The sequence below is a fragment of the Halanaerobium sp. genome, assembly GCF_003070835.1.
Map to the genome: position 1 here is coordinate 1 of NZ_QBLR01000002.1, position 57,671 is coordinate 57,671.

The following is a 57,671-nucleotide window of genomic DNA, read 5'->3' on the forward strand; positions in this document are numbered from 1 at the left end:
AGATGATATGCCTGATCTGGTATTTACCAATAAAGAGGCTAAATACAAGAATGTAATCGCAGAAATAAAAAGTTTATATCAAAAAGGTCAGCCGGTACTGGTTGGTACAGCTGATATAGAAAATTCGGAAATGCTAAGTCGAGAATTGAAGCGCGAAAAGGTACCGCACGAGGTTTTAAATGCTAAAAATCATGAGCGTGAAGCTGATATAATCAAAGATGCAGGCCAGAAAAACAGTGTGACCATTGCAACCAACATGGCCGGTCGTGGTACAGATATTGTTTTAGGTGAGGGAGTTGTAGAACTCGGTGGTCTCCATGTTTTAGGTACCGAGCGTCACGAAAGTCGTCGGATTGATAATCAGCTCCGAGGTCGTGCCGGTCGTCAGGGAGATCCGGGATCTTCTCAGTTTTATGTATCTTTAGAAGATGACCTCTTAAGACTCTTTGGTTCTGATAAGATTAACGGTATTTTAGATAAGCTCGGAGTGGATGAAGATCAGCCGGTAGAACATAAGATGATTTCCAGTTCTATTGAGCGGGCCCAGCAGAAGGTTGAAAGCCGCAACTTTGATATCCGAAAAGCAATTCTGCAGTATGATGATATCTTAAATAAGCAGCGTGAGGTTATTTATGAACAGCGCAAAACTCTTTTAACTACAGATCAGCTGGAAGAAAAGATCGCCGGAATGCTGGAACAACTCTTAGAAGATGTAATGGAGATGTTTATTTCCGAAGATTTACATCCTGATGAATGGGATCTAGCAGGAATGCTCGAATACCTGCACGGTATCGGACTGGCTAAAGATATTGAGGCTTCTGATTTAGAAAATAAAGAGCGGACTGAAATTAAAGAGAAAATCACTTTAAGTTCTCTGGGATCCTATCAGAGCAAGCGCGAAAAAATTGATTCTGAGCGCTTTAATAAAATAGTTAAATTCCTGGCTTTAAGAGTAATAGACCGTAAATGGATGACTCATCTGGATAATATGGATGAGCTGCGGCAGGGAATTGGACTGCGAGCTGTTGGCCAAAAAGATCCACTGACAGAATATAAATTCGAATCATTTGATATGTTTAATGAGCTGACCTCTTCCATTAGAGAAGATATTGTAGAAACAGCCTTTAAAGTTGAGGTTGAAGAAAGAGAAAGTGTACCAAAACAGGAAATTAATCAGCGTCAGCTGAATTATTCCTCACCTCAGGCTGCTTTAGAAGGTCAGTCAAAGGGTAGTGATAAATCAAATGCAGGTGACGGCAGTGTGGGTCAGGCTACAGTGGTTAAGGAAGAAGAACCGGGACGTAATGATCCCTGTCCCTGTGGCAGTGGCAAAAAATATAAAAAATGTTGTGGGAGATGATTTAAGTGAATAATAATTTTAAGGATAAATATACGGAATTAAAACAGCGATTTCAGGAACTGAGTGATTTACTTTGACCGGGAAAAACTGCTTCAGAATAAAAAAGAGATAGAAGCTGAGATGGGAGCCGGCGGTTTCTGGGATGATAAGGAAAATGCGCGCAAAAAATCCCAGCAGCTGGACCGGATCAAAAAGCGATTAAAGGTAATCAGCAGTCTGGAAGAAAAATTCGAAGAAGCTGAAGTCTATCTGGAACTGGCTGCCGAAGAGGACCAGAGTCTGGAGTCCGAGCTTAAAGTGACTCTGACTGAACTGGAAAAAGAACTGGAAAAACTTGAGCTAAAACTGCGTCTAAATGAACCCTATGATGGCAATAATGCAATTTTATCTATTCATCCAGGAGCAGGAGGAACCGAATCTCAGGACTGGGCTCAGATGCTGCTTAGAATGTACAGCCGCTGGGCGGAAGCAAATGGCTATCAGCTTGAAACTCTGGACTTCAATCCCGGAGATGAGGCAGGAATTAAGAGTGTAACCTTAATGATTGAGGGAGATTATGCCTTTGGCTATTTAAAAGGTGAGCGGGGAGTTCACCGTCTGGTCAGGATTTCTCCTTTTGATTCTTCCGGCCGCCGTCATACTTCGTTTGCTTCGGTTGATGTAATGCCTGAGCTTGATGATGACATCGAAGTTGATATTGACGAAAATGATCTAAAAATAGATACCTATCGGGCCAGTGGTGCCGGAGGACAGCATGTTAATAAGACTGATTCTGCTGTCCGAATTACCCACCAGCCGACCGGAGTGGTTGTCCAGTGTCAGAATGAGAGATCACAGCACAAAAATAAGGAAACTGCAATGAAGATTTTAACCGCCAAGTTACTAGAGCTGAAAGAAGAGGCTCAGGCAGAAAAAATTGATGAGCTGAGTGGAGAACATAAGGAAATTGCCTGGGGCAGCCAGATCAGATCTTATGTTTTTCATCCCTATAATATGATCAAGGATCACCGGACTGATTTTGAGGAAGGTAATGTCGATAAAGTAATGGACGGCTATCTTGACGAATTTATAGAAGCTTATTTAAAATATCAGAGTGCCAGGTAGTTTTCGCTCTGCCATGATTTTTAAGAATATTTCTGGCAGCAGACTGCTGGCAGCCCACTGGAAGCAGTAAAAAATGATTGGCTAATTATATAGAGGAAAAGGTGAATTTTGTTGAAGAAAATACTGATTGGACTTATTTTAATAACTTTTATTGTAGCTGCCTGGTCCCTGACTGCAAGGATTGAAAAGGTGGATCAAAATCGAGGCGTGGAAGTTATCATGGATGGGGAAGCTTATAAAGAATTAAAATCTCTGGAACCCGAAATAAATCTGCAGCAGTTAAAGGAAAGTGGAATTACCGGGCTTGCTGTTTATCAGCAGACCCTGGGGGACTTTCTGGAAAAGGGGGCTATAAAGCGAATTGAGTCTCTGGATATTATTCTCGGAGAAGCAGAGTTAATAACAGACCTTGAATCTAACCAAATTCAGATTTCAGAGCTAGAAAATTCAGCCCTTTTTGCTGTTGTCAGTACTTCTTTGCGTGAGCAGATCAATAATCTGGAGCCAAAATTAGAGGAAAACTATTCGGCCAGTATTATTAAGAGAGATGCTTATGATCTTCTCTATTTTCCTAACTGGCACGAAAAGCTTGAAGATGTTAGTCTGGGCTATAATGCCAGCCAAATCGAAGAAGCTAAAGAAAATGATCTGAAGATCGCCTTCAGAAGCAATAATAAATTAAATGCTCTTTCCGCTTTAGAACAAAATCTTGAAATTTTAAACCCTGATTTTTTGATTTTTGATGGAGAAGAAGTTACAGGTTATCCGGATAAGATTGAAGAAACTGCTCAATTAATGCAGGATCAGAATTTGATTTTCGGTAATATTGAAGCATTTATTGCTGCTCAGGATGGGGCAGACAAACTGGCCAAATTAAATGACTATCAGCTGCTGCGGACTCACAGCATGCTGCAGGATGAAGTTGAGCAGGCAGACGATCAAAAGATTATCAGCCGCTATCTGCTTTCAGTTAGAGAGAGAAATGTAAAGATTATTTATCATAAACCCTATCTTAAAGGAAGCCAGCTTAAAGAAAGAAACCTGGGGCTGCTTGCATCCTTAACAACCAGTCTGGAAGCAGAAGGCTACCTCCCGGGCCGGGCAGAAACAGTTCCTTATTTTAGCAACTCAGGCTGGCATGTGCTGCTTATTTTACTCGGAGTGACAGCAGCCGGGATCTTGCTTTTGAATTATTTTACAGCTTTTAAATACGAAAAACCGATGAATCTTTTTCTGCTGGCTGCAGCAGCGGCTGGTTTTCTATTCCTGTATTCAGGCAGGGAAATTTTATTGAGGCAGATAACAGCCCTCGGTTCAGCAGTTATTTTTCCTTCGCTGGCAGTGATCGCTTTTCTGCTCGATAAAGACAGGGGAGGAGAAAAGCTGGAGGGTGGTTTGAGTCTGGCATTTGTCTTCTTTAATTTTACTGCCGCTGTTCTGACAGCGCTGGTTGGTGGAATATTTGTGAGCTCGGTTTTAAACAGCAGTGAATTTATATTTAAAATCAATGATTTTAGAGGGGTCAAAGTTGCCTTCTTAATGCCGCTGATTATAATTTCACTCTATTATCTTTTCCAGCCCGGTTCAAAGGATCTGCGCCAGAAGATACCGGAGCTGCTGGAAAAAGTAATTAAGGTTAAACATATTATTCTGGCTGGAGGACTGGCCTTAATTGCAGTTATTTATATCGGGAGAACCGGGAACTTCCCGCTGCTGCCGGTGCCGGCCTGGGAACTGACAGTCCGCAGTCTGCTGGAAAAGATTCTTTATGTGCGGCCGCGTTTTAAAGAGTTTTTAATCGGACACCCTTTATTTATATTTTCACTCTATCTGGGTGTCCGCAAGCGGAAAGAACTATATTTTTATCCACTGCTGATGCTGGCTTCAGTGGGGGTAATAACTACAGTTAACACCTTTTCCCATCTGCATACACCAGTCCAGATTTCTCTGCTCAGGACTTTTCACGCTTACTGGTTGAGTTTTGCAGTTGCTGCAGTTATTATTTTCGCTTATCGACTGCTTAATCGGCTTTATCAAAAATATTATCTGACTGAGGTAAAATAATGAAAAATATTGTAATTTCGGGTTATTACGGTTTCAACAACCTCGGGGATGAGGCGGTGCTGGCCGGGATAAGCTCACTTTTAAAGAGGAAAAGAGAAGATCTAAAAATAACTGTCCTTTCGGCTGAGCCTGAGCAGACAGCCGACCGCTATGGTCTGAATGCAGTCAGCAGAACATCCGTGGTTCAGATTCTTGCCGCTCTAGCAGAGGCCGACCTCTTTATCAGTGGAGGTGGCAGCCTGCTGCAGGATGTGACGGGGAGCTTTTCGGTTCCCTATTATCTGGGGCTGGCCTGGCTGGCCAGGCTGCAGGGAACAAAAACCGTTTATTATGCTCAGGGAGCCGGCCCACTTAATAAAAAATGGAGCCAGCTTTTAACAGCTTTCAGTCTTAATAGATTTGAGCTGCTGGGAGTTAGAGATCAGGGATCGCAAAATCTGCTGCAGGAGATTGGAGTCAAAAAGGAGATCGAGCTGACTGTTGACCCTGTATTTGCTCTTTATGATCCGCTGAATAATTTGAAACAGCAGATTAAAGGGAAAATAGAAGTCGGGATTTCAGTTCGCCCCTGGTCAGTTGATTATATTTCGGAGCTGGCTGCAGCCTTAAATCAATTTGCTGAGGGAAAGAAGGTTAAGTTTATTATTTTTCCGATGCACCAGGGTTCAGATGAGGAGAGCTCACTACAGCTGCAGAAAAAGTTAAAGGCTGAGGCGGAAATCTGCGCTCTGCCGCCGGTACCTGGAGAAGCCCTTAAAGTTTTTTCGCAGCTGGACTTATTTGTTGGAGTCCGACTCCACAGTTTAATTTTTGCCCTGTTAAATCAAATTCCGCTGCTGGCTTTAAGTTATGATCCAAAAATTGAAGGGCTGCTCTCAGAACTTGACTATCTACCTCTAATTAAGCTTGAAGATCTAAAGGCAGATCAGGCTGCAGCAGAGCTGGAAAATATTTTTGCAGCAAGGTACAGCCTGCGCAAAAAGATTAAGGGTTTTATAAAGCTCAAAAAAGCTGGAGCGGAAGATTTTGCAGAGCTGGTGCTGGAGGAGGTTGACACTTGCGAAAGCTGATAAAAATACTTGAAGTTAATATTGATCGGCTCAACATGAAGCAGGCAGTAGAGCGAGTAAGAGAGCTGAGCGCTGATCACAGTCGGTCTTCTTTGGTGGTGACCCCCAATTCGGAGATGCTGGCCCTGGCGGCTGAAGATCGGGAGCTGGCCAGGATTTTAAATTCAGCTGATCTAGCAACCGCTGATGGAATCGGAGTTGTAATCGCTTCAAAAATAATGGGAGAGCCGCTGGAAGAGCGGGTAGCCGGCTTTGATCTGGTAAGTTTATTATTTAAAGAACTGGCTGCAGAGGATATAAATTTTTATTTCCTGGGCGGGAAACCGGGAGTTGTCGACATGGCGGTGGCAAATTTAAAAAGTGATTATCCTGAACTAACAATTTCTGGTTATCACCATGGCTATTTAGACCGCAAAAATCAGCAGCAGGTGATTGCAGAAATTAATCAAAAAAATATTGATCTGCTCCTGGTGGGAATGGGAGTTCCCCTGCAGGAAAAATTTTTGGATAATAATTTAAAGAAATTAAATGTAGGAGCTGCCATTACAGTTGGCGGCAGTTTTGATGTGCTGGCAGGTGAGGTCGAGCGGGCTCCGCTCTGGATGCAGAAGGCTGCTTTAGAGTGGTTTTACAGGCTGCTGCAGGAGCCATCTCGTTTTGGTAGAATGCTGGCGCTGCCGAAGTTTATTTATCTGGTTATCAAAGCCAAATTTTTTGGTGGCAAATAAATATTTGAGTAAATACAGCCAGGATGCTGTTCTAAGGCTGGATATTTAAGTCCAATTATAAAGAAAACTAAATTTTTACAAGGAGATAAGTTTATAAGGGGGAGATAGTTTGAAAAAAAGAATTTTTATCGATTATCTTGGAATTACAGTCGGATCTTTTTTAATTGCACTTGCTTTAACGGTCTTTCTGGTACCAAATAGAATTGCAGCAGGTGGTGTCAGCGGTCTGGCGACAGTTATTTACTACATAACATCTTTTCCAATTGGTATTACTATGCTGGTGATCAATATTCCACTTTTTCTAGCAGGAGTTAAGATCATGGGAATGACTTTTGGGATTAGAACCATTTATGGTATAGTTTCACTTTCAGTTTTTACTGATCTACTGCAGCCCCATATGACTGCCCTAACAGATGATCTGCTGCTCGCCTCAATTTACGGGGGAGTAATTGGTGGTATCGGACTGGGAATAGTTTTTAGATCTCGGGGTACTACCGGAGGGACTGATTTGATTGCTTCCCTGATCAACTATTTTACTGGAATTACAGTTGGAGAAGGTCTTTTATTAGCTGATGGAGTTGTAGTAGCTCTGGCAGGAATTTTTTTCAATCTGGAAGTTGCGCTCTATGCTGCAGTTACTATTTTTATTACCTCTCAGACAATTGATGTTGTTCAGGAAGGTTTGAATTTCAAAAAAGGGGTGCTGATTATCTCTGATAAAGCTGAAGAGATCAATCAGATGGTGGTAAATGACCTCAACCGCGGCATAACAGAATTTGATGCCAGAGGTGGCTATACCGGGGACCCCAAACAGGTGCTGCTCTGTATAATTTCTCGGTCTGAAGTTTCCGAATTAAAAAAAGAAGTAGCAGCTATAGATAAAGAAGCATTTGTAATTATCAGTAATGTTCATGAAGTGTTGGGCGAAGGGTTTACAGAAATAGCCAATTAACAATTTTATTAGGTTTTGATGGTTTGAGTTTATTAATTTAAGAAAGCAGGTGGCTAATTTAATGCAGAGAATTAGAGAGAAATTTAAGAATAAAGTTTGGTTATTTACACTGGCATTTTTACTATTATTTACTTTTGCAGTTTCGGCTCAGGATGGCACCGTAGAAGAACAGCTTCCCCAGGAGCCACAGCAGCAGGAAGAAAATTACACCAAGGCTGACGCCTTTCAGGATGTAATGTTTCTACTGCAGAATTATTATGTTGAGGATGTAGAATTTGAAACTCTGATCGAAGGTGCCATTGATGGAATGTTAAATAAAGTGGACCGCTATTCCTATTTTATGTCTCCTTCAGAATACGAAGAGATGCAGCAGGAATATGAGGGCCATTATGGCGGTATTGGAATTGTAATTACAATGAGAGATAATAAGCTAACAATTGTTTCACCAATCAAAAATACTCCCGGAGAAAGAGCCGGCCTGAGAGCTGGTGATGTTATTACAGCAATTAATGGTCAGGAAACTGCTGAGATGTCACAGATGAAGGCAGTGGATTTAATGCGCGGGGAAGAGGGGACAGATGTTACTCTAACCATTGACCGGGGAGATGAAGAACCATTTGAAGTAGAAATCACCCGCGAAGATATAGAAGTACCCTATGTTGAAAAGGAAATGAAAACTGAAAAAATTGGCTATATAAGTCTGGCGCAGTTTATTGAAGATGTTGGGACAAAAGTGGAAACTGCAGTTGCTGATCTAAAAGCAGAGGGAGCTCAGGGGATTATTCTTGATTTGAGAAACAACCCGGGCGGTCTGCTGGATGAGGCTGTTAATGTTGCTTCAGTATTTTTAGATGAAGGTGTTGTTGTTTCTGTCAGACAGAAGGATGAAACCGAAAGAGTTCTGAAAGTTAATCAGGAGATTGAGTCTGATACTGAGATTCCTTTAATAATTCTAATTAATAAAGGATCTGCCAGCGGCTCGGAAATTGTTGCTGGAGCTGTAAAAGACTATGACCGCGGTAAGCTGATCGGATCTACCACCTTTGGTAAGGGAGTTGTGCAGTCAGTAGTACCACTTAAAGATGGCTCAGCAGTTAGTTTGACAACTGCTCGTTATTATACTCCTGACGGAAATTATATTCACGAAAAGGGAATTGAACCTGAGATCAAAGTAGAGCTTGATGTTGAAGCTATTAAGGCTGCTGCGGAAGACGAGGAAACTGAGGAAGATGAGGCTGACAATCAGCTGCAGCGGGCAATAGAAGAAATGGAAAATATGATTTTTGTTCGCAATTTTCAGGATCAGCAAGCTGCCGGAGAGTAAAGGTAGAGCGACTATTTAATTGATAAAAACATATAAACTAGTTTGATCAGAAAAAGCCAGCATTTAATTTGCTGGCTTTTTTCTGTAGTTAGCTTTAATTTTCATCAGAGCTATAATTTATTTTTCAACTCTGCTACATCTTCAAATACATAATCGAAATACTTCTGCTTACTGCTGAGCTCTTTTAGATCTGCTGCTTTTGTTTCTCCGCTCAAAACAAGAATGCCGGTAATTCCCGCATCATGAGCCATCCGCATATCTGTATATAAGCGGTCACCGACCATAGCCAGCTCGGATTTTTTCAGTTTAAATCTATTCAAAATATAATCAACAGTTAGTTTGGAAGGTTTCCCCACAATTAAGGGCCTTTTGCCGGTTGAAGCTGCCAGCAGCTCGATCATTGCCCCGGTATCCGGCTGGGTTTTGCCTCCACTTAAAGGGCAGACCAGGTCAGGATGGGTGGCCACATAATCAACTCCGGAGAGTATTAACTCGTGGGCATCCCAGAGCTTTTTGTAGTTCAGAGTCTTATCAAAACCCAAAACTACATAATCAACATTTTCCGGCTTTTCTCTGATATTTTCTATGTTATTGACAACCTGATGTCCAAAGCGCTCCATCTCTTCTTTGAGAGAATCAGTTCCTAAAAGATAAATTCGCTTCCCTTTTTTTTCGCCTGCTTCAGCCAGGTAGAAAGCTGTAATTTCACCGGAATTAATTATTTTTTCAGCTGCAGCTTCAATCCCCATCCGCTGTAGTTTCTGCTGATAATCGGCCCGATTTTTAGAAGAATTATTGGTTAAGAATATGTAATCCTTATCTGCTGCCTTAAGTTTTGTCAGAAAGTCGAGACTTCCCGCCAGTAGATCGTTTTCCAGATAAATTGTTCCATCCATGTCCAGTATAAAAAATTTAAGCTGACTTAAATCACTCATCTGCTGCCCCTTTCAAAATCTAAATTTTAGTTACTTTAGTTAATAAGATAGGTATCTTCAATTTGCTGGAAGATAATATATAAACTCTATTTATTAATTTATCAGTACTTTCAACTAAATTCAAGTCTTAAATTAAAACCCGACTGCAGAGACTGCAGCCGGGCATTAAAATCAGACTATATTTTAGCCAGTTTAGTCATTAAAGAGCTCTGTATAATCCTGAAGTACATTATCAGCCTGCTCGTCAGCTTTGTTAAGCGCCTCTTCTGCTGTAGCTTCACTGGTAAAGGCTTCTTCTACAGCTGTATCAACGATATCTCTGATTTCAACAAAGTTACCTAAAAGCACACCATTGGCTGCAGGTGACTGAACTCCACTTAATACCTGGAGGAAGGCAGTTAGGTAATTAGGATTGTCGCTGAACCAGCGGTTATCCATCAGAGTTTTAACTGCTGCATTTGTAGATGGGAAATAACCTGTATCTTTGTGCCACTGAATTGTAACATCAGTTTTACTTAGATACTTAAAGAATTCTACAACTGCTTCATATTCTTCGTCGCTGTGACCCTGCATAACCCAGAGGGAAGCTCCACCAATAACTGAGTTACCAATACCCTGGCCTTCAAAACGAGGCAGGAAGGTAGTACCAACTTCAAAATCAGCTGATTCCATAATGGAACTTAGAGAAGATGTGGACTGGATTAACATTGCAACTTCACCAGCTAAGAAGTCCTGGTTGGCAGAATATTCACGGCCACCATAAGCTACAACATCTTTTTCTACTAAATCTGTCCAGGTTCCAAGTACCATTTTAGCGAAGTCACGGTCAAGATAAACTTCACTTGCTCTGCCGCTGCGACCATTTTCATTATTTGCATAAGGTTTGTTGTGGTAAGCATGCATCTGCTCTAAGATCCAGGCTGGCCAACCAAAGGAAAGACCGTGGTTGGCTGCTCCACTATCGATGATCTGCAGACCCATTTCTTCGATATCAGCCCAGGTTTCGGGAATTGTTTCAATCCCTGCTGCTGCAAAAGCATCTTTATTATAATAAAGCATCGCAGTTGAAGAGTTAAAAGGCATTGAATATAGTTTGCCGTCAACACTATAGTAATTTAAGATTGGTTGAATAACACTGCCGAAGTCGATTTTGCCTTCTGCAATTTCATAAACAGGGACAATGGCTTCACTGTCCAGCATGGTCTGAGTTCCTACTTCATAAACCTGAATAATGTGGGGTGGATTGCCAGAGCGAACTGCAGAAATACCCTGAGTTAGAGTTTCCGCATAACTTCCGGTAAACTGTGCTGTTACATTAATATCATCATGTTCTGCGTTAAAACCATCAACAATTTTTTCTACTGCGGCAGTACGACCGCCACTCATGGCATGCCAGAACTCGAGTTCAATTGTCTGAGCGGAAACCATTGCTGCACTAAAAGCAAAGAGTGTAACTAAGGTTAAAATAATAATAGATTTTTTTAACATAAATTCTCTTCATTTAATTTAATAAATGAAGATTACACCTCCTTTTTTTGATGAAACATGAATCAATAGCTTACTTATTTGAGATCACAATTCAACTTCCCCAAATTGAATACTTAAAATCTCACCCCCAATTTATCTTAATTTTTAAAAGTATTTCAGTCTATCCCCTTCGATAAATTTCTTTCGCTTTGCTTATATTATTTATCCTGCTGCATAGCAAAACCTTCAACCAGGCTTTTCTGCAGAGTCAAATAAATCAGTAGTGGTGGAATAACACCGATAATTAGAGCTGCCATAATCACATTCCATTCCGGCTGAGCGTCAGATGGAATCAGCATCTTTAGCCCAATTTGAACCACCCGCACCCGGGCACTGTTGGTTGTAACTAAAGGCCAGAGGTACTGGTTCCAGACCCAGATAAATTCTATGGTAAAAAGGGCAACAATATTACTTTTAGAAAGTGGAATCAAAATTGACCAGAGAAATCTGAGCGGAGTAATGCCATCGATTAAGCTTGCCTCCAGCAGTGACTCCGGGACTGTCATGTAGAACTGCTTAAACAGAAGAACTCCGGTAGCACTGGCGAAAAAAGGAATAGTCAGGGCATAATAAGTATCAAGCCAGCCTAAATTATCCATTAACTGATAGGTCGGCACAATTCTAATCGGCAGGGGCAGCATGTGGGTAATTAAAATCAAAATAAAAAGTATATTTTTGCCGGGGAATTCCCCAAAATAGACAAAGGCAAAGGCTGCAGAAACAGAAAGAACAATTTTTCCGACCGCGGTAACGATTGAAATAAAGGAACTGTTAAAAAGAAGTTTTCCCATATTGGAGCGCTGCCAGGCTTCGCGGTAGTTATTGATCATATTATCTCCCAGCTGTAATTTTGGAGGAGAAGAATATACCTCATTGATATTTAAAGTACTGACCATAAAGGCATAAATTATTGGAAATGAAACTAAAAAAACTGAAATTATTAAAAACAGGTGAATAAATATTGTAGTTGATTTCTTGCGCTTCATTTTGAACTGCCCCCTCTACTGATAGAATACTTTTTCGCCTGCATATTTGAACTGAATAATAGTAATCACTGCAACAAAAACAAAGAGAATAATTGATTGAGCAGATGCATAACCGGTTCTCATACTTAAGAAAGCATCTCTAAATAATTTATAGGTAACTATATCTGTGGCTCGAGCCGGTCCTCCCTGGGTTAAAACATCTACTACGCCAAAAGTTAAAAAGAAAACCTGCAGGGTATTCATAATCAGCAGAAAAAAAGTTATTGGTGAAATTAAAGGAAAGGTAATCCGCCAGAATTTTGTAAAGGGGCTGGCCCCGTCAATATCAGCTGCTTCTAAAAGTTCAGGTGAGACATTCTGGAGGGCGGCAATAAAAAAGATAAAATTATAGCCGAGCATTCTCCAGCTGGAAGCAATAATAATTAAGATAAAAGCTGCTGTTCCACTATTAATCCAGTTAAATTCAAATCTGGTTATTAGGTAAATATAATGAGACATAATCCCTACATTGGGGTGCATTAAAACTCCCCAGATAATACCGGCAAAGGCAAAAGAAAAAGCAAAAGGCCAGATTAGTAAACTTTTATAAATTTTAGCACCTCTAATTTTTTTGTTGGTAACAACAGCCAGAATTAAGGCAGATGAAATCGAAATAAAAACTGTAATCGCTGTAAAAGCCAGAGAGCGGGTTAAACTATTCCAGTAAGCAGGAGAAGTTAAGAGCCGCTGAAAATTTTCTATCCCCACATAGATCTGCCTGTTGCCAAAGGGGGTAGAGCGGAAAAAGCTTAAGTAAAGTGATTGGATTGAAGGGTAAATCAAAAAGGTAGTAACAATAATAATTGATGGGGCAATTAAAAGATAAGCTAAATAACGATATTTTTTAGCAAACTTGCTGTTCAATCTGATTACCTCCCGAATTAATAATATTATGAATTTTTTAAATATAAGCAAAATAAAAGTCGCTAATTTTATATTTCGCTGTTAGTTAAAAAAACCCTGCTTAATTTTTAGAAAACAGGGCTTAAAATCTAATTTTTTTGACCGTATTCGATTTTGTGCAGCAGATAAAAGTAGCTGAAGCCTGCAATTAAGGAGATCGCACTGCCCAGAGCATACATTGCTGCCCCGCCAGCTCCATCATAAATCATACCTCCCAGCAGACTACTGGCAACTGTGCTGATACTGATTATTGAGGCATAGAGATTCTGACCGGTAGAGCGAAATTTTTCTCCCACCAGTTTCGAAATATAACTGACTGCAGTCACATGAAAGAGAGCATAGGTTAAGCCGTGAAAGAGCTGAGTTAATAAGAGCAGCAATGGTGATGTCCAGATAGAGATTAAAAACCAGCGGATTCCAAAAGCTACAGCAGATAGCAGCAAAACTTTTTTCAATTTGAATTTTTTTAGGAAAATATCAGCCTTCTGAAAGATAATCAGTTCACTACCGGCAGCAATAAACATGCCAATGCCAAGTAAACTTTCTCCTCCCCCAATTGATTTAAAATAAATTGGAAAATAAACAAAATTGGCAGTTAGAGGAGCCTGAATTAAAAAGGTAAAAACTAAAAAGTAGAGCAGATCTTTATTTTTAAAGAGCAGCTTAAAACTGCCCAGACTGGCAACCTTAATTGTTCGTTTGCTTTTAGGTAATTTGTAGGCAAAAAATAGCGACAAAAAGAGCCCGCTGGCGGCAAGGATAAAAGTTGCTTCCGACTGAGTCTGTTCAATGATCCAGCCAAAAGGAATAATTCCTGCCATATAGCCAATCGAACCCCAGACTCTAAATTGACCGTACTGTTCCGCTTTTTCATCCAGATGATTAAGCAGCAGTGAATCGGAAAGAGGAACCACTGAACTGCTGAAAATCATAAAAAAGCTGTAGAGAATAAAGATTATAAAAAAACTTTTGGTTAATAAAAAACTGAGTGAAAAGGTCAGTGTGCCCAGAATAGTAAAGATAAGAATTTTTTTATTGGCTTCAAAATAATCCGACATCATGCCCCAGACAGGTAGAGCGGTAATCGCCAGTGTTTTAGCCACAGCTGTCATTAAACCAATCTGAGAGGCACTGATTCCGATTGATTCAAAATGAATATTAATATAGGTTGTTGCAGCAACATAAATAAAATAAATAAAGTAGTATGATTTAAATAAAATTTTAATCCCCTCGTTTTCATTTTCTCTTTTTATTTGAAGTTGGTCAGTTTAATTCAATTTTGCATCTATATTAGTATAAGCATTTTAAGATATTAATGCAAGACTTTTATCGAATTAATTTAAGAGTTAAATTAACAAAGCTTAATTTTATCAGCGGATCTTTAAATCAAAAATTTGCAGCTCCTTCCAAAAAATTATATTATAGTAATAGAATTTACTAAGCTAGATAGGGGGAGTGATAGTGATGAAGACAAAAATTATTGGTCACCGGGGAGGAGCAGCCGGATATCCAGAAAATACTCTGTCCTCTTTTAAGAAGGCTGTTGAACTTGGTGCTGACGGAGTGGAATTTGATGTGCAGCTGACAGCAGATGGAGAAGTTGTAGTTATTCACGATGAACTGATCGATAGAACAATGAACGGCAGCGGCCTGGTCAAAGATCACAAACTTTCGGAGCTGAGGCAGCTGAATGCGGGTGAATATTTAAGTTCAGAATTTAAAGAAGAGAAAATTCCAACTCTGGCTGAGGTGCTGGAAGTTGTTAAGGATTTAGAGGTAATTAATATCGAGCTGAAAAATTATCTGCCCTATCCTGAGCTGGAAGAGAAAGTTTTAAAGCTGGTTGATCAGTTTGAGCTGAGAGAAAAAGTAATAATTTCTTCTTTTAATCACTACAGCCTGCAGAAAATAAAAAAGCTGCAGCCGGAAATTAAAACTGGCTGTCTTTTAATGTCCAAAATGATCAATGCTGCTGACTATGCTTTCAAAAGAGGCTTTGATGCCTTACACATTCATTTTTTAACTGCTGACCCGGAGGTAGTAGATAAAGCGCATTTTATGGGGATGCAGCTAAATGTTTATACTGTCAACTTTCCGGATGCAGTCAGCGAGCTGCTGGCAAAAGAAGTTGATATGATTATGACAGATGAGCTTGAGATGGCTCTTGAAATTAGAGATAAATTTTCCAAAGATCAAATATAATTCAAATTAAGAGTCGATTTTTATAAATTCCAGTTATTAATGTTTTAAAGTATTTCAGTCTAATTATTCTAATCTAAACTTAATTTCTATAGTTTGAATCAACCGCAGTTTTTTATTATAATTAAAGCAGAAGAAGATAAGCTTTAATAGATTAATGTTCTGTTTAGAGGCGAAAATCTAAGAGAGGTGAGCAAGTTATGTTAAGAAAGCTCAAAAATCTCAAGGGATTTACAGTTCACGGACGCAGTGAAGATCTGGGAAAGGCTAAAGACTTTTACTTTGATCAGCATTATTTTGTAATGAGATATCTTGTTATTGAAACAGGCAGCTGGCTTCAGCACGAGAAAACTTTAATTTCTACTGAGTCATTTGAGGAAATCAATTATCAAAATCAGGAAATCATAGTTGACCTGACAGCTGAAGATTTAGAGGCGGGTCCAAGCATCGAAAAGAATAAGCCTGTTTCTAAAGTGATGGAAGAAAAAGTTGTTAAACACTATGACTGGCCAATTTACTGGGCGAGTCCTCATCCTGCTGATGGCCCTGCAATTCAGGCTGGGAGTATAATCAGAGAGAAGTTGTTCAATTTTGAGAAACTAACTGATGAGGAGAAACAGGCGGAAGAAGATGAAGTAGAATCCAATCTGCGGAGCTTTAATGAGATTCGCGGTTATCACATTCAGGCTGAAGATAAAGAATTTGGCCACTTAGAAGACCTCTTTGTTGATGAAGAAAACTGGGCAATTCGTTATCTGCTGATTGATACCAGAAATATTCTGCCGGGTAAAGATGTGCTGATAGCTCCGGAGTGGCTGCAGAATATCAGTTGGAATAAAGAAAGATTATATGTCAGCAAAACTAAAGAAGAAATCAAAAATGCCCCGGAATATAAGGAAGAAAAATCAGACCGGCTTGTCCATCGGGACTACGAAGAAAAACTTTATGATCACTATAATGAAATTAAATACTGGCAGCGGTAAAAAAAGCCCTTAAATGGGCTTTTTTTTATTGTAATCTTTTTGGACCTGGTTAAAAATATTTAATTCACAAAGTTTCCGAAAATAAGACTTTAAATCAGTAATGATTATTGCTATAATAGAAGAACAGGACTAAACATACATTCACTTATTTTAATTTTTGTCATTAATTTTACTGAAAATTTAAATTTAAAGGTGTATAATAATAAATTGAAGCAATTGATTGAAAGAGATTTTTTCACTGATAAAGTAGATAGTTCTGCAGGATGTCGATTATAATATTGGGGGGATTTTTGTGAAAGAAGGACAATTTAAATTAAAGGCCCCTTTTGAGCCCAAAGGTGATCAGCCTGAGGCAATAGAAAAACTGGCTGAAGGAATAAAAAAGGGCTACCGCCACCAGACTCTGCTTGGTGCTACCGGTACCGGGAAAACTTTTACCATGGCTAAACTGGTGGAAGAGGTAAATAAACCAACTCTGGTTATTGCCCATAATAAGACCCTGGCAGCTCAGCTGACCAGCGAGTTTAAGGAGTTTTTTCCTGAAAATGCAGTTGAATATTTTGTAAGTTATTATGATTATTATCAGCCTGAAGCCTATGTGCCCCAGACTGATACCTATATAGAAAAAGATGCTTCTGTTAATGATGAAATTGAAAAGCTCAGACTTTCAGCTACAACTTCACTTTTTGAGAGGCGTGATGTGCTGATTGTGGCCAGTGTTTCCTGTATCTATGGTCTTGGTTCTCCTGATGACTATTTAAATCTCTCCCTTGATTTAAAAGTAGGAAAGATTATGGACCGCAAGGAGATAACCAGAAGCCTGACCTTTATGCAGTACAGCCGCAATGATATGGACACTTCCCGCGGCCATTTTCGAGTTAAGGGAGATGTTGTTGATATTTTCCCGGCGTACCGTGATATAGCAATCCGGGTTGAGCTATTTGGGGATGAGATTGACCGCATAACCAGGATTAATACAGTGACCGGTGAGGTTGAAGCTGAGATAAATGAGATGACAATTTATCCGGCCAGCCACTTTGTTACGCCAGAGGATAAGGTTAAGAGGGCAATCAAGACAATTTCAGCTGAGCTTGAGGAGCGTTTAAAGGAGCTACGGGCAGAAAACCGGCTGGTCGAGGCCCAGCGTCTGGAACAGCGGACCCGCTATGACTTAGAAATGCTGGAGCAGATGGGCTTTTGTTCAGGAATTGAGAACTATGCCCGTCATCTGGCAGGACGCGAACAGGGCTCCAGACCGATGGCCCTTTTGGATTATTTTCCTGATGATTTTATGGTAATTATTGATGAATCACATATGACAGTGCCTCAGATTGGAGGGATGTTTGCCGGTGACCGCTCCCGCAAGGAAAAGCTGGTGGAATATGGCTTCCGTCTACCTTCAGCTCTGGATAATAGACCACTGAATTTTGAAGAGTTTGAAGAAGTTGTACCCCAGGCTGTTTATGTTTCAGCTACTCCGGGACCCTATGAGGAAAAGAACAGCCAGCAGATAGTGGAGCAGATTATTCGTCCAACCGGGTTGGTTGATCCGGAAATTGTTGTCCGGCCAACAAAAAGCCAGATTGATGATCTACTGGAAGAAATTCGCCAGGTTGTAGGAGATGGAGAAAGAGTGCTGGTCACAACTCTGACTAAAAAGATGTCCGAGGATCTGACCGAATATCTGGCAGAAGCCGGAATTAGAGTCCGCTACCTGCATTCGGATATTGACACGATTGAGCGTTCAGAGATTATTCGCGATCTGCGGCTGGGAGAGTTTGATGTACTGGTAGGAATCAACCTCCTGCGGGAGGGTCTCGACCTGCCCGAAGTTTCCCGGGTGGCAATTTTAGATGCCGATAAAGAAGGATTTCTCCGTTCGGAACGCGCCCTGGTTCAGACTATCGGGCGAGCTGCGCGTAATGTCGGTGGTAAGGTAATTATGTATGCTGACAAGATAACTGATTCGATGCGGAATGCGATCGATGAAACTGAAAGAAGGCGTGAAATCCAGATTCAGCATAATAAGGATAATGATATTACTCCGGAGACAATTATCAAACCTGTGCGCGAAGTAGTGCGGCCGGTGGATATGGTAGTTTCTGAGGATAAGAGCCGCTATTATGATAAGAGTCAGGATAATGAAAATCCAAATGACAACAGCCAGAATTATGATCAGATGAGCAGCAAAGAAATTCAACATTTAATTATAGATTTAGAGGATGAAATGGAAGAGGCAGCCGATAACCTGGAATTTGAAATAGCTGCCCAGATCAGAGACGAAATTGAAGAGTTGGAAGCAAAATTGGAAAAGAAATAGGGTTTGTGAAAAGTATAATTATAACCAGGTCCAAAACATGCGTTTTGAACCTGGTACGAATATATAAAAGAGGTGTAATTATAAATGGGATTAGATCGTTTGATAGTTAAGGGTGCAGAAGAGCACAACCTTAAAAAAGTAGATTTGGATATACCGCGGGATAAACTGGTGGTTATTACTGGCCTCAGTGGTTCCGGCAAGTCTTCACTGGCTTTTGACACTATTTATGCAGAAGGTCAGCGGCGCTATGTGGAATCACTTTCTGCCTATGCCCGGCAGTTTTTAGGCCAGATGGAAAAACCAAAGGTAGAATATATTGAAGGACTTTCTCCTGCAATTTCTATTGATCAGAAGACAACCAGCCGCAATCCGCGTTCAACCGTTGGTACAGTAACAGAAATTCATGATTATCTGCGCCTGCTCTATGCCAGAGTTGGGATCCCACACTGTCCAATCTGTGGCAAGGAAATCAAGTCACAGACAGTTGATGAGATAGTTGATCAGGTGCTGGAGCTGCCGGAGAGAACCAAGATTCAGGTGCTGGCGCCAATTGTTCGCGGCCGCAAAGGTGAACATGAGCGTACTTTTCTTCAGGCTCAGCGGGACGGATTTGTTAGAGCCAGAGTCGACGGTGAAACAATCCTGTTGGAAGATGCAGAAAAACTGGATAAAAACTTTAAACATGATATTGAGATTATAGTTGACCGGCTGGTAATTAAGGATGGAATCAGGGAGCGCCTGGCTGATTCAGTCGAAACAGCTCTTGATTATGCTGATGGTCTGGTAATGATCGATGAGATTGAGGGGGAAGTTACAACCTACAGTGAAAAATTTGCCTGCCCCGAGCATAATATCAGCCTGGAAGAAATGTCTCCCCGCATGTTTTCATTTAACTCCCCCTATGGAGCCTGTGATAACTGTGATGGCCTGGGAGTTAAAAAAGAATTTGACCCGGATTTAATTTTAGACCGGGATAAATCAATAGCTGATGGAGGTATTATACCCTGGGCTAACTCATCCAGCCGCTACTATCCAGCCCTGCTGGAAGCAATGGCTGAGGAGTACGATTTCAGCCTGGAAACAAAGATTAAGGATTTAGATAAAGAGATTATTGATAAGCTGGTTTATGGTGATGACAAAAAGATAACCTTTCCTTATACAAACCGCTACGGCAGAACCAGGGACCACACAACCCGCTTTAAGGGAATTACCGGTTATCTCAAGGAAAGAATGAATAAGTCAGACAGTGCTTCAACCCACAGAAAGATGGAAAGATATATGAACGAAATTCCCTGTCATGTCTGTGAAGGTCAGCGTCTAAAGCCAGAGGTGCTGGCAGTGACTGTTGGCGGAATTTCGATTGCCAAATTCAGCTCATTTACCATCAAGGAGGCCCATGATTTTCTGCAGGGGGTTGAGCTGGATGACAGAAGAGCAAAAATTGGTAAGGAAATTTTAAAGGAGATCAGAGAAAGGCTACGCTTTCTGCTCGATGTTGGTCTCGATTATTTGAGCCTGGACCGCTCTGCCGGTACGCTTTCTGGAGGAGAAGCCCAGCGGATCAGACTGGCAACCCAGATTGGCTCTGGCCTGATGGGAGTTTTATATATTCTTGATGAGCCGAGTATCGGGCTTCACCAGCGGGATAATAACCGTTTGATCAGTACTTTAGAGCACATCAGAGATCTGGGGAATACCGTGATAGTTGTTGAGCATGATGAAGATACAATTCGTTCGGCAGACTATATTATCGATATGGGCCCTGGAGCCGGCAAACATGGTGGTGAGATTGTTGCCGAAGGCAGTCTGGAAGATGTAATTGCTGAGGAGCGCTCACTTACCGGCCAGTATCTTTCCGGGAAAAAGAAAATTCATGTACCTGAAGATAGATACGAGGCAGGAGAGAGCTGGCTAAGCATCAAAGGAGCCAGACAGCACAATCTTAAAAATATAGATGTGGATTTTCCTCTGGGTACTTTCACCTGTGTGACCGGAGTTTCTGGTTCAGGAAAGAGCACACTGATTAATAACACCCTCAAAAGAAAAATGATGCGAGAACTTCATGATTCAACTCTGCATCCAGGTGAGCACGATGAGGTTATTGGAATGGATCAGATTGATAAAGTAATAAATATTGATCAGTCACCAATTGGTAGAACTCCCCGCTCAAATGCGGTAACCTACACTAAGGTCTTTAATTATATCAGAGATGTATTTGCCAGTACTCCGGAAGCAAAACAGCGCGGCTACGAAATCGGCCGCTTCAGCTTTAATGTTAAGGGTGGCCGCTGTGAAGCCTGTAAGGGTCAGGGAATCGAAGAGATCGAAATGCACTTTCTGCCTGATGTTTATGTACCCTGTGATGTCTGTAATGGTAAGCGCTACAACCGTGAAACCTTAGAGATTAAATATAAGGGGAAGACAATTGCTGATGTGCTTGATATGACTGTAGAAGAGGCAGTTGAGTTTTTTGAAAATATTGAGCCAATTCGCCGCCGTCTGCAGACCCTCTATGATGTTGGACTTGGCTATATTCGACTCGGTCAGCCGGCAACTACTTTTTCTGGTGGTGAAGCTCAGCGGATTAAAATTGCCAAAGAGCTGGGTAAGAGAAGTACGGGCGAAACTCTCTATTTGTTGGATGAGCCGACAACCGGACTTCACTTTGCCGATATCAAAAAGCTGCTTGAGGTACTGCACCGCCTGCGCGAAGATGGCAACACAGTAATTGTAATCGAGCATAATCTGGATGTAATTAAATCAGCTGATTATTTAATTGATCTCGGTCCTGAAGGAGGAGAAAAGGGTGGAGAAGTAGTTGCCACCGGTACTCCCGAAGAAGTGGCTCAAAACGAAAATTCCTATACCGGTAAGTTCTTGAAAGAAGTGCTGTAGGTATTCATTTATTCATTGGTACCAGGTCCAAAACGCCCATTTTGGACCTGGTACAGGATAAATATTTCACAAATACTATTCCATTTAATGGGTTAATATGATATAATATTATACAATAAATCCATTAAATGGAAGGTGATAAAATGTCAAGAGAAAAGAGGCCATGGTACCCGGGAGCAGTCTATCATATTGTCAGCAGAGGTAATCGCCAGGGACATCTGTTTAGAGATCAATTGGATTTTGATTTTTATTTGGATATTTTGAGAAAAGCTAAAGCTAAATATGGATTTGAGTTGCTTTCATATTGTCTAATGACTAATCACATTCACCTTCAGCTTAAAACTGGAGAGGTTAAGATTGGGAAATTAATGCATTACATCAATCTTCTTTATGCAAGGTATTTCAATTATAAGCATGATCTGATTGGACATGTTTTTCAGGGGAGATATTTTTAAAAATTAATTGAGGATGACTTTTATAATTTAGGAGTCAACCGATACATTCACTTGAATCCAGTAGAAGCTTCAATCGTTAGTAAAGCTGAAGATTATAGGAGAAGCAGCTATCAGATTTATCTGGGATTAAAGGAAAGTGATTTAATTAATGATAGTTTGATTCTTGCTTCTTTTTCAGATGATAGAGAGCTTTATAAGAGATTTATCGAGTCTGATGAAATTAATAAAGAATTAGATCAGGAAATTAAAGATGAATGCGAATTGTGAAATAAATAATTATAACCAGGTACAAAAAAGCTGTTTTGTACCTGGTTCAAATAAATGATATAATCAATTTATTACCCGGTACCAAAAGATCAAAGGGAGGTGCAGCTCTTGAAGAAGAAAAGGATTAGAGAATTGATGCAGAGCAAAACTGCTGCTGTGATAGTAGCGGTCTTATTAACTTTAATCGCCTTCAATGTGAAAATGGAATTGATTGAGCCCCTGCTTATTTTATTTGTAATTTACAGTAGCCTTAATTTTGCTAAAAAGGGAGCGATTTTTTCAGCAGTATTTGTAGTTTCTGTGCTTGCAATTCAGGATTTATATAATCTGCAGATTAACCTTGCCGAATATTTTGTGGAAGTGCTGGTGATTATTATTGCTGCAGCATATATCGTAAAAAGCACCTCCAGGAACAGGGAATTGAATTTTAATCTGAAGGAGCGCGTTAAGGAGCTTGCCGGCCTTTATAGGATTTCAGAGGCCGCAGAAAAATATAATTTAGACCGAGATCAACTGCTGAGTAAAGTTGTGGAAGAAATTCCGGCTTCCTATCAGTATCCAGAAGACTGTGCGGCCAGAATCAGCTATCGGGGAAAGATATATCAGACTACCAATTTTAGAGAAACAGACTGGATGCAGCAGCAGGAGATAACTATAGATGACCAGACTGTCGGGAAAATCGAAGTTTCCTATCTATCTGAACATCCAGAAGAATACAGCGGCACAGTATTTTTAAAGGAAGAGTTCGAACTTTTAAACTCAATCAACAGTAAAATTAATAATGTTTTAAGAAACTTAGAACAGGAAAAGGAGATCAACGAGCAGCGCCAGTTTTTATCAATCACTCTCAATTCTATCGGTGATGGTCTGCTGGTAACTGACAGGCAGGGCAGAATCAAAAGGTTAAATAAAGTTGCTGAAAATCTAACCGGCTGGACGAGTGCTGAAGCAGAAGGCAGAGAAATAACTGAAATTTTCAATATTTTTAATTCCCAAACCGGAAAAGAAGTAAAGAATCCAGTAGAAAAGGTTTTAAAAAATGGCAAAATTGTCGGCCTGGCCAATCACACAAAATTGATCGCCAGAGATGGAAAAGAATACCACATAGCAGATAGTGCTGCTCCAATCAAAAGGGAAGATGGCATAATTGACGGCACTGTAATGGTTTTTAGAGATGTCAGCAAAAATTATCAGATGCGCGAAAAAATTAAGCAGCGGGAAAGAATGTTTTCCAGCGCTTTAAATGAAGCCCCGATTCCAATTATGGTTCACGCGGAAGACGGTGAAGTGGTAATTATCAATAATACCTGGATTGAAATCACAGGTTATCAAAGGGAAGAAATCAATACAATTTCAAAATGGGTCGATAAAGCATATCCCAATAATCAGGAGAAAATTAAAAAGGAAATTAATAAATCCTTTGCAGCTGACAAAAGTATTGGCGGTGAATTTGAAGTCTGGACCAGTGAGGGAGAAAAGCGGATCTGGGATTTTAAAACTGCCCCTTTAAGCCGGGATGAAAAAGGACGCAAGCTGGTAATCAGCACCGCTGTCGATATCACCCGCCGTAAAAAAGCAGAAAAAGAACTGCAGAAGTTAAATGAAATTTACCGCACATTAAGTATGGTAAATCAGCTTATTGTCAGGGAAAGATCGCTGGATTGTCTGTTAGAAGAAGCAGCTCAGATCACTTCTGATTATGGTAGATATAAAAATATTTGGATAGGAAAAATTGGGCCGGCTCAGGATGAATTACAGATTTTAACTTCTACTGAGAACAATTGCCCCTTTATTGAAGCTGGTGAAGATTACAGCCTGAAACTGGAAGATTTGGCCCGGGATTTTAAAGATAAAATGATAATGGATGGTCAAAATAAATTGATTCAGAGTAGCTGTCAGGAAATCTCTGGTCTGGACCTGTCAATTTCCGAACACTGTGGCTCAAGAGCTTTTTTCCTGCTGGAAGTTATGGAAGAACCCTGGGGAGTATTTTCGTTCTGCTCAGCCGAGGCAGATCACTTTGACGAAACAGAGGTTAAACTACTGGATGAGCTGACTGGTGATATTTCACTGGGGATAGAAAAGATTATCAATGAAAAAATGAGGCTGGAGTCAGAAAAACGCCTCAAAGAAAGTGAAGAAAACTACCGCAGGCTATTTGAAAATTCTCCGGTAGGAATTTTTAAAACTACTTCTACCGGCCAGGTTAAAATGATCAATCCCCATATGGCTCAGCTTTTGGGATTTGATTCGATTTCAGAAACCATAACTTATTATAATGATCTAAAAAACACACTTTATGTTAATTCTGAACGCCGGGACCAGTTTTTAAATCAGCTAAAATCCGAGGGAATAGTCAGCAATTTTGTCTATCAGGCCTATGATAGATATCAAAATATTTTATGGCTGGAGATGAATGCTCGGGTCAGTGAAGAAAATGATGACGGCAGTTTTGAGATCGATGGTTTCTGCCGCGACATAACAGAGCGCCGTCAGAGCGAAGAGAAGATTCGCTATCTCGGTTTTCACGACAAACTTACCGGTTTATATAACCGTGCTTTTTTAGAAGAAGAAATAAAAAGAGTGGACACCGCCCGTCAGCTGCCGATCAGTATCATTATGGGTGATTTAAATAATTTAAAACTGATTAACGATACTTACGGCCACCAGAGTGGAGATCAGCTGATCCAAGAAGCAGCAGAAATTTTTAAAGAATCCTGTCGGGATGAGGATATCATTGCCCGCTGGGGTGGAGATGAATTTGTGGTCCTTTTACCACAGACCACAGCAGTTGAGAGTGAAAAAATAATTAAAAGAATCAATAGTTCTTTAGAGAAGGAAGAGGGAGAACTGCAGGTTTCAATTTCTCTGGGGACAGCAGTTAAAAATGATCCCGAAGATGAGCTGATGATTGTTTTAAGTCGGGCAGAAGACAGAATGTATAAGAATAAAATTGCCAGCCGCAAAAGTGCCCGCAGTAGTGTGCTTTCAGCCTTTTTGACATCACTAAAGGAGAAAAGCTCGGAAACTGAAGAACATGTGCACCGGATGAGCAGCCTGGCCAAAAATTTTGCTAGAGTGCTCGGCCTCTCTAATTCAGAACAGGACCGACTTTATCTCTTAACTCAGATGCATGACATTGGTAAGATAGCAGTTCCAGAAGAAGTTTTAAATAAAACTGATAAATTAAATGCTGAAGAATGGGAAATAATTAAAAAACATACCGAAACAGGTTTTAGAATAACTTCGAATATTGAAGATTTTGCTCATATCTCCTCAGAGATATTACACCACCATGAGCGCTGGGACGGTACAGGTTATCCCGAAGGGCTCAGCGGCAGAGATATCCCGCTGCTCTCGAGGGTGCTGACAATAGTTGATTCCTATGATGTAATGATCAGCGGTCGTCCTTATAAAGAGGCGATAACTGAAGCAGAGGCCTTAGCTGAACTTCAAAGCTGTGCCGGCAGTCAGTTTGACCCGGAACTGGTGGAGAAATTTATCGAAAGTTTAAATTGAACCCGGTACAAATGCACAGTTTTGGACCGGGTACAGGAGAAATAATTCACAAATTAAGGTGATAGAAAATGACAGATAATGAAAACAGAAAAGAACATATCGAAGCCCAGCTCAAGGAGCTTCCCCGTCAGCCCGGTGTTTATTTAATGAAAGATGAAACGGGAATGATCATTTATGTAGGGAAGGCTAAATCGCTCCGCAGCCGCGTCCGTTCTTACTTTCGCAAAAATGACCAGAGCTATAAGACCAGGATGCTGGTCAAATATATAGATGATTTTGATTATATTCTTACTGACACAGAAGTGGAGGCCTTTATTTTAGAGGCCAATTTAATTAAAAAACATCAGCCCAAATTCAATATCCGCCTCAAGGATGATAAAACTTATCCTTATATTAAAGTCACCAAGAATGTCGACTTTCCGCGGGTTTTTAAAACCAGGATTGTCAAAAACGATGGAGCCAAATATTTCGGGCCCTTTGCTGATGTAGATGCAATATATAAAACTCTGGATGTAATCAAGGATATTTTTAAGCTCAGAAGCTGCAAAAAAGAGCTGAAAGCTGATGACCCTGAAGACCGCCCCTGTCTGAACTATCACATTGATAAGTGCCTCGGGCCCTGTATTGGTGCAGTCAGTAAAGAGGATTATCATGAGCTGATTGACCAGGTCTGCCTTTTTTTATCTGGCAGACAGGAAGAACTCAAACAGCAGGTAGAAGAAAAGATGAAAGAAGCGGCAGCTGAGAGAAATTTTGAAAAGGCAGCCCGCTTTCGGGATGCCCTGGAAGCCTTTGCCAAGCTAAGTGAAAGCCAGAAGGTAATGACCGATAAAAATATTGATCAGGATGTGGTGGCTTTAGTTCAGGGAGAGAAAGACAATGCCTGTGCCCAGCTGCTTTTAGTCCGCAACGGCCGCCTGATCGGCCAGGAATACTTTATTCTGCAGGGAACCGAGGAAGAAACTGCGGCTGAAACCATGGCCTCATTTTTACAGCAGTACTATGAGCAGGCCGCCGGAATCCCGGATGAACTTTTATTGAACACCAAAATTAACTATCAGGAACTTTTAGCAGCAAGACTGGCAGATGTCAAGGGGAAAAAGGTGAGTATTCAGTATCCACAGAAAGGTGACAAAAAGAAGATGCTGGAGATGGCCGAGCGCAATGCCGAGCAGAATCTGAAAAAGGAAGATATTCGCAGTAAATATGAAAAACAGCGGACTTCTGGAGCTGTCGAGAAACTGGGAGAAATCCTGGGAATGGAAAATGAGCCCTATCATATTGAAGGATTTGATATTTCAAATATTCAGGGAACAGATTCTGTAGCATCAATGGTGGTCTTTAAAAACGGCAGACCCTCCAAACAGGATTACCGCCGCTTTAAGATTAAAACAGTTGAGGGACCTGATGATTTTTCCAGTATGAAGGAAGTTGTTGAGCGCCGCTATGCCAGACTGCTGCGCGAAGATAGAGAACTACCCGATTTAATTTTGATTGATGGTGGTAAGGGTCAGCTCAATGCCGCCTATGAAATTTTAGAGCTCTTAGGAATTGAGGATTTGTCGATAATTGGCCTGGCAAAAAAGGAAGAAGAAATTTTTAAGCCCGGTGAAAGTGACCCGATTACCCTGCCCCACCACACTCCAACCCTGCAGCTTTTGCAGCGGGTGAGAGATGAGGCCCACCGCTTTGCCGTCAGTTATCATCGTAAATTAAGGTCCCGCCGCTTGACCCATTCTATGCTCGATGAAATTCCAGGTGTGGGAGAAACCCGCAGAAATGCACTGCTGCAGCACTTTGGCTCACTGGCTAAAATAAGGGAGGCTAAGATCTGGCAACTGAAAGAGGTTGATGGGATCAGTGGTAAGACAGCGCGGAAGATCTACGATTATCTAAGAGAAAATATGAGAGCTTATTAACTAATTTATAGAAAAAATACTTAAATTAAAAAATAATTTTAATTTCTTGCAGGAGAATTAACTTCAGTCTTGAATATTTAATATAGAGTATCTGATATATCACATAAATTTTAGGAAGTGTAATAATGGCAATTAATAAAAAAAGCCTGACCGATCAGGTTTATTCAATGTTAAAAGAAAAAATACTAAATAGAGATGTGGATCTTGGTGAGCAGCTCAACACCAGGGAGATTGCAGAAGAACACGGGATTTCGCTGATGCCGGTTAGGGATGCTCTGCGCCGACTGGCAAATGAAGATCTGGTGGAAAACAGGCCTCGGGTTGGATTTTTCGTCAAAAATTTTTCCGAAGCAGAGGTCAATGATATTCTGGAAGTAAGAAAGATGCACGAGATTTACTGTCTTGATAATTATTTTGAAGAAATAGACCGGGGGGTAATCTCTGACCTCAAAGATAAATTTGAAAATGGTCATAAAAAATATTTTACCAGTTATGATAGCAAACTGCACAAGGAGATAGTCCTTGCTTCCCACAATAATTATTTAATTGACAGTTATCTAAAGATGATCAATCACTATACAATGCTTTTTAGCTATTTAAATTATAAGCGATCTGAAACTTCCCGCCAGGAGCATATAGATTTAATCGACTGTATTTTAAATGGAGATAAAGCTAAGGCAGAGAAGATATTATACCGCCACCTGGACAGGGTTAAAATTGCAGAAGATGCATCAATTAAAAACCGAGCTTAATAAAAAGCTGCAAATTTAATTTGCAATCTGCAGTTAAATATTGTAATATTAAAAATAGAAAGAATATTATCTACTAATAAATATAATTATGAATAAGCAAAGATAAGTCTTAATTAGAAATAATTAAGGAAATTTTTTGCTTATCTCTGATATATCACATATCAAATAGTAGATATACAATATCAGTAAAAATTACTAATAAGTTTAAACATAGAACATAAAATTACTGAGCACAAAGTTTTAAGCAGCTAAAAATTATCTTAACTTCAGTCAGGAGCTGATTATTTTGAAAATAACTAAACTGGAATTATTTAAAATTCCACCCCGCTGGCTTTTCCTTAAAATCTCAACTGACCAGGGGATTTCAGGCTGGGGAGAGCCAGTTGTTGAAGGAAAGGCTGATACAGTTAGGGCGGCAGTCAAAGAAATGGAAGACTATCTTATCGGTAGAAATCCTTTAGAGATTGAAGATATCTGGCAGACATTATATCGAGGTGCATTTTACAGAGGTGGCCCGGTTTTGATGAGTTCTATTGCAGGTATTGACCAGGCGCTCTGGGATATCAAGGGTAAGTTTCTTGAACAGCCGGTCTATGAACTCCTGGGAGGTAAGGTCAGAGATAAGGTGAGAGTTTATTCCTGGATCGGTGGAGACCGACCGGATAATGTTGCTCAGGCAGCTCAGCAAAAGCAAGATGCCGGTTTTACAGCAGTAAAAATGAATGGAACTGAGGAATTACATTACATAGATAGTTACACAAAAGTGGATCAGGCAGTTGCCCGGGTGGCAGCGATTAGAGATCAGCTCGGCCCTGATTTTGGGATAGCAGTTGATTTTCACGGCCGGGTTCATAAAGGAATGGCGCGCATCCTCTTTAAGGAACTGGAGCCGTTTCGGCTGATGTTTATCGAAGAGCCGGTGCTTTCCGAAAATATTGAAGCCCTCGCCACAATGGATACTTTTGGCATTCCAATTGCTCTTGGTGAGAGGTTATTCAGCCGCTGGGATTACAAAAAAGTATTTGAATTAAATAAAGTTGATATCATCCAGCCCGACTTGTCACATGCTGGAGGAATTTCCGAGGTTAGAAAAATTGCTGCCATGGCAGAAGCCTATGATACTGCAGTTGCACCTCATTCTCCGCTGGGACCAGTTAACCTGGCTGCAAGTTTACAGATTGATGCTGTTTGTCCAAATGTATTTATTCAGGAGCAGAGTCTGGGAATCCACTACAATCAGGGTAATGATCTGCTCGATTATCTTAAAAATAAAGAAGTTTTTAAATATAAAGCTGGCTATGCCGAAATCCCATCCCAACCGGGACTTGGAATCGAAATTAACGAAGAGCTGGTTCGAGAAAGAGCCAGAGACTCACATAACTGGAAGAATCCAGTCTGGCGGAATCAGGACGGCACAGTCGCTGAATGGTAAAAGCTGAGTTAGCTTATTATTTCTCTAAATCATAATTAGGAGAGAAAAAGATGAATAACATCAAATCAGAAATTGTCAGCCCGGGTAAATACCTGGCGCAGGAGGAAATTGAAGACTATTTAAATAAACTGGCTGCAGAGATAAAAGCTGCTGGAGTGGAAAGTTTGCTTTTGATTCCACCTGATTACAGCCGCAAGTCTTCAGCTCTGGGGCCTCTAACCGAGACCCTCTATTTTAAACTGGCTGATCAGATAGCAGAGATAAAAGTTTTACCTGCCTCTGGAACTCACGACCCAATGGACCGTGAATCTTTAAAGGCAATGTTTGGCGAAATTCCAGCTGCTGCCTTTCTGGCTCACAACTGGCGAACTGAAACAATTAAAGTTGGCGAGATTCCAGCAGCAAAGATGAAAGAATTTTCCGAGGGAGAATTAACTGAGGCAATTCCTTTAGAAATAAACAAACACTTATTTGACGACAAATTTGATCTGATAATTTCCATCGGCCAGGTTATTCCGCATGAGGTAGTGGGGATGGCAAATTACACTAAAAATATAGTGGTCGGCTGTGGCGGTAATCAGATTATTAATAAATCACACTTTTTGGGAGCACTGGCAGGAATGGAAAAAATAATGGGTAAGGATCACTCACCTGTTAGAAAGTTATATGATTACTGCCAGCGTCAATTTCTCGATCAGCTGCCGCTCCTTTATTTGATGACTGTTAATTCTCCGATCAGCGACCAGAAAACAGGCTTAACAGAAATCAAGGGAATATTTACAGGCAGCAGCAGAAAAAGCTTCGAAAAAGCAGTAGCTTTAAGCCAGCAGGAAAATATTATAAAGGTAGAAAAACCGCTGCAAAAAGTGGTGGTTTACTTAAAAGAAGATAAATTTAAAAGCACCTGGATTGGTGGCAAGGCAATTTATAGAACCAGAATGGCAGTTGCTGATGGAGGAGAGCTGATCATTATTGCTCCTGGGATTCACAAATTCGGTGAGGACCAGGAGATAGACAGACTGCTCCGCAAGTATGGCTACCGCGGCACAGAAATAACTCTGGATTATCTGCATAAAAATAAAGACCTACAGGAAAACCTTTCTGCGGCCGCTCATTTGATCCACGGTTCTTCGGAAGGAAGATTTACGATTTCCCTGGCTTCGCCCAAACTAAGCCAGCAGGAAATAGAAAATATAAATTTTAATTATTTAGATTATCAGCAAACTATTGAAAAATATAAAATAGATGAGTTAGAAAATGGTTTTAATCATGTTAATGGAGAAGAGATCTTTTATATCAATAATCCGGCAACAGGGTTGTGGATATATCAAGATAAATAAGTAAAAAAGGAGCAAGTTTATAATCCTATAAGCCCTTATAAAAATAAAATGATGGAGGTGGTGCGAAAATAAGGGAGTTAAATTTTGAATAATGAAGATCACAGTTTAATAAAATTAGCATTTTGGAATCAATTAGAATTAAAAATTATTAAAAAATAACAACAAACTATTTAGGGGGAAATTATCTTGAGAAAAAAATTAATGTTTAGTTTATCACTTGCTCTTTTATTAGTCTTAACCTTTACTGCCAGTTCATTTGCCCAGGAATACACAATTAACGCTGGTATCGGTCTTAATGACAAGTCAGCCCAGTATAAGTCACTGGAATACTTTAAAAAGTTAGTTGAAGAAAGAAGTAACGGCGAAATTAAAGTTAATCTTTATCACTCCAGTCAGCTTGGTGACGATAGAGAAATGATGGAAGCACTGCAGATGGGTACTCAGCAGATGACCTGTCCATCTACTGCTCCAATTGCTCCTTTTGTAAATGGTTTTAAAGTATTTGACCTGCCTTTCTTATTCCCAACTCACGAAGCGGCAGATTATGTGCTTGACGGACCAGTTGGTCAGGATCTGTTAAAGCAGTTAGAAGATGAAGGTATTGTCGGCTTAGCTTACTGGGAAAATGGATACCGTCAGTTAACAAATAGTGTAAGACCTGTTGAATCTCCTGAAGATGTTGAGGGTTTAAAAGTTAGAACTATGGAAAATCCTATGCACTTAGCTGCCTGGGAAGAAATGGGAGCTAACCCTACACCTATGGCATTTGGTGAATTATTCTCAGCTATGCAGCAGGGTGTTGTAGACGGTCAGGAAAACCCATGGGGTACAATTTACTTACAGAACTTCTATGAAGTTCAGGACTATACAACAGACACAGGTCACGTATATTCTCCATTTGTTTTAATGATTTCCAAGCAGTTCTATGACAAGCTGCCTACAGATTTACAACAGGTAGTTAAAGTTGCAGCTATAGAAGCAAAGCACCACAACAGAAGAACTAATAGAGCTATGAATGCTGAATACTTAGAAGAGTTAAAAGATGTTATGGAAGTAACTATTCTAACTCCTGAGCAGAAAGCAGAATTCCAGGAAGCAGTTCAGCCTGTATATGATCAGTTTAAAGAAGAAATTGGTGCAGATTTAGTAGAATCTGTACAGCAGCAGGTTAAGGAATTTCAGGCTCAGCAGTAATTAAGAGGACTGAAATTCAACAGAATATATAAATAAGAGGGGAAAAATCCCCTCTTATTTAATATAAACTTTGGGGGGAAGAAGATATGAAGGATAGTAAACTTTTTAAGATATTTTTTGGTTTTTATAAATTTATTCTGATTGCTTTAACTATTACAATGTTTGTAATAGTAGGATCCAATGTTTTCAGCCGTTTTGTTTTAAATAACTCTCTGGGCTGGGCAGATGAACTGGCTCGATTTGTTTTTATCTGGATTTCTTTTTTGGGTGCTGTACTGGCTTATGGTACCAATGATCATGTAGGCTTAAATTTTGTGATTGCCAAAATTCCGTCTGCAAAAGCACAAAATCTCGTGAGTATTATTTCCGATATTTTTATTATGTCAGTTTTAGCTATTATAACATATTATGGTTATATTGTTGCTACTTCAGCAACCAATGTTTCACCGGCCTTATATATTCCAATGACTCTTGTTTATTCTGTAGTTCCAGTCAGTGGACTGCTGATGATGGTCATTAACTTATTTAAAATAAAAAAACATATAAATTTATTTAGAGAAGATAAAAAAGAAAAATTCGAAGTAATTGACGAAAGTGGGGGTGCTCAATAATGCTCTGGTTATTTTTAGGAACTTTATTTTTATTTGTGCTGACTGGGATTCCAGTTGTTTTTGCACTGGGATTATCAAATATCGCAATCATGAGTGCGATGGATTTACAGTTTATGGTTCTACCAGCTAAGATGATTTCCGGGATGAACAGTTTTCCACTTTTAGCTATACCATTTTTTATGTTTGTGGGGGAGATAATGAATCACGGTGGTATTGCTAAGAGGCTGGTAAACTTTGCTGATGCAATAGTTGGTCATATTACAGGTGGTCTGGGTCATGTAAATATCCTGGCCAGTATGTTTTTTGGTGGAATCTCGGGCTCTGCAATTGCTGATACAGCAGCCATTGGCGGGCTTTTAATTCCTCCGATGATTGAGCAGGATTACCCGGCAGATTATTCGGCAGCTATCACAGCTTCTTCAGCTGTAATTGGAATTATTATTCCACCAAGTATTCCTTTTATTCTTTACGGTATAATAACTAATACCTCCATTGCTCAGTTATTTATGGCCGGAATTATTCCTGGAATAATTGTTGGTCTATCTTTAATGGCCACAACCTATTTTACAACCAAAAAACACGATTATGGTCATATTGTAGATTCAGAACAGGTTGCAGAATTCACTTTAAAAAGACTCTGGGATACTTTTAAGGAAGCAGCTCTTGCTTTAACTATTCCCTTTTTAGTAGTAGGTGGAATTTTAGGTGGAGTATTTACAGCAACTGAAGCCGGAGCCGTAGCAGCCTTTGTGGCACTTCTGCTGGCTTTATTTGTTTACAAAGAGGTTACAGTTAAAGATCTGCCTGATATTTTACTGGCCACAGCCAAAACAACAGCAATCGTTCTTTTCTTATGTGGAATGGCTATGGTTACTGCCTGGCTTTTAACTGTTGCTCGAGTTCCCTTTAATCTGGCAACAATGCTGACAAATCTGACTGACTCTACACTCGGAATTTTATTAATCACAAATGTTTTACTATTTTTAGTTGGTTTTGTAATGGACTTAACTCCTGCAATGTTAATTTTAGCCCCAATTTTACTGCCGGTAATGGAACAGGTTGGTATTGATCCGGTCTATTTTGGAGTTATTATGTCAATCAACCTAGGAATTGGACTGATTACTCCACCCGTAGGAACAGTTTTATATGTTGCCACTGGAGTTGCTAATATCACGCTGGAGGACCTGGTTAAATCAATACTGCCCTTCTTATTTACGCTGCTGGCAGTGCTGGGATTACTAATTGCTTTTCCCCAGCTGGTAATGTTTATTCCTAATTTAATGCGCTAAAAATTAATTTATGCTGAAATATTTAAAAGGAGTTGGTTTGATTGCTAAGAAGTCAGGAAATTAGAAAACAGGGACCAGAAATTGATGCTCTGCGGATGGGAATGGACTGGAAGGCAGAAGACTTAGATAAGATGCAGATTGTAATTGCCAATACATATGGTAATGGCCACCCGGGAAGTTTTCATCTTGATAAATACGTAAATATCTTAAAAGAAGAATTAAAATTAAATGAAGTAATGGGAAGTAGAATGACGACTTCAGATATCTGTGATGGTATAGCTCAGGGCCATGATGGGATGAATTATTCCCTTGTTTCCAGAGAAATGATCGCCAATATGGTTGAGATTCAGGCGATGGCAGCACCTTATGATGGAATTGCCTTATTTTCCAGCTGTGATAAATCGGTGCCTGCTCATCTGATGTCAATCATGCGCCTTGATTTACCGGCTGTGCACATTCCGGGTGGCTCGATGGCTCCGGGGCCTGACGGCTTAACCCTGGAAATGATCGGTACCTATTCTGCCGAACTGCAGCGGGGTGAGATTACAGAAGAGGAATTTAAACAGTATCAGTACTCTGCCTGCCCAAGCTGTGGTGCCTGTCAGTTTATGGGTACAGCTTCCACAATGCAGCTGATGGCAGAAGCTCTGGGGCTTGCACTTCCCGGGGCAGCTTTAGTTCCTTCTACCAGCCCTGCTTTAGAAGCGATGACAAAAGAGTCAGGCCATTATCTAATTGAACTGGTTAAAAAAGGTTTAAAACCCTCAGATATTATTACCCGCAAGTCATTCGAAAATGCGATAATGATCCATGCAGCTATCGGCGGCTCGACCAATGCCCTGCTCCACCTGCCGGCTATCGCCCATGAGTATGGTATCGAAATTGAGCTGGATGAATTTGATGAAATTCACCGCCGAGTACCCTTTATCGCCAATGTTAAAACAAGCGGTCAGTATCCGACCCATTATTTCTGGTATGCAGGTGGACTGCCGGCAGTAATGAAGGAACTTAAAGATTATCTGCATTTAGATCAGCTGACAGTAACCGGAAAAACTCTGGCTGAGAATCTTGCAGAACTTGAAAAATTTGATAGTTATCTAAAATATATGGAAAGTGAAGCTCCTGCCAACCTGCCGGATGATGTGATTTATCCTGCTGCTGTCCCTCTAAATCAAGAAGGCTCGGTGGCAATTCTAAAAGGTAATCTGGCCCCGATGGGTGCGGTTGTTAAACATTCAGCAGTTGAGCCAGAAATGCACGAGTTTGTCGGTCGGGTAAAGGCTTTTGATACAGAAGAAGAGGCCTTAGAGGCTGTTTTATCTGGAGAAATTGTCTCCGGTGATGCAGTAATCATCCGTTATGAAGGACCAAAGGGAAGCGGAATGCCCGAAATGTTTTACACCAGTGAGGCCATAGCTTCAGATGAAGTTTTAAATACTTCGACAGCTTTAATTACAGATGGCCGCTACTCCGGTGCCACCCGCGGGCCGGCAATTGGGCATGTTTCACCCGAAGCAGTTGATGGTGGTCCAATAGCACTGGTTGAAGATGGAGATCTTTTAGAAATCAATATTCCGGAGCGGAAGTTAAATGTAATCGGTATAGCCGGCGAAGAAAAAACTGAGGAAGAAATAGATGAAATCCTGGCTGCCAGAAGAGAAAAGTGGCAGCAGCCTGAGCCTAAATTTAACCGGGGTACTTTAGGCTTATATGTCCGCCATGCTGTACCGGCTGCAAAAGGAGCTTATATCGGTCTGGAATAATTCATAGCTAGCTTAAAAATAAATTATTAAATTTAAAGGCAATAATTTTAAAAATGAGGTGAAAAATATGGCTAACAAAGTTCACTTAGACCCCCAGACTGCTTATCTGCAGGCTGCACCGGCTCAGTATATCAACGAAAAAGGTATTTTAAAGAAGGCCGGAGCCTATGTCAGTGAATGGGGAGAAAGAGTTTTAATCAGTGGTGGTGTGCGAGCACTTAAAGCTGCAGAAAATGAACTAACTGAGTCTTTAGATGAATACGGAATTTACTGGGAGAAAAATGTTTTTAAAGGTGAAGTTTCCCAGTCAAATATGGAGATTATAAAAGAAAAAGCAGAGAAGATGAATGCCGATCTGATCATTGGGGTCGGGGGAGGAAAGGCAATCGATACTGCCAAAGCAGCTGCCGAAGATCTGCGCCTCCCGGTGGCAGCAGTGCCGACAATTGCAGCTACCTGTGCTGCTGGTTCAGCCTTTGCCGTGATTTATACAGAGGACGGCCAGTTTGAGCGGGATTATTTTATGACTCAAAACCCCCGCCTGGTAATGGTTGACCCTGAGATTATAGCGGAAGCACCGGCCAAATATCTAAAATCTGGTATTTTAGACTCTCTTGCCAAGTGGTATGAGGGTAAGGCTGTAGCCAGTGGAATAGAAGATCCCAGTCTGGAAACAGTAGTCGCTATGAATCTGGCAGAAATTTTATATAATAAGATGCGGACTGAGGCGATTACAGCTGTTGAGCAGTGTGAAAATAATGAACTGGGTCCAGAGCTAAAAGAAGTTATTGATTTAAATATTTATCTGACTACAATTATTCAGAGCCTGGGCCAGAATACCTCCCGGGGAGCAGCAGCCCACGGTATTCACAATGGCATGACCGCAATTCCCGAATCACATGAACTTTTACATGGTTTAAAAGTTGGTTATGGAATTATTGTCCAGCTCTATTTAGAAGAAAAATCGCAGGAATATATAGATGATGTAATTGACTTCTTTAGTCAGCTGGGGTTGGTTCCCTCATTTAAAGGTCTGGGACTGCCCTTTACTGAAGAAAATCTTGAAAAAACAGCGGCCAAATCGGTTAACGATACAGTAATGCTAAAAATGCCGATTAAAGTTACAGAAGAGATGATTATTAAGGCTATGAAGAAGGTAGAGGCAGAAGTCAATTAGTTTAAATTAAAAGTTAATAAAATTTCTCCCTCCGAGGAATTTAAAAAAAGCCAGTCCCCTAAGTGTAGGGGCTGGCTTTGCTTTTTTAAGGTATAATAAATCCTGCAGCTGCAAAATGAGTATCTAAACTTAGAGCGTATTTAAGCTCAAGTCCATTCATAACTGCAAAAGAAGTAGCATCAACATAACTGAATTTCTGATCTTGATAGTCTTTAAGTATTTTTAGAGCTTCTTTTTCAAATTTTTCTTCAACAAAGACTTTTTTGATCATCATTGATTTGTTAATTAGCTCAATAAATTTAAAAGGTGGCTCATTGTTTTTGATTCTATATCTAAGCAGAGTAAAAGTTTCTCCAAGCACCTGATTGGAAATGATTAAGGTATTATTATTTTCTAAAAGAGCCTGATAAATTTCTTTTATCTTTGCATGCTCCTGCTCTTTTTTATTTAAGAGAGCAAACCAGGCACTGGTGTCCACGAAAACAGACTTATTTTTAAGTTCTAAAAATGGATTTGATTTATTCATCAGCAATCGTCTTTTCGCCATATAAATATTGATCATGATTTCTCGCAATATCACTATTACTAAGCTCTTCATCGATTAAACCTATCAGTTCATAGGCGGAATCTTTTTCTAAGGGCAGCTTTTCTTTTAAAATTTTGTTGACACCCTCTCGAACCAGAGATGCTTTGGAAACACCCAGCTTTTCAGAAATTATTCCCAGCTTTTCATTTGCCTCCTGATCAATATAAAACTGAAGTCTTTCTTTTTTTTTACTCATATTTATCACCTCTAATAAAAATATACATATACATCTATCTACTTATAATTATACATCTAAATCTAAACAATTACAAGCAAAAGAAAAATCGCCCCTGAGGGCGATTAAGTTAAACTAAAATATTTAATTATCCGTCATACTTATAAAAAGATTGAAATATCTTATCCAGCCCATATTTTTCCGGTGAAAAAATATATTCAGTGTTGCCGAGGAAAAAGTAGCCTCCCGGATTTAAAACTGAGGTGAATTTCTTAATCAGCTGGTCTTTCATATCCTTAGTCAGGTAGATAAAAAAGTTGCGGCTTAAAATTAAATCCCAGTCATTTTTAAAACGGGCGTTGATTAAATCTGTCTGCTCAAAATTAACCAGCCGCTTAATTTCCGAGCTTAAGGCATAAGTTTTGCCGTCACTGCTTTCCTTAAAATATTTGTCTAAAATTTTATCTGAGACATTTTTTAAGGAATTTTCTTTGTATTCTGCTTTGCGAGCAGTATCTAAAATTGTATGGTCTAAATCTGTAGCATAGATTTTAAATTTAGTTGGACTGACTCCCATTTCTTTTAAAATAATGGCCAGTGTATAGGGCTCTGAGCCGTTAGAGCAGGGAGCACTCCAGATATTAACCTTTTTCTTATCCTCAAATAATTTTGGAAAAACTTCTGTCTTTAAAAACTCAAAATTCTCCGGGTTGCGGAAAAATTCCGAGGTGTTGATCGTAAAGTGGTTTAAATAGGCCTCTTTAAACTCACCGTCATTTTTAATCAAATCAAGGCACTGATCAAAATCTTCCACCTGATATCTGCGCATCAGACTCTTAGTTCTTCTCTCTACTCGATCCAGCTTGTAGCCGTCCAGATCAATATTTAAAATTTCCTTTGCCTGGTCCTTAAATTCTGTAAAATTGATCCCCATTAATATTTATCCCTCCACAATTTCTGTGATTCTGCTGCCAATTTCATCTATTCTCTTGATTTCATGATAGGCGTCAGCCTTTGCTGCAGCTGAAGGCATACCATAAACCAGTGCAGTCTCTTTAGACTCTATTATACCATATCCACCATTATTTACAATCGCCGACATTCCTTCAGCCCCATCGTGACCCATTCCGGTCAGAATAACTCCTAAGAGCCTCTCACCACTGAAGTGATCGGCAAGACTCTTCATCATATAGTCAACACAGGGGCGAACACCGTGCAGTCTTTCTTTCTGATTCAGCCGCACCCGGCCCTGCTCGTCAATTTCTAAATGGTAATCTCCCGGGGCTAAAAGTCCGTGGCCTGGCTGGAGACGGTCACCTTCTGCAGCTTCCTTAATTTCAAGTCCGGAGATATTGTTTAATCTCTCGGCTAAGGTCTCTGTAAAACCGGCCGGCATATGCTGAACAATCACAAAAGCGGCAGCAGAGTTTTCGCCAATATCAGCAAAAAGTTTATTTAAAGCCCGCGGTCCGCCGGAAGATGAGCCTACCGCCACAATTGGAAAGTCGCTGCTTTTTTTAATAGACTTTTTGCGGTGCTTTCTATTTTTAAGCCTACCATTTGAATCAGCAGCTGCCTTTAACTTACGCAGCAGTTCTTCTTTGATCGAGTCAATATTTAAAGAAATCGAACCTGAAGGTTTGGGGATGAAGTCAAAAGCTCCCAGTTCCAGGGCCCTAAATACTGTTTCGCGGTTATCAAGGGCACTGACCATAATTACCGGAATCTCAGGGTATTTGTCTTTAACAATCTCTAAAGTTTCAAGCCCATTCAGTTTCGGCATCTCAACATCAAGCATCAAAAGGTCCACATCTATTTTTTTCAATTTACGGAGGGCATCCTGGCCGTTATAAGCGGTTGCTGCAACTTTTAGCTCTGCGTCTTTTTCAATAGTATCTGAAAATATTTTCCGCATAAAAGCAGAATCATCACAGATTAAAACTTTAAGCATTATTTTAACCTCCTTTTAGTCTCTGTCTCTAAATAATATATTCTTTGTCTGCCTTAAAAAACCTCTTTAAAATATCTGATAATCCCGGGTTAAATTATCGAAGTCTGCTGAATTTGTCAAAAAATGTCCTAAAAACTCTGGAGCCTTAAATGACTCTGTGTTATAATATAGATAACAGAAATTTTGAAATAATACTTAATTTTAAGTTTTTAGAAAATATCTGATAGGGAGTGAATTAAATGGATCTCATAAATTGTAAGGAATGCGGCAAATTATTTTCTTCCAGCGGCCAGAAAGTATGTCCTGACTGCCGCCAGAGTGAAGAAGAGAAGTTTCAGCTGGTTAAGGAATATCTCTGGGAAAATCCTAATTCAACTGTCAAAAAAGTTTCTGAGAAGACAGGTGTCGAAGAAGAGCTGATTATCAAGTTTATGCGCGAGGATAGGCTTGCTTCCGAGGGGCTGGTTGTAGATTACAGCCTCAAATGTAAGCGCTGTGGAACTGAAATTAAATCTGGATTGTTCTGTAAGAGCTGCCGGACAAAAATGATCAGCGACTTTAATCAGGGTGATGAGCCGGAGGAAGAGCGGAAAAGCAAAAGTGAAAAGATGTTTTTAAAGGATCGCTTTAAAAGAAATTAATAGAATACCTATTCTGTAAACAGGAATTTAAAGCATCAGGCTGAAAAAAAGCTAAAAAATGAAGCTTAATTTTCAGTCTGATTATTTTTTGTTAAACAATTTTCGAAATAATCTTTTAATTTAATTAGGATATGATATAATAATAAGTGGAGTCGAGTTTTTTCATTTAATTCGAATTCGATTTAGTGAAATTTTAAAAATCAGAAAATTCGCTCAGTGGGGGTGGTATCAGGATAGTCGTAAATTGAGATTTTATTTTAACATTTGTTAAAGTCTGAATAAAAAAATAAGGAGGACAAAAAATGTTATTGAAAAAAAGTGCTTTGTTGAGTGTAATGGTAATGGTGGCTTTGCTTTTTGTCTTCAGTTTTTCAGCAATGGCTCAGGATGAGGAAGTAGAAATTTTCAGCTGGTGGACCGGTGGTGGAGAAGAAGAGGGGCTCAATGCTTTGATTGATGTTTTTAATGAAAATTATCCCAACATTGAAGTCATTAATGCTACAGTTGCTGGAGGTGCAGGTGCCAATGCAAAAGCTGTACTAAAGACCAGAATGGTAGGAGGAAACCCTCCAGATTCATTCCAGGTTCACGGTGGAGCAGAATTAATTAATACTTATGTTGAAACTGGTATGATGGAGCCGATTACCGGACTGCTGGAAGAATGGGGAGTTAAAGACAAATTTAATCAGCAGATACTTGAGATGACAAGTTATGAGGGAGAAATTTATGCTGTACCGCTTGATGTCCATCGCGGTAATGTAATGTTCTCCAACAAGCAGGTACTTGAAGAATATAATATTGAACCTCCAACTGATATGGAAAGCTTTTTGACAGTATTAGAAGACTTATCTAAAACTGATGTTATACCACTTGCTCTTGGAGATACCAATAAATGGACAGCAACTCATATCTTTGAGACGATTCTGGTAGCCAAACTTGGTGCTGAAGGTTATAATGGACTCTGGAATGGAGAAACTGCTGCTGATGATCCCAGAATTAAAGAGGCAATGGTTTACTTTGATAAATTAATGCAGTATGTTAACGAAGATCACTCTGCTCTTACCTGGCAGGATGCCACTCAGCTGGTTCAAAATGGAGAAGCTGCCTTTAATATTATGGGTGACTGGGCAGAAGGATATTTAAAGACATTAGGCTGGAGACCTGGTAAAGAATTTGGCTGGCAGGCAGTTCCCGGTACAGAAGGCACATTTATGGTAGTTACTGATACCTTTGGCCTGCCTAAAGGTGCACCACATCCAGAAAACGCTAAAAAATGGTTAAAAACTGTTGCTTCTCTGGAAGGACAGGATACCTTTAATCCTATTAAGGGTTCAATTCCTGCCCGTTTGGATGCAGATAAGAGTAAATATGATGCTTATCTAACAGATTCCATGAATGATTTTGCAGAAAATACTCTTACTCCTTCTATTGCTCATGGTTCTGCAGCTCCAGAGGGCTTTATCACTGCTCTTAATGATAACATTAATGGTTTAGTTACTACTGGAGATGTTGAGGGTTCTTTTGAAGAATTCCAAAAAGATATGGCAGAATATGTAAGATAAAGGAAACCTGGTAAAGCAAAAAATTTAGTGGTTAATCAACCAGGATTTGCAAAAATACCTCCCCTCCTTAAGCAATTGAGGAGGGGAAGATTTTTATGGAGTGATATAATATGAAAAGAAAACATAAAGAGTCTCTAACTTCACTAGCTCTTTTATCACCTTCCCTGATTACTCTGGCTATTTTTGTCTATGGGTTTATTGGGCGCAGTATTCGAATATCATTATTGGACTGGGATACTTTTAGAAAATTTATCATGAAAGCAGAAGATTATGTGGGTTTAGAAAATTATATTAGTCTTTTTCAGGAAGAAAGATTCCAGACTGATCTCTGGAATACACTCTATTTTACTCTCTTTTTTATTCTTGGCTGTCTGGTAATCGGTATTTTATTATCTGTACTTTTAAATAATAAACCAAAAGGGAACTACTTTTTTCAAAATCTTTTTCTGTTTCCAATGGCGATTTCTTTTGTTGTGACTGGTACTGTCTGGCGCTGGATCTTTTCTCCAGGCCGTCTACCTAATGACCCTCGTGGAATAAATCTTCTTTTCGAGCGGTTGGGTCTTGAGAGTTTACAGTGGGGATGGTTTACCAGTACCTTCAGCTTCCTAAATTTTAATGTGGCCCTGATTGCTGTAATTGTTGCAGCTGTCTGGCAGTTTTCTGGTTATACAATGGCCATGTGGCTGGCTGGTCTGCGCGGTATTGATCAGCAGCTGATTGAGGCAGCAAGAATTGATGGTGCCAGTAAGTGGCAGGTTTTTACTCAAATACTATTTCCGATCCAGAAGCCGATTACACTTTCGGCTATTATCATTCTGGCTCATGTATCCCTTAAAGCCTTTGCTTTAATCTATTCGATGACAGGTAGTGGTCCAAATAATGTAACAGATATACCTGCAATCTATATGTTTGAAGCAACTTTTAGATCCAATCGTTATTCAACCGGTTCGGCTATTGCAATTGTATTATTAGCTATGGTAGGAGTGCTCATAATACCTTATCTGGTTAACAGCTTTAAGGAGGATGGCCAATGAATAAAAAAACAACAAAAGAGAAGGTTCTTACTTATCTGACTCTAATATTATTTGCTGTATTTTTTCTGGTGCCGATGTATGTGCTTTTATCTACCAGTTTAAAAAGTTTTTCAAATGTTTCGATTAAAACAATGTGGCAGCTTCCTGTTGACTATTCTTTTGGTGGTTTTTTGCAGGCTGCTAAAGAACTGGCTCCCAATGTTATAAACAGTTTCTATCTTGTGATTCCTGCTACTCTTATTTCCGCCATGCTGGGATCTTTAAATGGTTATGTTTTATCTCACTGGAAGTTTAAGGGCTCTGATATACTTTTTGCTTTAATTTTATTTGGAATGTTTATCCCCTACCAGAGTGTTTTATTTCCACTGGTGCTTTTTATGCAGTCTATCGGGCTTTACGGCTCAATTCCTGGTTTGATTTTAGTCCATGTTGTTTACGGACTGCCGATTACAACCCTGATGTTTAGAAATTATTACAAAGATGTACCGGATGCACTGACAGAGGCAGCAAAGGTTGATGGAGCAAATATTTTCAGTATTTATCGCCACATCTTTTTTCCTATTTCTATTCCTTCTTTTGTTGTTGTTTTCATCTGGCAGTTTACAAATATCTGGAACGAATTTCTCTTTGCTGTAACATTGACTAAGACTCAGAGTCAGCCGATTACAGTAGCTTTAGTTAATCTTGCTGGAAGCCAGGTTGTAGAGTGGAATGTACAGATGGCGGCTGCTTTACTGACTGCTCTGCCCACACTTTTAGTTTACATTTTCTTTGGCAAATACTTTATTAAAGGTATGCTGGCTGGATCTGTTAAGGGTTAAATTATAGTTTTAAAATATAAGAATGAAAATTAAAGTAGAAAAATTAAATAGAAAAATTAGATATACTCAGTCTTAATTCAGGCTGAGTTTTATCTTTATAGACTCTGCTGATCTTGAACAGCTCAAATTCTGTTTATTTTAAAAGGGATTACATCTTTTTTCGAGAAAGAAATATTATAGAGAAATAGCTTAAAATAAATTGTATAAAAAGCTGTTTTTGGATTATTTAAATTTTAGAGGAGTGATTTGCTAATGAAAAAAATTAAATGGGGGATTTTAGGTTGTGCCAATATAGCACGTAAGGCAGTTATTCCGGGAATTCTGGGAGCAGATAATTCAGAATTACATGCTGTTGCCAGCCGGAGTAAGGAAAAAGCAGCTGATTTTGCGGAAGAATTTGGGGCTGCAGTTTATTATGATGATTACGATAAGTTGCTGGCAGACGAAGAAATTGAGGCGGTTTATATTCCACTGCCAAATGGTTTACACAAAGAGTGGACCATCAAGGCAGCAGAAGCAGGTAAGCATATTTTATGTGAAAAACCACTTTCCGGCAAGAGTAAAAAAGAAGCAGAAGAGATGTTTACAGCGGCTGAGAACAACGGGGTTAAACTGATGGAAGCCTTTATGTACCGCTTTCAGCCCTTTGTGATTAAGCTTAAGGAAATGGTTGACGATGGTGTTATTGGTGAGATTAAGGAGATCAAAAGTAATTTTGCTTTTGATATTAGTGACCGCACCGGTGATATCCGCCTCAGTCCGGAGCTGGATGGAGGAGCCTTAAATGATATCGGCTGCTATACAGTTAATGTTTCTCGCTATTTGATGAACGGCATGCCGAGCAAAGTTGCCAACTTCTTTCAAAAAGAAACGGCTGAGGGAGTTGACTTAAGCGGTAGTGCCACTCTCTATTTTGAAGGTGGAGCATTTGCCAGCCTCTATTACAGCCTTAATTCCTATAACGAGCAGGACCTCGAAGTTGTTGGAACTGAAGGCATAATTAGAATTCCCGGCTTTTTCTCCTGGCTGGAGGATAATTATTTTCTGCTGGACAAAAATGGTGAGGTAGAGAGAATACCGGTTGAAACTGGAGAACAGTACCGGCTGGAAGTGGAAGCCTTTGCCAGAGCTCTGCTCTATGAGGAAGAGGTACCGCTGAAGATAGAAGAGGAAACATATGCCAATCTTGAGGTCATGGATGCCATGCGCAGATCGGCTGCAGAAGATGTGATTGTTAAGCTTTAGTATAGTTTTTCACATAAATTTCTTCAGATAACTGGATTTTTTGGCTGAAATCAAATACAATAATAACAATAAGATTTTTAAGCTCATTAAAACTAATTTGCTAACTAAAAGAATTTGATTTTTACAGTCATTACTGACAGGAGGTTGAATTGTGGAGATAGGAAAAGTTAATCAGCTAATAGAAAAGTTACTGGTATATGGAGAGGTCAATGATCTGCTGGGTGACTGGGATCGAGTGGCAGCCCGCAATCAGATCAGAGATATTTTGGAAATTAAGGAGAGCCCGGAGCCGGCTTTAACTGAAGATGATTTTGAAGTTCCGGCTGAGCCGCAGGTTTTACTGGATCCTCTGCTTGATTTTGCAGTTGAAAAGGGACTGATTGAGGATCGAGTTACAGAAAGAGATCTTCTGGATACCAGAATCATGGGAGCAATGACACCCCGCCAGTCTGAGATTGGACGCCGCTTTTATGAGACCGCCGAAAAAGAAGGAATCAAAAGGGCGACCAATGAGTATTATCATTTTGCTAAAGCCAGCAATTATATTCGTCAGGCCAGGATTGCCAGAGATTTAAACTGGAAGGCCGAAAGTGACTACGGTCAGATTGAGATTACTATTAATTTATCCAAACCGGAAAAGGATCCGGATGAGATTGCAAAAGCCAAGGAAGAGCCGCAGAGCAATTATCCGAAGTGCTATCTCTGTCTGGAGAATGTTGGTTATCCTGGAACTTTCAGTCATCCAGCCCGTCAGAATCACCGGGTTGTACCTTTAAAACTGCAGAATGAAGACTGGTTTTTACAGTATTCTCCTTATGTTTACTACAATGAACACTGTATAGTTTTCCATAAAGAACATATTCCAATGCAGATCGATAAAAATACTTTTGCCGTGCTGCTGGACTTTATCGACCAGCTGCCTCACTATTTTATCGGCTCCAATGCCGATCTGCCGCTGGTTGGTGGTTCAATCTTAAACCATGACCACTACCAGGGAGGCCGTCATATCTTCCCGATGGAAGAGGCAGAGGCGGAAGAATTTTATCAGCATCCAACCTTTCCCGAGGTTGAAATCAGCCGGGTTAAGTGGCCGATGTCAGTGATCCGCCTCAAAGCTGAAGTGAGAGAAGATATTATCAATCTGGCCGCCAAAATTTTAGAAAACTGGCGTCAGTATTCTGACCCGGATCTTGATATTCTAGCTTTTTCTCAGGTTGGAGGCAAACAGAAGGCCCACAACACAATTACTCCTATTGCCCGTAAAAAGGATGGAGTCTATGAGCTGGATCTGGTGCTCAGAAATAACCGGAAGAGTGAAGAATATCCAGCCGGAATTTTTCATCCCCATGCAGATTTACACCACATTAAAAAGGAAAATATCGGCCTGATCGAGGTTATGGGAAGAGCTATTCTGCCCGGCCGTCTGAAGAAAGAGCTGAACTGGATTTCAAGTTATCTAAGTGGTGATCTGGAGCTGGAAGAGCTAAAAGCAAAGGAAGGTCTGGAAAAACACTTAGACTGGATTGCGGAGCTGAAAAAGGAGTATGGAATCAATTTAAGTGAAGAAGAAGCCGAGAAAGTTGTAGAAGTCGAGGTTGCTAATAAATTCAGCCGGGTGCTTGAGGACGCCGGTGTTTATAAGAATAATTCAATAGGATATAAGGGCTTTGAGCGGTTCCTGGAGAGTGTGGGAATTGAGCCTTCAGAGCTATAATCTAAGAAGGAAGTGTTAGAGTATGAGTAAATTTAATTTAAATGCAATTGATTCTTACAGTTATGAACCCTTAAGAAAACAGGTCTATAAGGTGCTGAGAGAGGCAATCTTAAAGGGGGAGCTGATGATCGGAGAAAAAATCACTGAGATGGAGATTGCCGAAGAGCTCAGTGTCAGCAGAACTCCGGTTAGAGAGGCCTTTAGGATGCTCGAGCAGGAGGAATTGATTAATATTATTCCCCAGCAGGGAGTTTTTGTGGCCGGAATTGAGACAAAAAAGGAAATCGACGATATTTTTCAGCTCAGAACTGAGCTGGAGGGGCTGGCTGCTTATCTGGCCGCTCAGAATATTGACGAAAAACAGAAAGAGCTTCTAAAGGAATATACCCAGGAGCTCGAAGACTGCATTGAGCATAATGACCAGCGGGGCTGTATCCGGGTTGATGTCGCTTTTCACCGGATAATTAAGGAAGCCTCCAATAATAAGTGGCTGGAGAAGTTTCTGGACACACTTTTTGAACAGGCCACCCGCTTTCGGCGCAGCAGCTTTTCCCGCCAGGGCAGGATGCAGGAGTTTTTAGCCGAGCATAAAGAGCTGGCCGAAGCAATTGCCAGCGGAGATGCCGATCGAGCCCGACGGTGTGCCGAAGATCATATTCGGGCCGCCTGGCAGAGCATAATTACGGTTTTTGAAAAAGAGAATAGGTAGCAAAGAAATTTATGGCTGTAGAGAGATATCTCTACAGTCTTTTTATATATGTATCAAAAAATACAATATTTAGAGTCATACTATCAAATCAACTATGGAGGTATATACTAGTAAATGAAGAAAAAGTTCAAACTAATTGTTTTATTTGTATTAGTGTTAAGTGTAGTGACCGGCTGTTCAAATGGAAGCGATATTGCAGGTGATGCAGGAATAACCGACACCGGCAGCAGCAGTAATGTTATTGTCAGCACAGAGGGGTCAGGAGAGGTAACCAAAGATGAACAGGATCAGACTACTACTAAATTAATGGCTGCTGCAGACGAGGGTCACGATTTTTCCCACTGGGAAGGAGATTTAAGCGGCACCAATAATCCGGAATATATAGATAATACAAGTCGCAAAGAGGTAACAGCGGTTTTTGTTGCAGAAGACGAGAGTAACACTGGGGAAACAGATGAAAATGGAGTCTTCAAGCTGATTAATTCCTGGGGTGAAGGCTGGGGTGCCTTTAAAGACGGTTCCCACTATATTAGTTATGAGGCCGCCATTGCCAATAATCTTGATTTATACTTAATTGAACCCCGGGACCAGTATCAGCCGGAAGCGCTGGCTGTATTTGAAATCGAGGCAGCTTCCAGAGAGGATGTAGAAATAAGCTTTGAGACAGCTGAAGGTGAGAAAAAACTTTATCCAACTGATGCTCCTTATGACTACGACGGCAGCATGAATTATATAGAGGCAAATTATAAGGCTGGAGATTCAGCTTTCCCTGGCAACAATCTTGTTCTGGACATCTCAAGTCTGCTGCCGATAAGTGGCGAAATAACTTTCACAATTAATAATTCAGGCACAAGTGATATCTTTTTAAAGAACTGGGAGATAGAAGAGTACTCAGATTATCCCGCAAATCCGGATAATACCTACAGCTCCAATCTGAGCTCAGAGAAAATTGGAGCCGGTAATTCGAAAAGTTTCACGATGAATGTGACGGTTGAAAGCAGTGTTTCGGCTCAGGCTTTGAGCAGCTCCGGGTTGGATAGATATGTCAGGGATTATACTGAGGCCGACTGGAGGAGCAGAAGGGAGAAAAACATCAGGGCTCAGAGTAACAGCAGCAATTCGGCTGCTGATTTTGGCAGAGGCTTAAAGGAACTTTCTGCTGCAGAGATGAAAGATGCTCTGGAAAGCGGAATAGTTAAAACTCTTGACAGTACAGAATTGGGAGATGGTGAAATCAAGGTTGCCGGGGAAGCTAATCTTGACCACTCTGCTTCTCAGCATTTTCCTCCGGTAGGTAATCAGGGGACTGAGGGCTCCTGTGCTTCCTGGAGTACAGTTTATTATATGCTTGGCTTTTATCAGGCTCGAGATCAGGGCTGGGATCTAAGTGCTGATTCTGTAAGTGGTGTAGATCAGAGCCAGCTGATGAGTCCCGATTTCATTTACCAGCTGGTTAATGATGGTCAGGATGGAGGTAGTTATTATACTGATAATTTGATGATGCTTGCCAACCTTGGTGCTGCCAGCTGGGAGGAGATGCCGGCTGATGACAGCGAATACTTAAGCTGGGGAAGTGAAGCCGCCTGGAGAACTGCTGCCGCTCACCGGGTTGACTATCCAATTTATTATCTGCAGATTAATAATTATACAGATATTGAGGCGGTTAAAGATCTTCTGGATCAGGGCTATTTACTTTCAGCCGCCATTGACAGTACTCAGTATAATGATAGCGGTATCTGGACAGTCGATAATTACAGTGACCCCTATTTAGACCATGCGAATACTGTGGTTGGTTATGATGACGGCTACCAGAGCAGTGTCGAAGAGATTTCAATCAAATAGAGAGCAGAGGTGACTATAATTGAAGAACTTATTTAATAACCTGACTTTAAAACTTATACTCCTGACAGTAATTCTCATTTTACTTAGTGGAATTAGCTCTGCTGCGAGTCTGAGAGAATTAAGTGTAGAAGAGGTCATAGAGATCAAGTTATATGAAAACCCGAGCACCGGCTACCGCTGGCATCTGAATGAATCAAATGCTGAAAATTTGCAGCTTTTGAAAGAGGAATATGAACCACTAACTCCTAATTCAGAAGCTGAGGATTCAGAAAGTGAAAAATCTGAAGCCGAAAATTCCCGCCAGCTTGTTGGGCGGGGAGGAATAAAAAGCTGGACTTTCCGCGGTCTGGAGGCCGGCTATCAGCTATTAACTTTTGAGCTTGCCAGAAGTTGTGGTGAGGCGAAAAAGACGGTTAAGTATCTGGTATTGGTGAGAGATTAGATATTTTTAGATAAAATCTGCTGTCAAATTTATGATGGCAGATTTTTTAATTTTTGTTTAAAAATAATTATGTGCTATAATAAAGTTATGGAAATCCCTTTGAAGGAGGCAGCCTAATGAAGAAAATTCCAATTGGTATCGATGATTTTAAAGAATTAAGAGAAAAAGATGCTTATTTTGTAGATAAATCATTATTAATTTCAGAGTTGCTGGAATCAATAACAAAAGTAACTTTGATTACTCGGCCCAGACGTTTTGGTAAGAGCTTGAATTTTTCCATGCTAAAATACTTTCTGCAGAACCCAAAAAATAGCGACTATTGTCAGGCTGAAATCAGTAAATGTTTTAATGGTCTTCGGATTATGGACAATACTGAGATTAGAGATGAGTATTTCTGTAAGTACCCAGTTATTGAACTTTCATTTAAAAAAGTTAAAGCCTCTAACTGGGATTTTGCAGCGGCTGCTTTTAAAGAGGAAATTGCTTCCGAATATTTAAGACACAGTTATTTACTGCAGAGTGATCTGTTAATGGATTTTCAAAAAGAAGAATTTAGTAAAATTATGACCAAAAAAGCAGATATTTTTGATTTTACTTCAGCAATTAGAAATTTAAGCAGTTATTTAAAAAAGTATTATCAACAAAAAGTAATAGTTTTAATTGATGAATATGATACTCCCTTACATTATGCAAAACTAAATGATTATTATACAGAAATGCTTGATATAATGAGAGCTTTTATGGTTGATACTATGAAGGATAATCCAGAGCTAGAGAAGGCTTTAATTACTGGGATTATGAAGATTTCACAGGAAAGTATGTTTAGTGGTTTTAATAATGCGATTACAGCAGATTTAAGTGATAGCCTGGCAAAGGATAAGTTTGGCTTTACAGAAACTGAAGTTAGAGAACTGCTAAACTATTATTCTTTAGAGTCTCAAGAAAATACGGTAAGAGAATGGTATAATGGCTACCTTTTTGGCAGAGACACAATAATCTATAATCCCTGGAGTATGCTCAACTTTTTAGCAGATTCTAATCATCAACCACAAAGTTACTGGATAAATAGTGGAGATAATTCTCTGCTCAGGCGCTGTTTTAAGCTTGATCAGTTAAAAAGTAAAAGTTATTTGGAAACTTTACTTAAGGATGATTTTTTAACTGAAAAACTGGAAAAAAATATTATTTACGAAGACATTTTTAATAATGTTGATAAGGCACTAAGTTTTTTGCTTCACTCAGGGTATTTAAAAGCAGAGCTTAAAGATTCTAAAGATAATTATTATAATTTTAGTATTCCAAATAAAGAGATAAAAGAAATTTATAAAAATATATTAGACAATTGGTTTGCTCAGGAAAATAAAAGTGCAGCCTTAATTCAGAATTTAATTAAATCACTACTGGCAGAGGATTTTGAGTCTTTTGAAGTGCTTCTAGAAGACTTATTAATGGCTAATATTAGTTATTATGACAGTTCTTCAGTTTTGAAAATTTCGAGCAGGGGAGAGGAAAGAGAAAAACAAGAAAATTTCTTCCATGGTTTAATGCTGGGACTGATGCTTTATCTGGATGATAATTATTATATTTTAAGCAACCAGGAGTTTGGTCAGGGGCGGCCTGATCTTGTTATAATGCCGGAAGATAAAGACAGCAAGGCTTATGTTCTGGAATTTAAAAATGAGTACAGTAATTCTAAAGTTAGTGTTCAAAAAGCTGCAGCTGAGGCTCTAAAGCAGATTAAAGAGAAGGAATATCCAGCAGGGATAAAAAAAACAGGTGTAAAAAGAATTGTCGAGATTGGACTTGGATTTAAAGGTAAAAAATGTTCAGTTAGATATTAAATCAGGAGTTTATATTGGTTATAGATTATCAAAATTATACGGCATAAAAAAACTGCTTCCCCTTAATAGGAAACAGTTTTTGAAATTCTAATTCATATACAAAATATTAACTTATTGAATCACTTTTAGCTTTTCCCAAACTCTTTCCTGATCTCTGCCAGTGGAACTGGATGGCTGTAGTAATACCCCTGAATAATATCACAGCCGGCTTCTTTAAGCTGTTCAGCCTGCTCCTTACTTTCCACTCCTTCTGCAACTACCTTTAGATTCAGGTTGTGGGCCAGGGTGATAATTGTGTTGACTATGGCCCGGTTGTTGAGGTTATTTAAAAAGTCATCAATAAAGGATTTATCTATTTTTAAAGTATTGATTGCAAATTCCTTAATGTAATTTAAAGAAGAATAGCCGGTACCAAAATTATCAATGGCCGTTTTAACCCCCAGCTGGTTCAGCTGTTCCAAGAGCTCAATTGTATAATCAATATTTTCTACAGTTGTTCTTTCAGTAATTTCTAATTCCAGATTCTGCGGCTTGAGACCGGTTCTATTGAGCACATTTTCTACAGTGTTGATAAAATTCTTATCAATAAACTGCTCCGGACTGACATTGACCGAAAGATAATAATCGCTTTTTAAGTGATCATTGAGCTCTTTAATTTCGCGGCAGGCTTTTTCTAAAACCCAGTTTCCGATTTCTATGATAAAACCATTCTCTTCTGCCAGAGGAATAAAAACTCCGGGTGGAATTAAACCTTTTTCTGGATGCTGCCACCTGATTAGAGTTTCAAAACCGACCACTTTTTCGCTTTCACCGTCATTAAAGCTCTGATAGTGCAGGATGAATTCTTCATTTTTAAGTGCAGCTGCCAGCTGATTTGAAAGTCGAGCTGCAAGTTTCTTTAAAATTTGATCCCCTGCATCATGGCCAAAACTGTCATTAATGACCTTAAAATCATCGATTCCAACCGCACAGAGATATAATTTTTCTCCTTCCAGCTCTCAGTCCCCGGTATTGTCTGATAAAAGGCATGTTTTTCTTTTTCATTTTCTCTAAAGGTTAAATTTCCCTGTTCCTTATGTATTATATTTTTTATAAAATTATATTCATAATCAAAAAAGCTGCTGTAATTATAAAAAAGGTGGCTGTTTAAATTTTTTTGATCTGGATGAGCAACTATATTGCCCTGGCCGTTAATTAAAAATGAATAGATTCCTTCTTTATTACTGGTATATCTATTGATATAGCTTGATAAGTCCTTAATTTCGATGGTGGCACCGAGCAAAGAAAGATTCTCAGCTGCTATTGGTGAAGCAATAACAATGATTGGCTTGTCAGTAGATTTAGAAATCACCGGTTCTGAGATCACAGTTTTACCATTTAAAACCTGGTTGAAGTAATTGCGATCACTGATATTACCTGCAGCTCTCTCAATGGTGGTGCTGTAATCTCCATTCTGGTCGGCAATAAAGAAGAAAAAATAATTATTTTCTCTTTTCTGCAGTTCTCCGTCCAGATAATTTAATTTTTCCTGCCAGCTGCCGTACTGAACCACCTGTGTGTTGGCATAAATTTCTAAATCAGACTTCTTTTCTTCAAACCAGTTGGCTGTTAGTTCTGATTTCTGTGCTACATTGTTGATTTCATTTTCAAAAATTATATCTTCCAGAATCCAGTTAAAACTGTTGGTGATTGCTATAATGACAGTTAAATTTTGGTCACTATAATATATTTCGGGATATCTATTGAAATTCCTGTTTTATTTAAATTTTATATTTTAAGCTGAAATTAAGTGGAAAAGAAAATCAGAATAATAGAAAGAGAAGTTTAACACCGCTGAATTACTTGAAATGATTTCAGAAAATTAATATAATGTTAATAAGTCAGGAGGGATACTATGATTAATGGACTTAATTCAGCTGCTTTTTTTGATTCATTAAACAATTATTCCCTTTATAATAATACTGATGATAATTTATTTACCAATCCTTATACTAATATTCAGAGTGAAATAGCTAATCCAGTAGAAACAGGAGATTTATTTTCTGAGCAGCAGTCTTTATTTGATGTCACAGATTTTGAAAGTAGTTCAGTTGTGGAAATGCAGCAGTCAGTAGAAGAATTTGAGTTTTCACTTTCTGAAATGGAGAATAAAATTACTCAAGTTGAGGATTCTCTGAGTTCCGGTAGTCAAGCTGAGATTCTGGAAAGCACAGAAAATCTGGTAGAATCATATAATCAGACTCTTACTAGTTTACGTGAGAATAGTAACTATAATAGTATTCAGGCAGCTGATGATTTAAGTAATACAGCAGAATTGGCTGCAGAAGAGTTAAATAATATCGGCATCGAAATAGATCAATTTGGACAACTTGAGGTGAATACGGAAGAGTTTGAAACAGCTCTAACAGAAAATGTTGAAGAGCTAAGATCAGTTATGAGTTCGGAAACTGGTTTTTTGAGTGATCTGTTACAGCAAATCAGCAGCCTGGAAGAGGAGCCGCCGGCTACTTTTATGGATTTTGATTCAGAGCTGGCCCTTTACTCAGCAGAAGATACTGCTGAAAATATGCTGGAAAATGGTTTGATTGTTGATATGTATTCTTAGATCAGTCAATTAATTTAATAATTTTGATTAACAGAGCACTGTCCATTAAGGATGGTGCTTTTGTTTTTTAAAAATATAATCCCTGTATACAAGTATAGAAATCAGCCAGTCTATTTACAGTTATCATCTTTAGTTCTATACTGAATAGTACACCAAAAAGATATATATTTATTTGAACCAGGTTCAAAAACATCTTATTGAACCTGGTTTAAGAGAAATTAAGCACAAACTAATTTAAGAGAGAAGGAATGATTTATATGACTTTTACAAAGATGCCTGAGAAGCAGGGATTGTACAGTCCAGAATTTGAACATGATGCCTGTGGTATGGGATTTGTAAGCCATATTAAAGGTAGAAAATCACATCAGATAGTTGAGCAGGCTTTAGAAGTTCTGGTCAATTTAAGCCACCGGGGAGCAAGTGGTAGTGAAGAGAATACTGGTGATGGTGCCGGTATCCTGATTCAGCTTCCTGACAGCTTTTTGAGGCAGCAGATGGAGACTGAGGGAGTATCTCTCCCAGAAAAAGGAGAATATGGAGCAGGAATGGTTTTTCTGCCCCGAGAAGAAGAGAAGCGAGAAAAAGTTCAGGCAATTGTCAAAGAAATTGTAGAAGCAGCAGGACAAAAGCTTATTGGCTGGCGGGAAGTTCCCGTTCAGACAGCAGGGATTGGAAAATCAGCATTAGAAGTTAGGCCAGATTTTTATCAAATTTTTATTGAGAAGTCTAAAGGAGTAGAGCAGGGAATAGATTTTGAAAGAAAATTATATTTGATCCGCAAGAAAATTGAAAATAAGATTCGTAACTCGGAGTATCGGGGAGAGCTCTATTTTGCCTCTCTCTCCAGCCGCACCTTAGTATATAAGGGGATGTTGACTCCCGAGCAGCTGGAAGGATTTTTCCCGGATCTAAGTCAGCCGGAGCTAAAAACCGCGATTGCCTTAGTGCATTCGCGCTTCAGCACCAATACCTTTCCCTCCTGGGAAAGGGCTCATCCCAACCGCTATCTAATCCACAATGGTGAGATCAATACCATGCTGGGTAATCAAAACTGGATGCGGGCCCGGGAAGGGATGTTTGAGAGTGATATATTCAGTGATGATTTAAAAGAGCTGCTGCCGGTTATTGCTCCTGAAGGCAGTGATTCAGCTCGTTTTGATAATGTTTTAGAGTTTTTAGCTTTAAACGGCCGCTCACTGGCCCATTCGGTGATGATGATGATTCCAGAGCCCTGGGAGCACAATGAGAAGATGGAAACAAAGAAGCGAGATTTTTATCATTACCACAATACAATTATGGAAGCCTGGGATGGTCCGGCTGCTATGGCCTTTACTGACGGAACTCAGGTGGGAGCAGTGCTGGATCGCAATGGTCTTCGCCCATCCCGCTATTATCTAACAGATGATGATCTCTTAATTTTATCATCAGAGGTAGGTGTACTGGAGCTGCCGGAGGAGAAGGTTGTCAGCAAACAGCGCCTGGAGCCAGGTAAAATGCTGCTTTTAGATACCGAAAAGGGAAGAATAATTAATGACCAGGAACTGAAGGCAGAGATTGCAGCAGCAGAGCCCTATGGCAACTGGTTAAAAGAAGAGCTTATAGAATTGAAAGATTTAAAAACTAAATTAGAGAAGTCAGAAGCTACAAAAGAAGAATCTGGAGTAAAGGATTTGCAGACCTCTGCCCTGGTTAAACTGCAGAAGAGTTTCGGCTACAGTTATGAAGACCTGCAGAAGATTTTAATTCCGATGGCCAGAGATGGAGTTGATCCAATTGGCTCAATGGGTAATGATGCTTCCCTGGCAGTTTTATCTGACCAGCCGCAGCTTTTATACAATTATTTTAAGCAGCGCTTTGCTCAGGTAACCAATCCCCCTATTGATTCGATTAGAGAAAAACTGATTACAGCTACCAACACCTTTTTAGGCTCAGAAGGGAATTTGCTAAAGCCTGATGCTAAAAGCTGTCGCCAGCTGGAGTTAGAGCACCCTCTGCTGACAAATGAGGAGCTGGAGCTGATCAAAGAAATGGACCAGCCCGGTTTTAAAACAGCAGCTCTGGAGATAGTCTTTGATAAAGAAAAAGAGAGCCTTGAAATGCGAATGGAAGAGTTATTTAAAGAAGCTGAAGAATTGATAGCTGAAGGAGTAAATATTTTGATCCTTTCTGACCGGGGAGTAAACGGCAGTAAAGTAGCTGTACCAGCCCTCCTGGCAGTCAGCGGTCTCCACCATTATTTAATTGAAAAGGGTCTGAGGACAGAGCTCAGTCTGGTTTTAGAATCAGGTGAGCCGAAAGAAGTTCATCATTTTTCAGTTTTGATTGGCTACGGCCTGGATGCAGTTAACCCCTATCTGGCCTTTGCAAGTCTGGAGGAACTGGTTGAAAAGGGTCATTTAGAAATAACTAAAGATGAGGCTAAGCAGAAATATATTAAGGCAGCTGTGAAGGGTGTTGTAAAAGTAATGGCCAAGATGGGAATTTCTACAGTCCAGAGCTACCGCGGGGCCCAGATTTTTGAGGCAATTGGAATTTCTGAGGAAGTTATCGATAAATACTTCTGCCGCACAGCTTCCCGGATTGGCGGAATCGGCATCGAGGAGATTGAAAAAGAAAGCATTATGCGCCACGACAGTGCCTTTAAGGGGATTAAAGTAGAAAAAGAAACCCTTGAGACCGGCGGTAATTTCAGCTGGCGGAAGGATGGAGAAGAACATCTCTATGATCCGGAGACTATTTACTTACTGCAGCGGGCAGTGAGAGAAGATAATTATGATTTATTTAAAGAATACAGAGCCAAGATAAATGATCAGAGTACTAAAATGCTGACCCTGAGGGGGCTTTTAGAACCTGAATACCAGCCGGAGCCGATTCCTTTAGAGGAAGTTGAGCCGGCAGCAGAGATTATGAAGCGTTTTAAAACGGGAGCGATGTCCTACGGCTCGATCAGCCAGGAAGCCCACGAGGCCCTGGCGATAGCAATGAATAGAATTGGCGGTAAGAGTAATACCGGAGAAGGTGGAGAAAATCCGGAGCGCTTTACTCCTGATCAAAATGGAGATTTAAGGAGCAGTGCAATTAAACAGGTTGCCTCCGGCCGCTTTGGCGTTAATTCTCATTATCTGGTCAATGCTCAGGAGATTCAGATCAAGATGGCCCAGGGAGCAAAACCCGGAGAAGGTGGACAGCTTCCGGGGAAAAAGGTTTATCCCTGGATTGCTGAGACTAGAGGTACAACTCCCGGAGTAGGACTTATTTCACCACCTCCCCACCACGATATCTATTCGATTGAAGATCTGGCTCAGCTGATTCATGATCTAAAAAATGCCAACCGGGAAGCCCGGATCAATGTTAAACTGGTTTCTGAGGTTGGAGTGGGAACTGTAGCAGCCG

General features: G+C 39.9%; 46 protein-coding genes (1 of these 46 running past the window's edge). 35 read left to right on the plus strand and 11 right to left on the minus strand.

Features of this window, described 5'->3' with window-relative positions; translation table 11 throughout:
* The 7 genes from CI949_RS00330 to CI949_RS00360 form a co-directional block, all read left to right on the plus strand.
* On the plus strand, positions 1-1,360 hold a 1,360-nt coding region (locus CI949_RS00330; protein ID WP_290761904.1), incomplete at its 5' end, for an SEC-C metal-binding domain-containing protein.
* Positions 1,361-1,365: 5 nt separating this feature from the next.
* Positions 1,366-2,464, plus strand: a protein-coding gene (gene prfB / locus CI949_RS00335; RefSeq protein ID WP_290761907.1) for a peptide chain release factor 2 whose coding sequence is annotated in 2 segments (ribosomal slippage) — positions 1,366-1,434 and positions 1,436-2,464 — 1,098 coding nt in all. Because the reading frame shifts where the segments join, the coding sequence is not laid out codon by codon here.
* 111 nt (positions 2,465-2,575) lie between these two features.
* Positions 2,576-4,528, plus strand: a complete 1,953-nt coding sequence (locus CI949_RS00340) for a DUF5693 family protein (protein WP_290761910.1) — start codon at positions 2,576-2,578, stop codon at positions 4,526-4,528.
* Positions 4,528-5,598: a polysaccharide pyruvyl transferase CsaB gene (gene csaB, locus CI949_RS00345; protein WP_133530538.1), complete on the plus strand. Its 1,071-nt coding sequence runs from the start codon at positions 4,528-4,530 to the stop codon at positions 5,596-5,598. The genes CI949_RS00340 and csaB overlap by 1 nt, the downstream gene beginning before the upstream one ends.
* Positions 5,586-6,326 carry a WecB/TagA/CpsF family glycosyltransferase gene (locus CI949_RS00350; protein ID WP_290761915.1) on the plus strand — a complete coding sequence of 247 codons (741 nt, stop codon included), beginning with the start codon at positions 5,586-5,588 and terminating at the stop codon, positions 6,324-6,326. Before csaB ends, CI949_RS00350 begins: the two co-directional genes overlap by 13 nt.
* 109 nt (positions 6,327-6,435) lie before the next feature.
* Positions 6,436-7,278: a YitT family protein gene (locus CI949_RS00355; protein ID WP_133530540.1), complete on the plus strand. Its 843-nt coding sequence runs from the start codon at positions 6,436-6,438 to the stop codon at positions 7,276-7,278.
* Between the two features lie 61 nt (positions 7,279-7,339).
* Positions 7,340-8,602, plus strand: a complete 1,263-nt coding sequence (locus CI949_RS00360) for a S41 family peptidase (protein WP_133530541.1) — start codon at positions 7,340-7,342, stop codon at positions 8,600-8,602.
* A gap of 110 nt (positions 8,603-8,712) precedes the next feature.
* Here the strand turns inward: CI949_RS00360 and CI949_RS00365 are convergent, their stop codons facing one another.
* The 5 genes from CI949_RS00365 to CI949_RS00385 all read right to left on the minus strand — a co-directional run bounded on the left by CI949_RS00365 (position 8,713) and on the right by CI949_RS00385 (position 14,245).
* Positions 8,713-9,537: an HAD-IIA family hydrolase gene (locus tag CI949_RS00365; protein WP_133530542.1), complete on the minus strand. Its 825-nt coding sequence runs from the start codon at positions 9,535-9,537 to the stop codon at positions 8,713-8,715.
* 192 nt (positions 9,538-9,729) lie between these two features.
* Entirely contained in the window at positions 9,730-11,025 is a 1,296-nt protein-coding gene (locus CI949_RS00370; protein ID WP_290761921.1) for an ABC transporter substrate-binding protein, read from the minus strand.
* Between the two features lie 197 nt (positions 11,026-11,222).
* Positions 11,223-12,050 carry a carbohydrate ABC transporter permease gene (locus CI949_RS00375; protein ID WP_290761924.1) on the minus strand — a complete coding sequence of 276 codons (828 nt, stop codon included), beginning with the start codon at positions 12,048-12,050 and terminating at the stop codon, positions 11,223-11,225.
* Between the two features lie 15 nt (positions 12,051-12,065).
* The gene (locus tag CI949_RS00380; protein WP_290761927.1) at positions 12,066-12,953 is read right to left on the minus strand and encodes a carbohydrate ABC transporter permease; all 888 of its coding nucleotides are present in this window, start codon (positions 12,951-12,953) and stop codon (positions 12,066-12,068) included.
* Positions 12,954-13,081: 128 nt separating this feature from the next.
* Positions 13,082-14,245, minus strand: a complete 1,164-nt coding sequence (locus CI949_RS00385) for an MFS transporter (protein ID WP_365941416.1) — start codon at positions 14,243-14,245, stop codon at positions 13,082-13,084.
* Between the two features lie 211 nt (positions 14,246-14,456).
* Between CI949_RS00385 and CI949_RS00390 the strand changes: the two genes are divergently transcribed.
* From CI949_RS00390 to CI949_RS00465, 16 genes are all read left to right on the plus strand, one after another.
* Positions 14,457-15,194 (plus strand): glycerophosphodiester phosphodiesterase, encoded by a 738-nt coding sequence (locus CI949_RS00390; RefSeq protein WP_290761930.1) that lies wholly within the window; start codon positions 14,457-14,459, stop codon positions 15,192-15,194.
* 197 nt (positions 15,195-15,391) lie between these two features.
* Positions 15,392-16,174 (plus strand): PRC-barrel domain-containing protein, encoded by a 783-nt coding sequence (locus CI949_RS00395; protein WP_290761934.1) that lies wholly within the window; start codon positions 15,392-15,394, stop codon positions 16,172-16,174.
* 292 nt (positions 16,175-16,466) lie between these two features.
* Positions 16,467-18,494 carry an excinuclease ABC subunit UvrB gene (gene uvrB, locus CI949_RS00400; RefSeq protein ID WP_290761936.1) on the plus strand — a complete coding sequence of 676 codons (2,028 nt, stop codon included), beginning with the start codon at positions 16,467-16,469 and terminating at the stop codon, positions 18,492-18,494.
* A gap of 84 nt (positions 18,495-18,578) precedes the next feature.
* A complete protein-coding gene (uvrA, locus tag CI949_RS00405) occupies positions 18,579-21,389 on the plus strand; it encodes an excinuclease ABC subunit UvrA (protein ID WP_290761939.1) in 2,811 nt (936 codons plus the stop codon).
* A gap of 143 nt (positions 21,390-21,532) precedes the next feature.
* Positions 21,533-21,844, plus strand: a complete 312-nt coding sequence (locus tag CI949_RS00410) for a transposase (protein WP_290761942.1) — start codon at positions 21,533-21,535, stop codon at positions 21,842-21,844.
* Between the two features lie 51 nt (positions 21,845-21,895).
* Positions 21,896-22,111: a hypothetical protein gene (locus CI949_RS00415; protein ID WP_290761945.1), complete on the plus strand. Its 216-nt coding sequence runs from the start codon at positions 21,896-21,898 to the stop codon at positions 22,109-22,111.
* 108 nt (positions 22,112-22,219) lie between these two features.
* On the plus strand, positions 22,220-25,630 hold the full coding sequence (locus CI949_RS00420; RefSeq protein WP_290761948.1) for a PAS domain S-box protein: 3,411 nt from the start codon (positions 22,220-22,222) through the stop codon (positions 25,628-25,630).
* 68 nt (positions 25,631-25,698) lie between these two features.
* Positions 25,699-27,549 carry an excinuclease ABC subunit UvrC gene (gene uvrC, locus CI949_RS00425; RefSeq protein WP_290761951.1) on the plus strand — a complete coding sequence of 617 codons (1,851 nt, stop codon included), beginning with the start codon at positions 25,699-25,701 and terminating at the stop codon, positions 27,547-27,549.
* Positions 27,550-27,674: 125 nt separating this feature from the next.
* Positions 27,675-28,301, plus strand: a complete 627-nt coding sequence (locus CI949_RS00430; protein ID WP_290761954.1) for a GntR family transcriptional regulator — start codon at positions 27,675-27,677, stop codon at positions 28,299-28,301.
* A 286-nt stretch (positions 28,302-28,587) separates the two neighbouring features.
* Entirely contained in the window at positions 28,588-29,733 is a 1,146-nt protein-coding gene (dgoD, locus tag CI949_RS00435; protein ID WP_290761958.1) for a galactonate dehydratase, read from the plus strand.
* A gap of 50 nt (positions 29,734-29,783) precedes the next feature.
* Positions 29,784-31,073 carry a lactate racemase domain-containing protein gene (locus CI949_RS00440; protein WP_290761960.1) on the plus strand — a complete coding sequence of 430 codons (1,290 nt, stop codon included), beginning with the start codon at positions 29,784-29,786 and terminating at the stop codon, positions 31,071-31,073.
* Positions 31,074-31,259: 186 nt separating this feature from the next.
* Complete coding sequence (locus CI949_RS00445) at positions 31,260-32,267, plus strand: TRAP transporter substrate-binding protein (protein WP_290761962.1); 1,008 nt, start codon at positions 31,260-31,262, stop codon at positions 32,265-32,267.
* Positions 32,268-32,353: 86 nt separating this feature from the next.
* Positions 32,354-32,878, plus strand: coding sequence for a TRAP transporter small permease (locus CI949_RS00450; RefSeq protein ID WP_290761965.1), 525 nt, complete (start codon positions 32,354-32,356; stop codon positions 32,876-32,878).
* Positions 32,878-34,167, plus strand: a complete 1,290-nt coding sequence (locus tag CI949_RS00455; protein WP_290761967.1) for a TRAP transporter large permease — start codon at positions 32,878-32,880, stop codon at positions 34,165-34,167. Before CI949_RS00450 ends, CI949_RS00455 begins: the two co-directional genes overlap by 1 nt.
* Positions 34,168-34,208: 41 nt before the next feature.
* On the plus strand, positions 34,209-35,930 hold the full coding sequence (ilvD, locus tag CI949_RS00460) for a dihydroxy-acid dehydratase (RefSeq protein ID WP_290761970.1): 1,722 nt from the start codon (positions 34,209-34,211) through the stop codon (positions 35,928-35,930).
* Positions 35,931-35,997: 67 nt separating this feature from the next.
* Positions 35,998-37,107 carry an iron-containing alcohol dehydrogenase family protein gene (locus CI949_RS00465; RefSeq protein ID WP_290761973.1) on the plus strand — a complete coding sequence of 370 codons (1,110 nt, stop codon included), beginning with the start codon at positions 35,998-36,000 and terminating at the stop codon, positions 37,105-37,107.
* Positions 37,108-37,192: 85 nt separating this feature from the next.
* Here CI949_RS00465 and CI949_RS00470 read toward each other — a convergent pair whose 3' ends face one another.
* From CI949_RS00470 to CI949_RS00485, 4 genes are all read right to left on the minus strand, one after another.
* The gene (locus CI949_RS00470; RefSeq protein ID WP_290761976.1) at positions 37,193-37,633 is read right to left on the minus strand and encodes a type II toxin-antitoxin system VapC family toxin; all 441 of its coding nucleotides are present in this window, start codon (positions 37,631-37,633) and stop codon (positions 37,193-37,195) included.
* On the minus strand, positions 37,626-37,889 hold the full coding sequence (locus CI949_RS00475; protein WP_290761979.1) for a ribbon-helix-helix domain-containing protein: 264 nt from the start codon (positions 37,887-37,889) through the stop codon (positions 37,626-37,628). The genes CI949_RS00470 and CI949_RS00475 overlap by 8 nt, the downstream gene beginning before the upstream one ends.
* Positions 37,890-38,016: 127 nt before the next feature.
* Complete coding sequence (locus tag CI949_RS00480; RefSeq protein WP_290761982.1) at positions 38,017-38,802, minus strand: protein-glutamate O-methyltransferase CheR; 786 nt, start codon at positions 38,800-38,802, stop codon at positions 38,017-38,019.
* 6 nt (positions 38,803-38,808) lie between these two features.
* Positions 38,809-39,819: a chemotaxis response regulator protein-glutamate methylesterase gene (locus CI949_RS00485; protein WP_290761985.1), complete on the minus strand. Its 1,011-nt coding sequence runs from the start codon at positions 39,817-39,819 to the stop codon at positions 38,809-38,811.
* A 239-nt stretch (positions 39,820-40,058) separates the two neighbouring features.
* Here CI949_RS00485 and CI949_RS00490 point away from each other — a divergent pair, with 239 nt between their 5' ends.
* The 10 genes from CI949_RS00490 (at position 40,059) to CI949_RS00535 (ending at position 51,673) form a co-directional block, all read left to right on the plus strand.
* The gene (locus CI949_RS00490) at positions 40,059-40,460 is read left to right on the plus strand and encodes a flagellar protein (RefSeq protein ID WP_290761988.1); all 402 of its coding nucleotides are present in this window, start codon (positions 40,059-40,061) and stop codon (positions 40,458-40,460) included.
* A 302-nt stretch (positions 40,461-40,762) separates the two neighbouring features.
* Positions 40,763-42,022: an ABC transporter substrate-binding protein gene (locus tag CI949_RS00495; protein ID WP_290761991.1), complete on the plus strand. Its 1,260-nt coding sequence runs from the start codon at positions 40,763-40,765 to the stop codon at positions 42,020-42,022.
* A 110-nt stretch (positions 42,023-42,132) separates the two neighbouring features.
* Positions 42,133-43,059, plus strand: coding sequence for a carbohydrate ABC transporter permease (locus CI949_RS00500; RefSeq protein WP_290761994.1), 927 nt, complete (start codon positions 42,133-42,135; stop codon positions 43,057-43,059).
* Positions 43,056-43,880 carry a carbohydrate ABC transporter permease gene (locus CI949_RS00505; protein ID WP_290761997.1) on the plus strand — a complete coding sequence of 275 codons (825 nt, stop codon included), beginning with the start codon at positions 43,056-43,058 and terminating at the stop codon, positions 43,878-43,880. Before CI949_RS00500 ends, CI949_RS00505 begins: the two co-directional genes overlap by 4 nt.
* A 252-nt stretch (positions 43,881-44,132) precedes the next feature.
* Positions 44,133-45,125 carry a Gfo/Idh/MocA family protein gene (locus tag CI949_RS00510; RefSeq protein ID WP_290762000.1) on the plus strand — a complete coding sequence of 331 codons (993 nt, stop codon included), beginning with the start codon at positions 44,133-44,135 and terminating at the stop codon, positions 45,123-45,125.
* A gap of 151 nt (positions 45,126-45,276) precedes the next feature.
* Positions 45,277-46,839, plus strand: coding sequence for a UDP-glucose--hexose-1-phosphate uridylyltransferase (locus CI949_RS00515; protein WP_290762003.1), 1,563 nt, complete (start codon positions 45,277-45,279; stop codon positions 46,837-46,839).
* 22 nt (positions 46,840-46,861) lie between these two features.
* Positions 46,862-47,548 (plus strand): GntR family transcriptional regulator, encoded by a 687-nt coding sequence (locus CI949_RS00520; RefSeq protein WP_290762006.1) that lies wholly within the window; start codon positions 46,862-46,864, stop codon positions 47,546-47,548.
* Between the two features lie 114 nt (positions 47,549-47,662).
* Positions 47,663-49,390 (plus strand): InlB B-repeat-containing protein, encoded by a 1,728-nt coding sequence (locus tag CI949_RS00525; RefSeq protein WP_290762009.1) that lies wholly within the window; start codon positions 47,663-47,665, stop codon positions 49,388-49,390.
* Between the two features lie 19 nt (positions 49,391-49,409).
* Positions 49,410-49,832 (plus strand): protease inhibitor I42 family protein, encoded by a 423-nt coding sequence (locus CI949_RS00530; RefSeq protein WP_290762012.1) that lies wholly within the window; start codon positions 49,410-49,412, stop codon positions 49,830-49,832.
* 116 nt (positions 49,833-49,948) lie between these two features.
* Positions 49,949-51,673, plus strand: a complete 1,725-nt coding sequence (locus CI949_RS00535; protein WP_290762015.1) for an AAA family ATPase — start codon at positions 49,949-49,951, stop codon at positions 51,671-51,673.
* A 125-nt stretch (positions 51,674-51,798) separates the two neighbouring features.
* Here the strand turns inward: CI949_RS00535 and CI949_RS00540 are convergent, their stop codons facing one another.
* Both CI949_RS00540 and CI949_RS00545 read right to left on the minus strand, forming a co-directional pair.
* Positions 51,799-52,668, minus strand: a complete 870-nt coding sequence (locus tag CI949_RS00540) for a GGDEF domain-containing phosphodiesterase (protein WP_365941417.1) — start codon at positions 52,666-52,668, stop codon at positions 51,799-51,801.
* Positions 52,572-53,402, minus strand: coding sequence for a cache domain-containing protein (locus tag CI949_RS00545; RefSeq protein WP_365941418.1), 831 nt, complete (start codon positions 53,400-53,402; stop codon positions 52,572-52,574). Before CI949_RS00545 ends, CI949_RS00540 begins: the two co-directional genes overlap by 97 nt.
* 165 nt (positions 53,403-53,567) lie before the next feature.
* On the opposite strand from CI949_RS00545, the gene fliD reads away from it, so the two are divergent.
* Both fliD and gltB read left to right on the plus strand, forming a co-directional pair.
* Positions 53,568-54,278 carry a flagellar filament capping protein FliD gene (gene fliD / locus CI949_RS00550; RefSeq protein ID WP_290762017.1) on the plus strand — a complete coding sequence of 237 codons (711 nt, stop codon included), beginning with the start codon at positions 53,568-53,570 and terminating at the stop codon, positions 54,276-54,278.
* Positions 54,279-54,535: 257 nt separating this feature from the next.
* Positions 54,536-57,671: the 5' portion of a glutamate synthase large subunit gene (gltB, locus tag CI949_RS00555; RefSeq protein ID WP_290762019.1), read on the plus strand. It continues 1,478 nt past the right edge of the window; 3,136 of the gene's 4,614 nt are visible here — the first part of the coding sequence; the start codon lies at positions 54,536-54,538; its stop codon lies off the right edge, out of view.

Coding starts and splice junctions, on each gene's coding strand:
- CI949_RS00465 (WP_290761973.1), top strand. CDS start 35,998: ATGGCTAACAAAGTTCACTTAGACCCCCAGACTGCTTATCTGCAGGCT.
- CI949_RS00485 (WP_290761985.1), bottom strand. CDS start 39,819: ATGCTTAAAGTTTTAATCTGTGATGATTCTGCTTTTATGCGGAAAATA.
- CI949_RS00370 (WP_290761921.1), bottom strand. CDS start 11,025: ATGTTAAAAAAATCTATTATTATTTTAACCTTAGTTACACTCTTTGCT.
- CI949_RS00410 (WP_290761942.1), top strand. CDS start 21,533: ATGTCAAGAGAAAAGAGGCCATGGTACCCGGGAGCAGTCTATCATATT.
- CI949_RS00395 (WP_290761934.1), top strand. CDS start 15,392: ATGTTAAGAAAGCTCAAAAATCTCAAGGGATTTACAGTTCACGGACGC.
- CI949_RS00480 (WP_290761982.1), bottom strand. CDS start 38,802: ATGGGGATCAATTTTACAGAATTTAAGGACCAGGCAAAGGAAATTTTA.
- CI949_RS00440 (WP_290761960.1), top strand. CDS start 29,784: ATGAATAACATCAAATCAGAAATTGTCAGCCCGGGTAAATACCTGGCG.
- CI949_RS00470 (WP_290761976.1), bottom strand. CDS start 37,633: ATGAATAAATCAAATCCATTTTTAGAACTTAAAAATAAGTCTGTTTTC.
- CI949_RS00450 (WP_290761965.1), top strand. CDS start 32,354: ATGAAGGATAGTAAACTTTTTAAGATATTTTTTGGTTTTTATAAATTT.
- CI949_RS00535 (WP_290762015.1), top strand. CDS start 49,949: ATGAAGAAAATTCCAATTGGTATCGATGATTTTAAAGAATTAAGAGAA.
- CI949_RS00490 (WP_290761988.1), top strand. CDS start 40,059: ATGGATCTCATAAATTGTAAGGAATGCGGCAAATTATTTTCTTCCAGC.
- CI949_RS00520 (WP_290762006.1), top strand. CDS start 46,862: ATGAGTAAATTTAATTTAAATGCAATTGATTCTTACAGTTATGAACCC.
- csaB (WP_133530538.1), top strand. CDS start 4,528: ATGAAAAATATTGTAATTTCGGGTTATTACGGTTTCAACAACCTCGGG.
- CI949_RS00495 (WP_290761991.1), top strand. CDS start 40,763: ATGTTATTGAAAAAAAGTGCTTTGTTGAGTGTAATGGTAATGGTGGCT.
- fliD (WP_290762017.1), top strand. CDS start 53,568: ATGATTAATGGACTTAATTCAGCTGCTTTTTTTGATTCATTAAACAAT.
- CI949_RS00510 (WP_290762000.1), top strand. CDS start 44,133: ATGAAAAAAATTAAATGGGGGATTTTAGGTTGTGCCAATATAGCACGT.
- CI949_RS00375 (WP_290761924.1), bottom strand. CDS start 12,050: ATGAAGCGCAAGAAATCAACTACAATATTTATTCACCTGTTTTTAATA.
- uvrC (WP_290761951.1), top strand. CDS start 25,699: ATGACAGATAATGAAAACAGAAAAGAACATATCGAAGCCCAGCTCAAG.
- CI949_RS00505 (WP_290761997.1), top strand. CDS start 43,056: ATGAATAAAAAAACAACAAAAGAGAAGGTTCTTACTTATCTGACTCTA.
- CI949_RS00525 (WP_290762009.1), top strand. CDS start 47,663: ATGAAGAAAAAGTTCAAACTAATTGTTTTATTTGTATTAGTGTTAAGT.
- CI949_RS00365 (WP_133530542.1), bottom strand. CDS start 9,537: ATGAGTGATTTAAGTCAGCTTAAATTTTTTATACTGGACATGGATGGA.
- CI949_RS00475 (WP_290761979.1), bottom strand. CDS start 37,889: ATGAGTAAAAAAAAAGAAAGACTTCAGTTTTATATTGATCAGGAGGCA.
- CI949_RS00430 (WP_290761954.1), top strand. CDS start 27,675: ATGGCAATTAATAAAAAAAGCCTGACCGATCAGGTTTATTCAATGTTA.
- CI949_RS00455 (WP_290761967.1), top strand. CDS start 32,878: ATGCTCTGGTTATTTTTAGGAACTTTATTTTTATTTGTGCTGACTGGG.
- CI949_RS00360 (WP_133530541.1), top strand. CDS start 7,340: ATGCAGAGAATTAGAGAGAAATTTAAGAATAAAGTTTGGTTATTTACA.
- uvrA (WP_290761939.1), top strand. CDS start 18,579: ATGGGATTAGATCGTTTGATAGTTAAGGGTGCAGAAGAGCACAACCTT.
- CI949_RS00390 (WP_290761930.1), top strand. CDS start 14,457: ATGAAGACAAAAATTATTGGTCACCGGGGAGGAGCAGCCGGATATCCA.
- CI949_RS00500 (WP_290761994.1), top strand. CDS start 42,133: ATGAAAAGAAAACATAAAGAGTCTCTAACTTCACTAGCTCTTTTATCA.